The 57,403-nt window shown below is 50.7% G+C and carries 58 protein-coding genes and 1 tRNA gene (1 of these 59 cut by a window edge); 23 read left to right on the top strand and 36 right to left on the bottom strand.

Annotated elements, in window-relative coordinates:
- Window positions 1–990, bottom strand: the 5' portion of a protein-coding gene (gene nhaA / locus IE074_RS07835) for a Na+/H+ antiporter NhaA (protein WP_189384915.1). It extends 354 nt beyond the left edge of the window; 990 of the gene's 1,344 nt are visible here — the first part of the coding sequence; it begins with the start codon at window positions 988–990; its stop codon lies off the left edge, out of view.
- A gap of 287 nt (window positions 991–1,277) precedes the next feature.
- Between nhaA and IE074_RS07830 the strand changes: the two genes are divergently transcribed.
- The 4 genes from IE074_RS07830 to IE074_RS07815 all read left to right on the top strand — a co-directional run bounded on the left by IE074_RS07830 (window position 1,278) and on the right by IE074_RS07815 (window position 5,880).
- Window positions 1,278–1,913 (top strand): carbonic anhydrase, encoded by a 636-nt coding sequence (locus IE074_RS07830; protein WP_189384914.1) that lies wholly within the window; start codon window positions 1,278–1,280, stop codon window positions 1,911–1,913.
- A gap of 108 nt (window positions 1,914–2,021) precedes the next feature.
- A complete protein-coding gene (locus tag IE074_RS07825; protein ID WP_189384913.1) occupies window positions 2,022–2,867 on the top strand; it encodes a YMGG-like glycine zipper-containing protein in 846 nt (281 codons plus the stop codon).
- A gap of 36 nt (window positions 2,868–2,903) precedes the next feature.
- Window positions 2,904–4,895 carry a hypothetical protein gene (locus IE074_RS07820; RefSeq protein ID WP_189384912.1) on the top strand — a complete coding sequence of 664 codons (1,992 nt, stop codon included), beginning with the start codon at window positions 2,904–2,906 and terminating at the stop codon, window positions 4,893–4,895.
- A gap of 49 nt (window positions 4,896–4,944) precedes the next feature.
- On the top strand, window positions 4,945–5,880 hold the full coding sequence (locus IE074_RS07815) for a hypothetical protein (RefSeq protein WP_189384911.1): 936 nt from the start codon (window positions 4,945–4,947) through the stop codon (window positions 5,878–5,880).
- A gap of 63 nt (window positions 5,881–5,943) precedes the next feature.
- On the opposite strand, the gene IE074_RS07810 is transcribed toward IE074_RS07815, so the two are convergent.
- From IE074_RS07810 to tyrS, 8 genes are all read right to left on the bottom strand, one after another.
- The gene (locus IE074_RS07810; RefSeq protein ID WP_189384910.1) at window positions 5,944–6,960 is read right to left on the bottom strand and encodes an AI-2E family transporter; all 1,017 of its coding nucleotides are present in this window, start codon (window positions 6,958–6,960) and stop codon (window positions 5,944–5,946) included.
- Between the two features lie 227 nt (window positions 6,961–7,187).
- A tRNA-Ser gene (locus tag IE074_RS07805) sits at window positions 7,188–7,275 on the bottom strand.
- 75 nt (window positions 7,276–7,350) lie between these two features.
- Entirely contained in the window at window positions 7,351–7,956 is a 606-nt protein-coding gene (locus IE074_RS07800) for a riboflavin synthase (RefSeq protein ID WP_189384909.1), read from the bottom strand.
- Window positions 7,957–7,975: 19 nt separating this feature from the next.
- Window positions 7,976–9,106, bottom strand: coding sequence for a bifunctional diaminohydroxyphosphoribosylaminopyrimidine deaminase/5-amino-6-(5-phosphoribosylamino)uracil reductase RibD (ribD, locus tag IE074_RS07795; protein WP_268247306.1), 1,131 nt, complete (start codon window positions 9,104–9,106; stop codon window positions 7,976–7,978).
- A 13-nt stretch (window positions 9,107–9,119) separates the two neighbouring features.
- On the bottom strand, window positions 9,120–9,599 hold the full coding sequence (gene nrdR / locus IE074_RS07790) for a transcriptional regulator NrdR (protein WP_189384908.1): 480 nt from the start codon (window positions 9,597–9,599) through the stop codon (window positions 9,120–9,122).
- Between the two features lie 56 nt (window positions 9,600–9,655).
- Complete coding sequence (gene glyA, locus IE074_RS07785) at window positions 9,656–10,900, bottom strand: serine hydroxymethyltransferase (RefSeq protein WP_189384907.1); 1,245 nt, start codon at window positions 10,898–10,900, stop codon at window positions 9,656–9,658.
- Window positions 10,901–10,932: 32 nt separating this feature from the next.
- The gene (locus tag IE074_RS07780; RefSeq protein WP_189384906.1) at window positions 10,933–11,562 is read right to left on the bottom strand and encodes a YbhB/YbcL family Raf kinase inhibitor-like protein; all 630 of its coding nucleotides are present in this window, start codon (window positions 11,560–11,562) and stop codon (window positions 10,933–10,935) included.
- A 41-nt stretch (window positions 11,563–11,603) separates the two neighbouring features.
- Window positions 11,604–12,830, bottom strand: a complete 1,227-nt coding sequence (gene tyrS, locus IE074_RS07775; protein ID WP_189384905.1) for a tyrosine--tRNA ligase — start codon at window positions 12,828–12,830, stop codon at window positions 11,604–11,606.
- Between the two features lie 140 nt (window positions 12,831–12,970).
- Between tyrS and IE074_RS07770 the strand changes: the two genes are divergently transcribed.
- Window positions 12,971–14,086 (top strand): anhydro-N-acetylmuramic acid kinase, encoded by a 1,116-nt coding sequence (locus IE074_RS07770; protein WP_189384904.1) that lies wholly within the window; start codon window positions 12,971–12,973, stop codon window positions 14,084–14,086.
- A gap of 14 nt (window positions 14,087–14,100) precedes the next feature.
- On the opposite strand, the gene IE074_RS07765 is transcribed toward IE074_RS07770, so the two are convergent.
- On the bottom strand, window positions 14,101–15,045 hold the full coding sequence (locus tag IE074_RS07765) for an NUDIX hydrolase (RefSeq protein ID WP_229793946.1): 945 nt from the start codon (window positions 15,043–15,045) through the stop codon (window positions 14,101–14,103).
- 257 nt (window positions 15,046–15,302) lie between these two features.
- Here IE074_RS07765 and nadA point away from each other — a divergent pair, with 257 nt between their 5' ends.
- Both nadA and nadB read left to right on the top strand, forming a co-directional pair.
- The gene (gene nadA, locus IE074_RS07760; protein ID WP_229793942.1) at window positions 15,303–16,415 is read left to right on the top strand and encodes a quinolinate synthase NadA; all 1,113 of its coding nucleotides are present in this window, start codon (window positions 15,303–15,305) and stop codon (window positions 16,413–16,415) included.
- 50 nt (window positions 16,416–16,465) lie between these two features.
- Entirely contained in the window at window positions 16,466–18,055 is a 1,590-nt protein-coding gene (nadB, locus tag IE074_RS07755) for an L-aspartate oxidase (RefSeq protein WP_189384957.1), read from the top strand.
- Window positions 18,056–18,166: 111 nt separating this feature from the next.
- Here nadB and erpA read toward each other — a convergent pair whose 3' ends face one another.
- The 7 genes from erpA to pmbA all read right to left on the bottom strand — a co-directional run bounded on the left by erpA (window position 18,167) and on the right by pmbA (window position 24,291).
- Complete coding sequence (gene erpA / locus IE074_RS07750) at window positions 18,167–18,535, bottom strand: iron-sulfur cluster insertion protein ErpA (RefSeq protein ID WP_189384902.1); 369 nt, start codon at window positions 18,533–18,535, stop codon at window positions 18,167–18,169.
- Window positions 18,536–18,618: 83 nt separating this feature from the next.
- Window positions 18,619–19,311 carry a DUF6776 family protein gene (locus IE074_RS07745; protein WP_189384901.1) on the bottom strand — a complete coding sequence of 231 codons (693 nt, stop codon included), beginning with the start codon at window positions 19,309–19,311 and terminating at the stop codon, window positions 18,619–18,621.
- A 13-nt stretch (window positions 19,312–19,324) separates the two neighbouring features.
- On the bottom strand, window positions 19,325–20,380 hold the full coding sequence (gene argC, locus IE074_RS07740) for an N-acetyl-gamma-glutamyl-phosphate reductase (RefSeq protein ID WP_189384900.1): 1,056 nt from the start codon (window positions 20,378–20,380) through the stop codon (window positions 19,325–19,327).
- 204 nt (window positions 20,381–20,584) lie between these two features.
- Window positions 20,585–20,977 (bottom strand): 30S ribosomal protein S9, encoded by a 393-nt coding sequence (rpsI, locus tag IE074_RS07735; RefSeq protein WP_169293614.1) that lies wholly within the window; start codon window positions 20,975–20,977, stop codon window positions 20,585–20,587.
- Window positions 20,978–20,986: 9 nt separating this feature from the next.
- Complete coding sequence (rplM, locus tag IE074_RS07730) at window positions 20,987–21,415, bottom strand: 50S ribosomal protein L13 (RefSeq protein WP_189384899.1); 429 nt, start codon at window positions 21,413–21,415, stop codon at window positions 20,987–20,989.
- A 300-nt stretch (window positions 21,416–21,715) separates the two neighbouring features.
- Entirely contained in the window at window positions 21,716–22,819 is a 1,104-nt protein-coding gene (locus IE074_RS07725) for a TRAP transporter substrate-binding protein (protein WP_189384898.1), read from the bottom strand.
- A gap of 131 nt (window positions 22,820–22,950) precedes the next feature.
- Window positions 22,951–24,291, bottom strand: coding sequence for a metalloprotease PmbA (gene pmbA / locus IE074_RS07720; RefSeq protein WP_189384897.1), 1,341 nt, complete (start codon window positions 24,289–24,291; stop codon window positions 22,951–22,953).
- Between the two features lie 93 nt (window positions 24,292–24,384).
- Between pmbA and yjgA the strand changes: the two genes are divergently transcribed.
- Together yjgA and IE074_RS07710 are read left to right on the top strand one after the other, a co-directional pair.
- A complete protein-coding gene (yjgA, locus tag IE074_RS07715; protein ID WP_189384896.1) occupies window positions 24,385–24,930 on the top strand; it encodes a ribosome biogenesis factor YjgA in 546 nt (181 codons plus the stop codon).
- Between the two features lie 6 nt (window positions 24,931–24,936).
- Window positions 24,937–25,617: an alpha/beta hydrolase gene (locus IE074_RS07710; RefSeq protein ID WP_189384895.1), complete on the top strand. Its 681-nt coding sequence runs from the start codon at window positions 24,937–24,939 to the stop codon at window positions 25,615–25,617.
- Here the strand turns inward: IE074_RS07710 and IE074_RS07705 are convergent, their stop codons facing one another.
- Complete coding sequence (locus IE074_RS07705) at window positions 25,618–28,083, bottom strand: bifunctional acetate--CoA ligase family protein/GNAT family N-acetyltransferase (protein WP_189384894.1); 2,466 nt, start codon at window positions 28,081–28,083, stop codon at window positions 25,618–25,620.
- Between the two features lie 108 nt (window positions 28,084–28,191).
- Here IE074_RS07705 and gltX point away from each other — a divergent pair, with 108 nt between their 5' ends.
- On the top strand, window positions 28,192–29,595 hold the full coding sequence (gene gltX / locus IE074_RS07700; RefSeq protein WP_189384893.1) for a glutamate--tRNA ligase: 1,404 nt from the start codon (window positions 28,192–28,194) through the stop codon (window positions 29,593–29,595).
- A gap of 64 nt (window positions 29,596–29,659) precedes the next feature.
- The gene (locus IE074_RS07695) at window positions 29,660–29,950 is read left to right on the top strand and encodes a hypothetical protein (protein ID WP_189384892.1); all 291 of its coding nucleotides are present in this window, start codon (window positions 29,660–29,662) and stop codon (window positions 29,948–29,950) included.
- A 416-nt stretch (window positions 29,951–30,366) separates the two neighbouring features.
- On the opposite strand, the gene IE074_RS15110 is transcribed toward IE074_RS07695, so the two are convergent.
- On the bottom strand, window positions 30,367–31,170 hold the full coding sequence (locus tag IE074_RS15110; protein WP_189384891.1) for a hypothetical protein: 804 nt from the start codon (window positions 31,168–31,170) through the stop codon (window positions 30,367–30,369).
- Between the two features lie 113 nt (window positions 31,171–31,283).
- On the opposite strand from IE074_RS15110, the gene IE074_RS07685 reads away from it, so the two are divergent.
- Complete coding sequence (locus IE074_RS07685; RefSeq protein WP_189384890.1) at window positions 31,284–31,835, top strand: YggT family protein; 552 nt, start codon at window positions 31,284–31,286, stop codon at window positions 31,833–31,835.
- A gap of 2 nt (window positions 31,836–31,837) precedes the next feature.
- On the opposite strand, the gene IE074_RS07680 is transcribed toward IE074_RS07685, so the two are convergent.
- The 7 genes from IE074_RS07680 to IE074_RS07650 form a co-directional block, all read right to left on the bottom strand.
- On the bottom strand, window positions 31,838–32,782 hold the full coding sequence (locus IE074_RS07680) for a carbohydrate kinase family protein (RefSeq protein WP_189384889.1): 945 nt from the start codon (window positions 32,780–32,782) through the stop codon (window positions 31,838–31,840).
- Between the two features lie 12 nt (window positions 32,783–32,794).
- Window positions 32,795–33,775 carry a zinc-ribbon and DUF3426 domain-containing protein gene (locus tag IE074_RS07675; RefSeq protein ID WP_189384888.1) on the bottom strand — a complete coding sequence of 327 codons (981 nt, stop codon included), beginning with the start codon at window positions 33,773–33,775 and terminating at the stop codon, window positions 32,795–32,797.
- Between the two features lie 18 nt (window positions 33,776–33,793).
- Window positions 33,794–34,711 (bottom strand): 50S ribosomal protein L11 methyltransferase, encoded by a 918-nt coding sequence (gene prmA, locus IE074_RS07670; protein WP_189384887.1) that lies wholly within the window; start codon window positions 34,709–34,711, stop codon window positions 33,794–33,796.
- A gap of 65 nt (window positions 34,712–34,776) precedes the next feature.
- Complete coding sequence (accC, locus tag IE074_RS07665) at window positions 34,777–36,129, bottom strand: acetyl-CoA carboxylase biotin carboxylase subunit (protein WP_189384886.1); 1,353 nt, start codon at window positions 36,127–36,129, stop codon at window positions 34,777–34,779.
- Window position 36,130: 1 nt separating this feature from the next.
- Window positions 36,131–36,583, bottom strand: coding sequence for an acetyl-CoA carboxylase biotin carboxyl carrier protein (accB, locus tag IE074_RS07660; protein ID WP_189384885.1), 453 nt, complete (start codon window positions 36,581–36,583; stop codon window positions 36,131–36,133).
- A gap of 56 nt (window positions 36,584–36,639) precedes the next feature.
- The gene (gene aroQ, locus IE074_RS07655) at window positions 36,640–37,080 is read right to left on the bottom strand and encodes a type II 3-dehydroquinate dehydratase (RefSeq protein ID WP_189384884.1); all 441 of its coding nucleotides are present in this window, start codon (window positions 37,078–37,080) and stop codon (window positions 36,640–36,642) included.
- An 89-nt stretch (window positions 37,081–37,169) separates the two neighbouring features.
- Window positions 37,170–37,703: a TlpA family protein disulfide reductase gene (locus IE074_RS07650; RefSeq protein ID WP_229793940.1), complete on the bottom strand. Its 534-nt coding sequence runs from the start codon at window positions 37,701–37,703 to the stop codon at window positions 37,170–37,172.
- Between the two features lie 143 nt (window positions 37,704–37,846).
- Between IE074_RS07650 and mpl the strand changes: the two genes are divergently transcribed.
- From mpl to IE074_RS07615, 7 genes are all read left to right on the top strand, one after another.
- Complete coding sequence (gene mpl, locus IE074_RS07645) at window positions 37,847–39,223, top strand: UDP-N-acetylmuramate:L-alanyl-gamma-D-glutamyl-meso-diaminopimelate ligase (protein WP_189384883.1); 1,377 nt, start codon at window positions 37,847–37,849, stop codon at window positions 39,221–39,223.
- A gap of 28 nt (window positions 39,224–39,251) precedes the next feature.
- Window positions 39,252–39,833, top strand: coding sequence for a YqiA/YcfP family alpha/beta fold hydrolase (locus IE074_RS07640; RefSeq protein ID WP_189384882.1), 582 nt, complete (start codon window positions 39,252–39,254; stop codon window positions 39,831–39,833).
- Between the two features lie 12 nt (window positions 39,834–39,845).
- Complete coding sequence (locus tag IE074_RS07635; RefSeq protein ID WP_189384881.1) at window positions 39,846–41,768, top strand: ribonuclease catalytic domain-containing protein; 1,923 nt, start codon at window positions 39,846–39,848, stop codon at window positions 41,766–41,768.
- Complete coding sequence (gene aroE, locus IE074_RS07630) at window positions 41,765–42,613, top strand: shikimate dehydrogenase (protein WP_189384880.1); 849 nt, start codon at window positions 41,765–41,767, stop codon at window positions 42,611–42,613. Before IE074_RS07635 ends, aroE begins: the two co-directional genes overlap by 4 nt.
- On the top strand, window positions 42,613–43,395 hold the full coding sequence (mtgA, locus tag IE074_RS07625) for a monofunctional biosynthetic peptidoglycan transglycosylase (RefSeq protein ID WP_189384879.1): 783 nt from the start codon (window positions 42,613–42,615) through the stop codon (window positions 43,393–43,395). The genes aroE and mtgA overlap by 1 nt, the downstream gene beginning before the upstream one ends.
- Before the next feature lie 154 nt (window positions 43,396–43,549).
- Window positions 43,550–44,725, top strand: coding sequence for an LPS export ABC transporter permease LptG (gene lptG / locus IE074_RS07620; RefSeq protein WP_189384878.1), 1,176 nt, complete (start codon window positions 43,550–43,552; stop codon window positions 44,723–44,725).
- Between the two features lie 12 nt (window positions 44,726–44,737).
- Window positions 44,738–45,544: a symmetrical bis(5'-nucleosyl)-tetraphosphatase gene (locus tag IE074_RS07615; protein ID WP_189384877.1), complete on the top strand. Its 807-nt coding sequence runs from the start codon at window positions 44,738–44,740 to the stop codon at window positions 45,542–45,544.
- Here the strand turns inward: IE074_RS07615 and IE074_RS07610 are convergent, their stop codons facing one another.
- From IE074_RS07610 to IE074_RS07580, 7 genes are read right to left on the bottom strand one after another with little or no spacing between them, the layout of a single operon-like run.
- Window positions 45,545–46,297, bottom strand: a complete 753-nt coding sequence (locus IE074_RS07610) for a lysophospholipid acyltransferase family protein (RefSeq protein WP_189384955.1) — start codon at window positions 46,295–46,297, stop codon at window positions 45,545–45,547. It lies immediately after the preceding gene.
- 2 nt (window positions 46,298–46,299) lie between these two features.
- Entirely contained in the window at window positions 46,300–47,595 is a 1,296-nt protein-coding gene (locus tag IE074_RS07605; protein WP_189384876.1) for a dihydroorotase, read from the bottom strand.
- Window positions 47,592–48,545, bottom strand: a complete 954-nt coding sequence (locus tag IE074_RS07600; RefSeq protein ID WP_189384875.1) for an aspartate carbamoyltransferase catalytic subunit — start codon at window positions 48,543–48,545, stop codon at window positions 47,592–47,594. The genes IE074_RS07605 and IE074_RS07600 overlap by 4 nt, the downstream gene beginning before the upstream one ends.
- Window positions 48,538–49,062, bottom strand: a complete 525-nt coding sequence (pyrR, locus tag IE074_RS07595) for a bifunctional pyr operon transcriptional regulator/uracil phosphoribosyltransferase PyrR (RefSeq protein ID WP_189384874.1) — start codon at window positions 49,060–49,062, stop codon at window positions 48,538–48,540. Before pyrR ends, IE074_RS07600 begins: the two co-directional genes overlap by 8 nt.
- Window positions 49,063–49,101: 39 nt before the next feature.
- Entirely contained in the window at window positions 49,102–49,497 is a 396-nt protein-coding gene (gene ruvX / locus IE074_RS07590) for a Holliday junction resolvase RuvX (protein ID WP_189384873.1), read from the bottom strand.
- Complete coding sequence (locus IE074_RS07585; protein WP_189384872.1) at window positions 49,490–50,071, bottom strand: YqgE/AlgH family protein; 582 nt, start codon at window positions 50,069–50,071, stop codon at window positions 49,490–49,492. Before IE074_RS07585 ends, ruvX begins: the two co-directional genes overlap by 8 nt.
- A gap of 36 nt (window positions 50,072–50,107) precedes the next feature.
- Complete coding sequence (locus IE074_RS07580) at window positions 50,108–50,272, bottom strand: rubredoxin (RefSeq protein ID WP_169293587.1); 165 nt, start codon at window positions 50,270–50,272, stop codon at window positions 50,108–50,110.
- 126 nt (window positions 50,273–50,398) lie between these two features.
- Between IE074_RS07580 and thiD the strand changes: the two genes are divergently transcribed.
- The 3 genes from thiD to hemL are packed head-to-tail and all read left to right on the top strand — an operon-like array spanning window position 50,399 to window position 53,131.
- A complete protein-coding gene (gene thiD, locus IE074_RS07575; RefSeq protein WP_189384871.1) occupies window positions 50,399–51,193 on the top strand; it encodes a bifunctional hydroxymethylpyrimidine kinase/phosphomethylpyrimidine kinase in 795 nt (264 codons plus the stop codon).
- Window positions 51,186–51,848, top strand: coding sequence for a thiamine phosphate synthase (thiE, locus tag IE074_RS07570; protein ID WP_189384870.1), 663 nt, complete (start codon window positions 51,186–51,188; stop codon window positions 51,846–51,848). Before thiD ends, thiE begins: the two co-directional genes overlap by 8 nt.
- A 5-nt stretch (window positions 51,849–51,853) precedes the next feature.
- Entirely contained in the window at window positions 51,854–53,131 is a 1,278-nt protein-coding gene (hemL, locus tag IE074_RS07565) for a glutamate-1-semialdehyde 2,1-aminomutase (RefSeq protein ID WP_189384869.1), read from the top strand.
- Here the strand turns inward: hemL and IE074_RS07560 are convergent.
- Together IE074_RS07560 and IE074_RS07555 are read right to left on the bottom strand one after the other, a co-directional pair.
- Complete coding sequence (locus tag IE074_RS07560; RefSeq protein WP_229793939.1) at window positions 53,124–53,522, bottom strand: DUF6602 domain-containing protein; 399 nt, start codon at window positions 53,520–53,522, stop codon at window positions 53,124–53,126. The genes hemL and IE074_RS07560 overlap by 8 nt on opposite strands.
- 106 nt (window positions 53,523–53,628) lie before the next feature.
- On the bottom strand, window positions 53,629–55,545 hold the full coding sequence (locus IE074_RS07555; RefSeq protein WP_189384868.1) for a DUF262 domain-containing protein: 1,917 nt from the start codon (window positions 55,543–55,545) through the stop codon (window positions 53,629–53,631).
- A 190-nt stretch (window positions 55,546–55,735) separates the two neighbouring features.
- On the opposite strand from IE074_RS07555, the gene intI2 reads away from it, so the two are divergent.
- Window positions 55,736–56,713, top strand: coding sequence for a class 2 integron integrase IntI2 (intI2, locus tag IE074_RS07550; protein ID WP_063962748.1), 978 nt, complete (start codon window positions 55,736–55,738; stop codon window positions 56,711–56,713).
- A 197-nt stretch (window positions 56,714–56,910) separates the two neighbouring features.
- On the opposite strand, the gene IE074_RS07545 is transcribed toward intI2, so the two are convergent.
- Entirely contained in the window at window positions 56,911–57,150 is a 240-nt protein-coding gene (locus IE074_RS07545; protein ID WP_023994229.1) for a BrxA family protein, read from the bottom strand.
- Between the last annotated feature and the right edge of the window lie 253 nt (window positions 57,151–57,403).

Here is a 57,403-nt window from a genome sequence, read left to right as displayed (position 1 = left end):
GGCCAGCGCAAACAATGGCATAACCCCATAAGCCACCCACGGATGCAGGGCCATTTGAACGCTGGTTACCGGTGCCATCAGTTCACGCTGGGCACGCTTAAGCTGCTTCACGGGTTCTGCAAGGTGATTGGGAGAAGCGTCTTGCTTATTGAGATGAGAAAACGTATTAATCGCCTCTGACGCCAGCATTAAAGGTGGCTCTTTCATACGACCGGGCAATACCGGCGTCATCAGACCCAGCACAACACCCGCCAGGGTTGGGTGCGCCCCCGTTTGCAGCAAACCTATCCATAAGACAGCACCAGGCAGCACATACGCATAAGCCGAAGTTGTGCCAATCATCTGCAACCCAAGTACCATCATGATTCCCAGTGCCGCAATCAGCAAGCCACTGTAATCAAGGCCGCCAGAATAAAACACCGCAATAATCATCACAGCCACGATATCATCAATAATGGCCAAGGCCAGTAAAAACACCCGGACATTGCCGGGAATGGATCGCCCCAACAAAGCCAATACGCCCACCGCAAAGGCAATATCCGTGGCGGTAGGCACAGCCCATCCGGCACTATTGGGGGGAGCGCTATTAAAAACAAGATATATCAGGGCCGGTGCAACGACACCTCCCATGGCTGCGGCAAGTGGCAATGCGGCAAGCCTGAAATTGGATAAGGCCCCTTCATGAATTTCCCGACGGATCTCCATCCCAACCACCAGAAAAAAAACGGTCATGAGCGCATCGTTAATCCAAAAGTGCAACGATTGCGAAAATACATAGGTGCCAATGCCAATGGAAAATGGCGTGTGCCAAAGATCGTGATAACTTGCCGAAAAAGAGGAATTGGCCCAGATCAATGCAATGGCGGCTGCCACCAGCAAAACAATACCGCTCACCGCTTCAATATGAAGAAAACGGTCTAGTGTTGAAAAGGCGCGCTCAGCCAAAACTTGCGCACGCGGCAAAGGCTGCCGTGACGGGTGTTGGTTCATAAGTTTGTATACTCCGCGTGGCGGCCCGACCAACGCATTAACCTGTTTCACTGCGACACTGCAGTGCTAACACCCGCCAAAAATTCTACCTGAAATAACGATTATGTACAAGTCAGCAACAGGGTTGGGCTAACATCCTGTTGATAAGCCGTTTACTTATTCCCATGCAGCCAGAAAAAATCAATACCTGAGAATTTATGTATTCGCCCCTGCGACAAAAAAGAGATTAATCTGATCAATGATAAAATTAATTTCCTTATCCAAAAGCACAAAAGCAAAATATCATTATGTTTCCCAAAAAACTTTCCGAAGGCTATGCTTCCTTCCTGAATGGCCGACTTGAACGAGAACATGCCCGTTATAAAAAACTTGAAGAAGACGGGCAACATCCTGAGATCATGATTATTGGTTGTGGCGATTCAAGAGTTGCGCCAGAAACCATTTTTGATGCCGGTCCAGGTGAAATATTTGTGATTCGCAATATTGCCAACCTGATCCCCCCCTGTGAGTCAGATGTTGAAACATCTTTCCATGGCACCAGTGCCGCCGTTGAATTCGCGGTTAATGCCCTGAAGGTTAAGCACATTGTTGTGCTGGGCCATGCCAGCTGTGGGGGCATTGCGGCCTATGCCAACAAGGCAGCACCGCTGTCCCAGCGTGATTTCATTGGAAAGTGGATGTCCCAGATTGCCCCGGTGGCTGATAAACTGGGACCACCACAAGGTGACCGTCAACACTGGATACGCCAGCTTGAATGGGCGGTGGTGGAGTACAGCCTGAACAACCTCATGACCTTTCCGGCTGTACGCGAACGGGTGCAATCGGGCGAGCTGACCCTGCATGGCGCTTATTTTGGTATTGCCACAGGCTTGTTGTTTGTGCGCGATCCGATCACAGGTGAATTCAATGCCTGTACCGAGTAATACCTTAAGTTATACATAAACACTCACGTCCCACCCATAATTGAATCACAAATATACATAATGTATACTTTGTAACTGATTTGATCTTGCAAAATTATGGGGAAAACAATGAGTTTTGGCAAAAAAGCATCCATTACGCTTTTATCAACAACATTAATATTCGGTGGATGCGCCACTGACGGTCAAGGAGGATGGGGCTCCAAGCAAACTGCAGGAACTGCTATAGGCACCATTCTTGGGGCAATTGTAGGTTCCCAGATTGGTGGTGGCAGTGGCAAAACCGTTGCCGCCATTGTTGGCGCCCTGGCCGGTGGTTTATTGGGTAATATGATCGGCTCCAGCCTGGATGAAAAAGACCGGATGGCGCTGGCGGCAAGCACTCAAAAAGCACTGGAATCCGGCAAAACAACCAACTGGAAATCAGAGCACAGCGGTGCATCAGCCGTCATCACGCCGGTCAGCAGCAAAACCGTCACGCAAACCACAAAAATAAAGCGTTCCCAAAAAATCGCCCAGGTCGATAACCTGCAAATCATTAACCAACCCTATCAGGCAAAGAAATCAGCCATTTTACGCGCAGCTCCCAACGATACGGGAGAAAGAATTGGCGGATTCAAGGCTGGCCAAACCTTCACTGCACTGGGCAAAACGAATAACAACTGGATTGCCGTTGGCCGCAAGGGCGTTACCGTTGGTTATGTATACGCCCCTTTGGTTGGTGCCGCCACCAAACACACAGACACGGCAACCGATCTGGACAAAATCACCGTGGCTTCTGCCCAGCAGCAAGGCTTTGACCTTGACGCGATCGAACCCGCTAAAACGGTTACCCAGAAAGTGAGCGTAGAAACACAATGCCGTGAAATGAAATACAGTCTGAAATCCAGCGCCGGCCAAGAAGATAAAACCTTCCAGGCTTGCCAGGACACCAATGGCACATGGCAAATTGGCTAAGCCAGACGTTTAAACGCATACAAACCGGAGCAATTTGTGAAGATCAACAAAATAGGGTTGGCGCTTTCCTGCGCCTTCATGATGGCGGGCGGCAGTGCCCATGCCGAAGAATACCGTTTGGCCTTTTCCAAAGGCGAACAGATTGAAATCATCATCAATAATGCCAATCAAGACAGCTGGTGCAGTGCCAAGCTGAAACTGGAGGCACGCTATCAGGCCACCCCCAACCCCGAAGGACTGGCCAGGCTTATGCCCAAAATCGGCCAGCTCATGAAAACCCAGTGCCCACAGGCAACGCAGCTTAGCTGGATCAGTACCAGCCATGGCAAACAGCTTGCTTCCGGCAACAGCTCGGCCGCGACTGGCTGGGTCCTGAACATTGACCCTGAAGCGGCAGAAGAACAGCAAAAAACAAATGACATAGCCGCCGCCCCAGCAAGTGAAACACCCCTTGCGAGCGCTGAAAAACCAACTGAAGCCGAAAGCAACCAGGCTGGCAGCAAAGTTGCAAGCGCAGAGGCCACAGCCGAAAAACCGGCTCAAAACACAACCACCTCTTTCCTTGCGCAAATCCGGAAAACAGAAGAAAAGACAACCGAAAGCCCGATCGCCAATGTGACAGCCGCGCAAACAGAAGCACCTGCCAACGAGCCCAGGCTGCCCGTCACCCCCAAACTGGCTTTTGAAGTTAACGGCTGGAAACCCAATGCGAATACGCAAGAAGTCCTGAAAACAGCGAAACTGACCGAAGTCATAGACCAAAACGGTTGTAAACTGCTTGTATCTTTGGAAAACACATCTTTAAATCTTGAATACACCCAGTTCAAAACAGAGGGCCTGGACTGCCAGAACAACATCGCGCAAGGCCCCGGCAAAGCCAGTATTGTCCGTTCCGACGGCAATATCCTCAATCGGGCATCTGACTACTATTTTTCAAAAGGCCTTGCGCTTAACACAGAGCTGACGGATCTTGATTCTCTTCATATTGTTGCCGCCAACGAAAATGGACACCAGCTCTGGCTTTATCTAGGTGAAGATCCCGACGAAAAGACCTATTATTTATTAGGTTTAAAAAAAGGCTGGGGCTCCCCCTTCGGCCCCTGGTCTATTAGTGGCCTTGATATCATCACCGAGCAAAATGACATCTTCAGAAAACAAAACCATATTCTTGAACAAGTCAACAAAGCACTTAAGCAACACCCATGGCTCCAGGAAAAAGCCAACAACCTGAAAGTTTCATTCTTCAGTGACTTCAAACGCGGCTTACTTGAAAACCAGCTACAAGGAAAACTGTATTCAACCAATCTTTACCGGAATTACGACTGGAGAAAGAAACAGCTTCCGCCATGGAACCTCACTGCCCTTCAAGGCAATAACTATCTTTTCCAAAAAGATGAAGAGGCAAAACGTGAAGAAGCACGCCTGGCCCAGGAAGCCATGTGGAAAAAACAGCAGGAAGAAAGGCAACGCATTTATGAGCAACAGCGCCTGGCACGTCAAAAACAGCAAGCACTGTATGCCATTGCCAGCCAGGAAGAAAGAAACCTCCAGCAATTCAACGGCTTTGAAAAAGCCCTGCAAAACGGTGATAAAAACCTGCTGGCACAAAACCTGTCTGGCATTGAATTTACACCTTTTGGTCGCAGCGACTATTACCGCTTAATGCATGGCCGCTCCAAAGAAGTCAGCCTGCTGGTGCGCATTAACAAGGTCGACAATGACGCCGCACAGGCCAACTGGCCTTACCCGCTCAAACTGAGCAGCCCGGTCCAGCTGGAAAAAGGCTGGTACTGGGTTAACGGCAAGGCGTCACTGGACAAGAACCAAACGGAAACAGACAAACTCCCTGTCATACAGGTTGTCATTGATAGCCCGTCTCACCTGCTCAAGTGCGAACAGGCGCTATGTAAAGACCTGGAAAACCCACTTGCCCTAACCCGTCTGGCATCAAAAAATGCAAGTTGGGATATCGCACACGCGCAAAGTGTTATCAAGGAATATGAAGAGGCTAAAAAGGCCAGTTATTAAGCAAGCCACGCCCTCTTTTAATAAACAGACACATTTAACAGACAATAAAATGACAACGATTCTTAGCAAAAAACGACTGTCACTGATCGGAGCAGGTTTACTGATCCTGATAGCGGCAATATGGTTTCTGGGTAATATTTACGCGACCCGCACAGCCGAAGAAAAAATCTCGGAAACCCTGGGCAGCACACCACTGGCCAATGACATCCATTGGGAAAAATTAAGCGCCAATATTTTTGGTACTGTAACCATGGAAAAGCTGGTCATTGGCAAAGGAAAATCAACCCTGAATATCCAGAAACTGCAATTGTCGGGTTTTGAAAACTCGGCATCCAACCTGCAGGGCAAACTGGTTTTAATCGGTGTCGCCGATACCAATGGACAAAGCCCCTTGCTGGAAAACAAATTGCTTCAGAATGCAGGCTATATCACCGCTGATCCAGTAAACATAAGCCTGGATCTTGATGCCCAGAAAAACAAAGGCACGGCACAAATCAACCTGGCCATTGACCAACGCGAAGTCATTGCGCTAAGCAGTTCATTATCCATTCAGCGCGCCCAACAATTAATGACACTGCTCTCCTCTGGCCTGGAGGGTGGCAAAGAAGCATTCAACCCAATGATGATATTCAGCATTGGGGCAATGCTTGATCCAATAACCGTTAATGACATGGAAGCCCACATTAAAGACCAAGGATACATAAAAAGGGTGAATGCCCTCATTAACCGATTCGACATACCGCTAGTGCCTTCGGAAAAAACACTGGATACTGAAAAATTTGCCAACGAACAGCTGAAAAACCGATATGAGCAGGCCATACAACAATGTGCCCAGCCCAATTCTGAAAACCGTTTTTTTGATAATCCGGTTGACAGCTGCAAGGACATTGCAAAATTCATGTTCCAGGAAAACGACTCGCTTAAACTGAAGCTGAAGTCTTTCCCTCTGAAAGAGCTGGATGAACTGGTACTGGATATGTTGTAAAACAAAAAAAGCCAGTTATTTAACTGGCTTTCAATTATTTCAGGCAAAACTTTTCAAGAAGCCTTAATTGTGGGCGGGTAAAGCCGGAACTTCACCAGTCAACTCTTTGCGCAAGTACGCATAATACAGGGGCCCAGCAAGGATACCGTACAGCCCGAACAGCGCTTCACTCATGAAGATCACAATCAGCAGCTCCCAGACTTTGATATGTGTGCGCTCACCAAGCACGGTCGCGCTGATGAAATACTCGCTTTTATGAACCAGCACCAGGAAGGTCAATGCCGCCAGTGCAGCCCCAGGACTAACAGTCAAAGACACAACGGTCAGCAAAGTATTACAGAAAATATTACCCGCGATGGGAATCAGGCTGGCCACAAAAGTAATAACGAGCAATGCAGTCTTGAACGGCAACTCGATACCAAACGGTGGCAGAATCGCAAAAAGATAAATAAACGTAGCAACCGTGTTGACAATTGCAATGAAAAACTGGGCCAGCACAATTGCCTTGAAGGTGTCCCCGAAATTTTTTGCCCTTTTTGTTATTTCTGATTCCAACGCTCCTTTTGGAGATTGCTTCAGGCCGCTTAAAAAGATCATGGGACCAATAATGAAGCCGACAATAATCTGCAAGAGTATGCCCAGGCTGTTCTTGCTGAAATGAGCCACCGCTCCCATCTGGCTCTTGATAAAATTTGCCATTGCCTCATTCAAATGTGAAAATTCAGGCAGGAATTGAGCCACACTCTCAGGAAGTTCAACATATTTCGTAATAATAAAGTTTTCAAGGCTATGTGACAGGCCCTGTAACTCACGATGCAAGGCGGGAATGGAATCTTCCGCCAGTTTAAAGAAAATAAACCCCGCAACCCAGGGAATGAGCGCCACAAGGAATGCAATGGGCTTTGCTACGTATTTGTTGTCTTTTAATTTAAGCAAAGATTGGATGCCATTACTTGCGACATACGAAAAAGCTATGGCCAGTAACCCTGGCAGCATACCTACAAACAGCACAGTGAGCAGCAAAGAACCAGCTAGAACAAGACTAAGGGTACGACGAAGGGAAGCAGGATTCAGATGCAAGATGACTCTCTAATAGAAAAACCTCTACAGAGGCGGAAAACAAGGTTTTCACCTACCCCGTAAGTATATATTGAAGAGGGATTGGCGTGTTAATTACGGTCAGAGAGAACGGGAGGATAAGTAAAATGCCAGGAAACTCAAATTTTCTCCCAAATGAAAAAAGCCAGTTATTTAACTGGCTTTTAGCTATTTCGGATAAAAATTTTTTACTTAAACTTTTAAAGTTTTGGCGGGTTGGGGGGGATTCGAACCCCCGAAACGTTTCCGTTTACACGCTTTCCAAGCGTGCGCCTTCAGCCACTCGGCCACCGACCCTTTTTCATAAGCTGGCATTGCACCAACCAATTTCGGCAATGCTGTTTTAATCTAAAACAGCATCAACTTAATCGACTATCTTAGCATTCTTTCCACGTATCGTGCAATCATATCCACTTCCAAATTCACTTTATCACCGGCTTTGGTGTTGCGAAGTGTTGTATTCTGGATAGTATGGGGAATAATATTGATGCTGATCACACAACCACTGGCATTATCGGTCACGCTATTTACCGTCAGGCTAATTCCATTAACGGTAATAGAACCTTTGTATGCCAGGAATTTAGCCAGCTCCACGGGTACCTGGATTTTAAGCTCATGTGATTCACCCACCGCATCAAACGACACCACCGTACCCAGGCCATCCACATGACCTGAAACAATATGCCCGTCCAGTGAATCGCCCATTTTAAGCGCATGCTCAAGATTGACTTCACCCACGGCATCCAGCCCAACCGTACGATTCAGGCTTTCGCGGGAAACGTCCACTTCAAATTCCTGTCCGGCAAACTTTACCACCGTCATGCAGGCGCCCTGGATGGCGATTGAGTCACCCAGTTTGGTTTTTTCCATATTGAATCCGGGTGCCTGGATGGTTAAATGCACGCCATCCTGGCCCGTGCTTCCCAAGGGTTCAACATTTGTGATTTTGCCCACAGCGGCAACAATTCCGGTAAACATATTTTTTTCCTTGATGGTTCTATTTATGCACAACGCTGTTCAAAAGCGTATCCCAGCGGTTTTGCAAACGCGCACGCAAACGCAGGTCGGGCGCAAAGGTTTGGGTTTCAAAAAAATCAAACTGGTAAGCCTGGTCCAGTTCATTCAATACAGGTAAACGAAACAGTCCATGCGCATCACCCAGTATTTTAGGAGCCATGTACAGCAACAGCTCATCCAGCAAACCTGCCTGTAACAAGGCTCCGTTCAGGCCTGGCCCTGCCTCTACGTGCACTTCATTGATTTGCTGTTTTCCCATCCAGGCCAGCACGGCATCCAAATCCACATGACCATTTTTTTCAGGCATGACAATAAGCTGCACATTTTTGGCCAGCAGACGCGCCGCCTTGGCTTCATCAAGATGAGTCGTAAACACCCACACCGGTTCACCATTGAAGATTCGCGCGGTTTCCGGTACGGCAAAGCGGCTGTCAATAATGGCGCGAACAGGCTGGCGCGGTGTTGCCAGGGAACGCACGGTCATGAGCGGATCATCGTGCAAAACGGTGCCCAATCCCGTTAAGACCACGCAGCTTCTGGCACGCCAGTAATGCCCGTCGGCACGCGCCGCGGCACTGGTAATCCATTGTGACTGGCCATTATACAAAGCCATGCGCCCGTCCAGGGAAGAGGCCAGCTTGGTCCATACCCAGGGGCGACCGGTTAGCATGCGCGAAATAAACCCCGGGTTCAGGGCCAGCGCCTGCTCTGCCAGCAGGTTGCAGTGTACTTCTATACCCGCTTCTTGCAACCTGGCAATGCCTCTGCCCCCCACCAATGGGTTGGGGTCTGCCATGGCAATCACCACCCTGGCAGGCCTGGCGGCAATAATGGCATCCACACAAGGCGGGGTTTTACCATAATGGCTGCAAGGCTCCAGTGTGACGTAAAAGGTACTGCCAGCCAGGTCATGGCCGTTATCTTGCGCATTGTGAATGGCACAGACTTCGGCATGCGGGCCGCCTGCTTTTTGGGTAGCCCCCTGCCCCAGCAACTGCCGGTTTTTAACAATCACACACCCCACCCGGGGGTTGGGGGTGGTCACGAACATGACCGAAGCCGCTTGCTCCAGTGCCTTGTTCATCCAGTAAAAATCATCAGGCTGGTTCAAAACAGATTCTTTCCTATTTCTTTTCCAGCTTGCTGGCGTTTACCGGCACCTGCATTTCCTGAATAGCCTTCACAAACTCGCCAATATCTTCAAAGCTTTTATAAACCGAGGCAAAACGCACATAGGCCACCTGATCCAGTTGCTTGAGTTCATTCATCACCAACTCACCAATGTGTCCGGTAGAGACTTCCTTGCCTGGCGTGTTCAGCAAGGCCTCCTGAATGCGGGCCACCGCGGCCTCAAGGGCTTCGGTGGATACCGGCCGTTTACGCAAGGCCAGCTTAAGGCTGGCATGCAGTTTTTTAATATCAAACTCCACGCGCGTTCCGTTTCTTTTGACGATGGTTGGCATGGACAGCTCAACCCGCTCATACGTGGTAAAACGCCGGTCACAATCCAGGCAGCGACGGCGTCGGCGTATGGTATCACCGTCTTCGGAAACCCGGGAATCCACCACCTGGGTTTCAGAGTGAGCACAGAACGGACATTTCATCTGAAAGAAACCTTAAAGTAAAACGCCTGCCGGAGCAGGCGCTGCTGGTCAGCTAATTATTTGTAAACCGGGAACTGTGCGGTTAATTGATTGACCTTTTCACGGACCGCTGCAATATTGTCTGCATCACGTGGGTTGTCCAGGACGTCGGCAATCAGATTGGCCGTCAGCTCGGCTTCTTTTTCGGTAAAACCGCGTGTGGTCATGGCCGGTGTACCCAAACGGATACCGCTGGTCACGAATGGTTTTTCAGGATCATTCGGAATCGCGTTTTTGTTGACCGTGATATGTGCATCACCCAGAACGGCTTCGGCTTCTTTACCGGTAATGCCCTTGGCACGCAGGTCTACCAGCATGACGTGGCTTTCGGTACGGCCGGACACAATCCGCAAACCGCGTTTAACCAGGGTTTCGGCCAGCACTTTGGCATTCAGGGCAACCTGTTTGGCATAATCCTTGAACTCGGGCGCCAGGGCTTCTTTGAAGGCAACCGCCTTGCCGGCAATCACATGCATTAACGGACCGCCCTGGATGCCGGGGAAGATCGCTGAATTGATGGCTTTTTCATGTTCGGCTTTCATCATGATGACGCCGCCACGTGGGCCACGCAGTGATTTGTGGGTCGTGGACGTGACAAAATCGGCATGTGGCACAGGGTTGGGGTACTGGCCGCCTGCAACCAGACCTGCATAGTGAGCAATGTCAACCATGAACAGAGCACCATTATCATGGGCAATTTTAGCCATACGCTCGAAGTCGATACGCAATGAGTAAGCAGAAGCACCAGCCACAATCAATTTGGGCTTGTGTTCTTTGGCCAGCTGCTCTACCTGTGCGTAGTCCAGCTCTTCATTTGCATCCAGACCATAAGGAATAAAGTTGTACAGTTTGCCCGAAGCATTAACTGAAGCACCGTGCGTAAGGTGACCACCTTCGGCCAGGCTCATACCCAGAACGGTATCACCCGGTTTCAGGACTGCCATGTAAACACCTTGGTTGGCTTGTGAACCAGAGTTGGGCTGAACGTTGGCGGCTTCGGCACCAAACAGTTCTTTCAGGCGGTCAATGGCCAGTTGCTCGGCAATGTCCACAAACTCGCAACCGCCGTAGTAACGCTTGCCTGGGTAACCTTCGGCATACTTGTTGGTAAGCTGTGTGCCCTGTGCCTGCATAACGGCAGGACTGGTATAGTTTTCAGAGGCAATCAGCTCAATATGCTGTTCCTGACGTACATTTTCTTTCTGGATGGCCGCCCACAATTCGGGGTCTACTTTGTCCAGGGTAAGGGAACGATCAAACATGTGTTTTCCTAAATTTATAAAAAGCAAAAAAGTTAAATGGTCACTTTAGGATTAAGTGTATACAGCCCGGTAATGCTGTCGCTGGCCAATATATGCGTATTGATGACTTTAAGGACATCTTCGGCGCTAAACCGGCCTTCCAGGGGAACCGTTTCTATATCAAGGGCATAAAGCGTGAATTCATAACGATGGGCCAGCGCATCATTGAAAGGGGGACATGGGCCATCATAGCCGTAGTAATCGCCTTTCATGTCGTGGTCGCTGGCGAACCAGGCGGTGTAGTCATTAATTCCCTGGCGCATGTTGCGTGGTGCCATTGGGCCGTTCTTGCCCTTGGGCGTGACCTCTTTGGAGAACTCGCCTTCTTCAATGGCTGTGACACTGGCAGGAATATCAACCAGCACCCAGTGATAGAAATTGGCACGGGGCAAATCGGCCGGTACCTCACGGTCTTCCTGGTTGACATCATCAGGTTTGCTGGGAGCGTCCGGGTCACGGCAAATCAATACAAAAGACCGGGTGCCTTCGGGCGCATCTTCCCAAGAGAAGTGCGGATTCAGATTATCGGACAGTGCAATATGTGCCACCGCATCCTGTTTGCCAAAAGCATAACGTGGGTGTATGACCTGGCCGTTGACGATTGACTGACTGAGTAATTTCATAGATCCCCCAATAAAACCTGATGTTAATAGATGGAATACAATTAATTGACCGTAATGCGGGCAAATTTGCGTTTGCCTACCTGTACGACATAAGTACCTGCATCAAGCTGCAGGGATTTATCTTCAACCCGCTGGCCATCAACCCGTACACCACCCTGCTCGATATTGCGCTGGGCTTCGGAACCGGAACTGGACAGACCCGATTCCCTGAGCACCTTGACAATACCCAATGGGGCACCCGGCAGCTGGATTTCAGGCATATCATCAGGGATGGCACCATCACGGAAACGGGCCTCAAAATTGGCCAGGGCTTCCTGGGCCGCTTTGGCCGAATGGAAGCGGGTAATGATTTCCTGGGCCAGCATCACTTTGATGTCACGCGGGTTGCGCCCTTCCTCGGTTTGCTTTTTAAGACCGGCAATTTCTTCCAGTGAAAGGAAAGAAAGCAGCTCGTAATAGCTCCACATAAGCGTGTCTGAAATGGACATGAGCTTGCCAAACATGGAGTCGGGCGCTTCGGTGATGCCAATGTAATTGTTCTTGGATTTGGACATTTTATCGACGCCATCAAGACCCACCAGCAAGGGCATGGTCAGCACGCATTGCGGCTCTTGACCATATTCTTTTTGCAATTCGCGCCCCACCAGCAGGTTAAATTTCTGGTCGGTACCGCCCAGTTCCAGGTCGGACTTGAGCACGACAGAATCGTAGCCTTGCAGCAATGGGTATAAAAACTCGTGAACCGCAATGGGCACGCCGCCCTTGAAACGCTTGGTAAAGTCATCACGTTCCATCATGCGGGCTACAGTATAGCGTGAAGCCAGCTGGATAATACCGCTTGCACCCAACTGTTCGCACCAATCGGCGTTGTAGCGGATTTCGGTACGTTCAGGGTCCAGCACCATGCTGGCCTGTTCGTAATAGGTTTTTGCGTTTTCTTCGACCTGTTCTTTGGTAAGTGGCGGGCGGGTTGCATTGCGGCCACTGGGATCACCAATCATGGAGGTGAAGTTGCCAATCAGGAAAATGACTTTGTGCCCAAGGTCTTGCAACTGACGCATTTTATTCAGGACAACGGTATGACCCAGGTGAATGTCGGGAGCGGTTGGATCCAGCCCCAGTTTAATACGCAAGGGCGTATTGGTGTCACGGCTCTTTTGCAACTTTTTGGCAAACTCTGACTCGACCAGCAGTTCATCGCACCCGCGCAAGACAATACGCAAGTCATGTTGGACTTCTGGAGAAACAGGTGATTCGGAAGATGACATAAAAACTTTATCCAATGCAAAACATAAACATCCCAGAGACAAAATGTAACCGGGATGATAATCAGGTAGACCTGCTATTATCGCTTTTTTCCTGCGATTCAGTGCTAAATTATACCTTTTTATCCAAATTCAGATTGCATATGCCTGCCATACTGGATACTCAATATTTCATCGGGCTTATGTCCGGCACCAGCACCGATGGCGCTGATGGGGTCATTGCCGCCTTTTCGCCCGCACAACGCCCCCGTATTCTTGCCCAGGCCAGCCTGCCCATGCCGGCTTCGTTAAGACAGCTTTTTCTTGAGCTGAATGCGCCCATGCACAATGAACTGGAAAAATCATGTCTGGCGGCCAATGAGCTGGCGCATTTATATGCCAGGGTTTGCCAACAGTTACTGGAACAGGCGCACCTGGCGCCGGAACACATCACGGCCATTGGCGCCCACGGGCAAACGGTGCGCCATCGTCCCGAACTGGGCTACACCCTGCAACTGAATGCACCCGCCTTGTTAAGTGAACTGGCACACATTGCGGTGGTGGCCGACTTTCGCAGCAAGGACATTGCCGCCGGTGGCCAGGGAGCACCATTGGTCCCCGCGTTCCACAAAGCCATGTTTAACGCTGATCGGCCCGTTACCGTATTGAACCTGGGCGGCATGGCCAATATCAGTATTTTGCACCCTGAAAAAGAAGTGACCGGGTTTGATACCGGCCCGGCCAATGTCCTGATGGATTTATGGTGTCAGCGCCATACCGGCAACGACTACGACAAAGATGGTCAATGGGGCGCCAGTGGTACGGTGAATGAGGCGCTACTGAATTACTTGCTGAAAGCCGAGCCCTGGTTTGCGCTGCCTCCGCCCAAATCAACCGGCCGGGACCTGTTTAACCCGAACTGGCTGGACACCCTGCTTGCCGGCTTCAGACAAAACATCAGCGCCCCTGACATCCAGGCCAGCCTGCGTGCGCTAACCGCCCAAACCATTGCCAGTGCCATTCAGGCATATGCCCCTGAAACACGGGAAATCATCACCTGTGGCGGTGGCGCCCTGAATGCCCCCTTGCTGCGGGAAATTGGCCTGCGTACCGGCCTTGCGGTCAATCGCTGTGAAGATTACGGCATAGCCAGCCAATCCATGGAAGCCCTGGCTTTTGCCTGGCTGGCCTGGGCCCATTGCAACCGGATTCCCGCCGGCACGCCTTCAGTCAGCGGTGCCCGGCGCAAAACCATTCTTGGCTGTTATTACCCGGCCTGAGCGTTCAAAAACCCTTATTTTATTTGCGGCAACTTGCTGCCCGCCAGAATGTTTTCCAGCAAAACATGATCTTTAAATTTATACAGCCGCGCCGGCCGGCCACGGTCCTGGGCGGTCATTTTGCCCGTCTCTTCCACCAGATCCTGATGCTGTATCATGCGACGGAAGTTCTGCTTGTGCAGTTCCACGCCAGCCAGCCCTTCTATGCTTTTTTGCAGTTGAAACAGGGTGAATTCTGCCGGCATCAGTTCGGCAATAACAGGACGGTATTTGATTTTTGCCCGCAGCCGTGACATGGCCGTAGCCAGCACACGGCGATGATCCCGCTGCATCGGAACCCCGATTTCGCCAGCTCCCAGTCCAATACTTGCATAATTGGGCGCCTCGGGAATCAGTCCGGCTTCATACATGAGTTCATAACGCAGCAGCACATGCTCTTCCACCCAGTCAAATCCGTTCAGGCCCCAGCACATATCCACCCGGCGTTGCCGGTTCATGCGGACATTGGGGTCACTTTCCTGATGGACCCAATCCTGCAATGACGGCAAGAGTGTTTGCATCACCCAGGGAACCAGCCCCTGCCGGTGATCCTCCCAGGGAAAATAATAGTACCAGTCTTGCCAGCTGGCATGCGCTTCAAGCTGGCTTTCATCAGTTTCCTTGACCAGCCCCAGATAACTGACATACAGCACCGGGTGCCCTGATAAACGGGTTCGGGTAGTGTCTACAAACGTATACAGCTGCTCGACATAGCCCATTGGCTGCCTGGTTTGGGTTTTTACCCACTGCCGAACTCCCGACTGCAAAGAACGGTGAACCGGCGACAAGGCTCCAAAAGGCAGGGACTGGCCATCCAGTACCGTCAAGACACGGGCGGAGAATCGGGTAATGGCAATTAAAACGGCAACCAGCTCACTGGCGCCCTCGTTCTGACTGGGAGAGGTATCTGATGCCGACATTTTGATGGCTATTGGTGATTGGATATTGGCATAGGCATTGTATATGGAAGTGCCTAGCCGGGCAAAACTATTTGCAACAGCGGCCATGACAACTTAACGTCCATTCATAAAAAATGTTTTGCCTTTTATGCTCACAAGGAGCATAATTTAATTTTTTAAAAAATACCAGTTGAAAAACCATGGGACACACAGAACAGAAAGCTTTTGAATTTGATCAACCCTTATTGCACAGCGCCAGTCTTAACGGGCAAGCCTGCATGACGTCAATCCTTCCGGAAAGCGCCGATGCCCAAGCAGTAGGCAAAGCCTGGGCCAAGATACCCGCCCCCCTGTCAAGCGAACAGGAACAGCTATACATCCAGGAAATAAAGCAACTCATGCAAAGCAGGAATGCCGTGCTGGTGGCCCATTATTATGTTGACCCCGTTTTGCAGGATCTGGCGCTTGAAACCAATGGCTGCGTGGGTGACTCGCTTGAAATGGCACGTTTTGGCCGCGACCATGAAGCCTCTACCCTGATTGTGGCCGGGGTTCGCTTCATGGGTGAAACCGCCAAAATGCTTAGCCCTGAAAAAACCGTGCTGATGCCAACCCTCGAGGCTGAATGCTCGCTGGACCTGGGCTGCCCTGCCGACCAGTTCAGTGCCTTCTGTGATGCCCATCCCGACCGGACCGTGGTCGTCTACGCCAACACCAGCGCCGAAGTAAAAGCGCGTGCCGATTGGGTGGTCACCTCTTCAATTGCCCTGGAAATCGTGACTTACCTGCATGAAAAAGGTGAAAAAATCATCTGGGGCCCCGATCGTCACCTTGGCCAATACATTCAAAACAATACGGGTGCCGACATGCTGTTATGGCAAGGCTCCTGCCTGGTTCATAATGAATTCAAGGCAGCCGAACTGGCCAGCCTGAAAAAACAATACCCTGATGCCAAAGTACTGGTGCACCCCGAATCACCGGCAGGCGTGGCGGCACTGGCCGATGTCACCGGCTCTACCAGCAAGCTGATTCAGGCAGCGGTTGATTTGCCGGCCCAAACATTCATTGTGGCCACCGATGCCGGCATTATGCACGAAATGCAAAAAAGGGCTCCTGGCAAAATCTTTATTTCAGCCCCCACTTCAGGCAATAGCGCCACCTGCAAAAGCTGTGCTTTTTGCCCCTGGATGGCCATGAACGGACTGGCCGGCATCAAACAATGCTTAACAAGCGGTAGCGGAGAAATCACGCTTGATGAAACCTTGGCCAAACGCGCACGCCAGCCACTTGACCGCATGCTGGCCTTTGCAGAAACGCATAAAAAATCGGTACGGGCCAGTGGCGACTTGCTGGAAGACATGAAATTGTTTGAAAACATCGGAGCCGCCTGAGTCTTTGATGTCCTCCCCGTACTAAAGGACGACATTTCCCGGAACATATGATGAATCATCATTTCGATTGCATTATTATTGGCAGCGGGCTGGCTGGCCTGTCTGTTGCCCTGTCTTTAGCAGAAAACCAGCGTATTGCCATACTCAGCAAAGACGTACTTATCAATACCGCCAGCGACAAGGCCCAAGGCGGGATTGCCGCCGTGTGGGACCCGTTTGATTCGTTTGAGCGGCACATTAACGACACTCTGGTTGCCGGTGCCGGCCTGTGCGACAGGGAAGCGGTCACGCATATTATAGAAAACTCACCCGATGCCATCAGGTGGTTGCTCAGTCATTCGGTTGACTTTACCCGCGACGCGACCAGCCAGCAACTACACCTGACACTGGAGGGCGGGCACTCGCACCGCCGGGTAGCCCATGCCGCTGACAAAACCGGCCATGTGATTACGCATACCCTGCAATCCCTGCTGGACAGCCACCCGAACATTCATGTTTTCGAGCATTACGCCTCTTGCGAACTACTGCTGAACAATGCCCGCACAGAGAACGTTGAATGCCAGGGTGTCAGCGCCCTGAACCTGCAATCCGGCAAGATGGAATCCTTTATTGCCCCGCATATTGTGCTGGCAACCGGCGGTATCGGCCAACTGTTTACCCACACCACCAACCCCGTGGTTGCCACCGGTGACGGCATTGCCATGGCATGGCGTGCCGGTTGCCGGGTTGCCAATATGGAGTTCATCCAGTTTCACCCAACCGCACTTACCTTATCTAATGCCCCCACCTTCCTGATTTCAGAAGCGGTTCGTGGTGAAGGCGGTCTGTTACGCAGGCCCGATGGCAGCCGCTTCATGCCCGATTATGACTCCCGCGCCGAACTGGCCCCACGCGATATTGTGGCCCGTGCCATTGAAGCTGAAATCAAAAAGAGCGGCGGCAACCATGTACTGCTGGACATTTCCCACATGCCCAAACAGGAAATCATGCATCATTTTCCCATGATTTATGAGACCTGCCTGTCTTATGGTCTTGATATCAGCACCCGCCCCATACCGGTGGCACCGGCGGCACATTACACCTGCGGCGGCGTTCTGGTTAACCAGAACGGGCAGACTGACATCAAGGGACTTTACTGTGCCGGCGAAACCGCTTACACCGGCCTGCATGGCGCCAACCGGCTGGCCAGCAACTCTTTGCTGGAGTGTATTGTGACCGGCAGGAATATTGCCCGTAACATTGCGGCCCATCTGCCTTGGGAAACACCAACCACTTATGACAATACCGTTTGCATTAACCCGGTGACAGGCAATGGCAAGCAGTCAGCACAAGACAGCGCCCTTGACGCTAACCGCCTAAGACAACTGATGAGCCAATGCTTTGGCATTGTACGCAATCATGCCGGCATGCAGGCAGCCCTGCAGCAGCTGAATGCATGGAAAGCACAACTTCATTCAGGCACTAGCCTACAAGCCATCAGCCTGAATCAAATAGAACTGGGAAGCATGCTGGACGTTGCCAGCCTGATGCTGCAATGCGGGCTGGCCCGCAAGGAAAGCCGTGGCCTGCATTACACCACCGACTACCCTGACACGGCAAAAGCCGCCATCCCTACCGTGCTGGCACCGCTGTTATCCTGAGTTACAAAAAACAGGTCCGTGTATTTTATTTTATACACGGACCTGTTTTGGTTTGGCTTGCCTGGTGTTATGCCTTTGCGAACATAAAGCACCACTTACCGTTTACGGCCATTACACCGTAAAAGAAGAACCACAGCCACAAGTTGTTTGGGCATTCGGGTTACGAATCACAAACTGTGAGCCTTCGATATCTTCTTTGTAATCAATTTCAGCACCAACCAGGTACTGGAAGCTCATGGGGTCTACCAACAACTGAACGCCATCTTTATCGATAGCAGTATCGTCGTCGTTAACGACCTCATCAAACGTGAAGCCGTACTGGAATCCTGAACAGCCACCACCCTGCACAAACACGCGCAGCTTGAGGTCGGGGTTACCTTCATCGATTAACAAATCCTTGACTTTAGCCGCAGCCGCATCGGTGAAAACCAATGGCACTGGAGGAGCCTGCAAGTCTACTGACTCTAAAACGCTACTCATATACTTACTCCTGGTGAGATACAGTCACCCTAATAAAACAGGCAGACACGCCTATAACAAAGTTATTTTAACATAACAACCAACTAAGACTTGAGCTTTAACGTTCGCGTCACACGTGTATTTTTACCTTCCACCACTTTCAGGGTTACGCTTTCAGGTATAAAACCGTCGGGAATGACCAGCAGACCCTGCGCCAGTTCGATTCTGCTGAACTGTAAATTCAGGGCACCATTGCCCGCTTTTTCTGTTGCAGGTGTGCCATTTTCAGCGCTCTTGACGACAGGCTCTGGTTTAAGGACCACGGTGGTGGCCTTACCATTCATTTTGCCCTTGGCCTCAAAGTGCAAACGGCCACTGAAAACGGCTGGTTGTTTCTGGGTACGTGTCAGCAATACCTTATAGCGGATCCGGGCCCCTTCCTTGACAGCATCAAATTCCCTGACACTTACGTGCATATTGCTTTTAGAGGGAATCAGCTGCTCGTAACGCAGCAACTCCTCGGTGCTTCTGCTGATTTCGTCCTGCAGTTTTGAGACCTGTCGGTTGAATTCAACAATCGCGCTCTTGTCGATCACCATTTGCGCGTTGGCCGCATCCAGTTTGCCCTGCAGTGACTGGATTTGCAATTCTCCCTGTTTGACCTTGTCGACAAGCGAGGCGATGTGTTCATTTTCAACGCCCAACATTTTTCGCTGAACGACATTTTGGGTAATGTAATAACTGCTGGTTGCACCTACCACAACCCCAACGGCTAAAAGGAAAATACGTGCTGCCATTATTAACCGGCCTTTAAGGGAGAATAGCCACTTGATTCAGACCTGTTTGTTCAGCCAAACCAAATAACACATTCATGTTTTGCACTGCCTGGCCGGCAGCACCTTTAACCAGGTTGTCCTGCACCACCACTACAATCAGGGTATCACCATTACCTGGACGGTGCAGGGCAATGCGCAACTGATTGGATGCCCGCACCGAGCGGGTTTCTGGCAGGCTACCGGCGGGCATGACATCGATAAACGCTTCGTTCTGGTAGCGCTGCTCGTACAGTGCCTGAAAATCGGTATCCAGGGCCTCGGGTTTGATTTTTACATAAATGGTGGACAGCATACCCCGGATCATGGGTACCAAATGAGGCACAAAGGTAAGGTCTACCGGCTGACCGGCAATTTTACCCAGTTGCTCGACAATTTCAGGATGGTGGCGGTGACCCGAGACGGCATAGGCCTTGAAGTTGTCACTGGCCTCGGAGAACAGGCTACCCACTTCGGTTTTACGACCCGCCCCCGACACACCCGACTTGCAGTCGGCAATGATATTGTCCAGCTTGACCAGGCCTTTTTCCAGCAACGGGGTAAGCCCCAGAATAACGGTGGTTGGATAACAACCCGGGTTGCCAATAACCTGCGCACCCGCCACTTTTTCCCGGTTCAGTTCTACCAAACCATAAACACTGTCTTTTAATACATCAGGACAGGCATGCGCCATTTTGTACCATTTTTCAAAAACAGCGGTGTCTTGCAAACGAAAATCGGCCGCCAGGTCAATTACCTTTACGCCGGCTTCAATCAGGGCACGGGCCTGCCCCATGGCAACGCCATGAGGTGTCGCAAAGAAAACCACATCACACTCAGACAGCGCCGCATTTTCAGGGGCGGAAAAAGCCAGATCAACATGCCCACGCAAATTGGGGAACATGTCCGCAACCGGCATGCCTTCTTCTTTACGTGAGGTAATTGCATGAAGCTTTGCATTGGGGTGCGCCGATAACAGACGCAACAATTCCACACCGGTATAGCCGGTGCCGCCAACGATGCCAACCTTGATCGGGGCCGAAGAAGATGCCATTGTTAAATCCTTTGTTAATAAAATGGATGTGTAAACGTTTTTACAAACGACTATTGCACCACATTATGAGAGTTTTTACACGTGTTTTGGTTCAACTTGCCTGAAAATCAGGCACTGGTTTTGCTTCACTGTGTTTCAAAACGCCTTTAACAGGCCAAAAACAAAAAAGACCGCAAATGCGGTCTTTTTTGACTTGAAAACAGATTAGCGTTTGCTGAACTGTTTGCGACGACGGGCTTTGTGGAAACCGACTTTTTTACGCTCGACTTCACGTGCATCACGGGTTACATAGCCAGCTTTGGACAGTGATGATTTCAATGTTTCATCATAGTCAATAAGGGCACGGGTAATGCCATGACGGATTGCGCCAGCCTGGCCGCTTTCGCCACCACCGTGTACATTGACGTGAAAGTCAAAGGCTTCGGTGAGTTCTGTGAGGACCAAAGGCTGACGAACAACCATGCGGCCTGTTTCACGGGCAAAATATTCATCAACAGGTTTACCGTTAACAACGATAGCGCCTGTACCTTTTTTCAAGAAAACACGGGCCACTGAAGTTTTGCGGCGACCTGTTCCATAATTCCAATTACCGATCATGATTTATCCTTAGAAATCCAGCTGTTTAGGCTGCTGGGCAGTATGAGGATGTTCGGCACCAGCATACACCTTGAGTTTTTTAATCATGGCGTAGCCCAGTGGACCTTTGGGCAGCATACCTTTAACGGCTTTTTCAAGTGCACGGCCTGGAAAGCGCTCTTGCATCTTTTTAAAGTTCGTTTCGTAAATACCGCCTGGGTAACCGGAGTGACGGAAGTATTTTTTGTCTTCAGTCTTGTTACCGGTAACAACGATATCGGCAGCATTGATAATTACAATATAATCGCCGGTGTCAACGTGAGGGGTGAACTCGGGTTTATGTTTACCGCGCAAACGGCGTGCAACTTCGCTGGCTACACGACCAAGGACCTTGCCTTTTGCATCGATAACAAACCAGTCACGTTTGACTTCATGCGGCTTTGCCACAAAGGTCTTCATGATAGTTATTCCTAAATAAAAATTAATAGAGCCGGCATGTGCCGTGCCCGTTACGCCCAATTTCCGTTTTATATGCCAGTTATTAAAAAGACATAAACCGGACGCTGCCAGGCTGTTATTGTAAACAAGTAAAACCTTACTTTTCAGCCGTACAGTTCTGGGTTAGCCGGTAATGTTAACACCATGCTTTTGTTTTTTCAATAAAAACAATGAAATAGAGCCCAAATTTGAACAGAACCACCCGTACAAGCCTTGCTTTTTGTTGTATTTTGTACGGGCGGCCACTGTCTTTATGCCAGTTTAAGCTTTACGGCTTTGTGAAATCGCATAGGCCAGATAGCGGGTATACGAACCCTCAACCAGGTTGAACCATGGCGCCAGATCATCACGGAAAGCCATGTAATCGTCATGGATTTTCTTGAACATCGGGTCTTTGTCCGAGAATTCTTTATACAACTGTACGGATGCCTTGTATCCGGCATCCAGCACTTCTTTGGGGAACTCTTTCAGCACGGCACCACCGGCAATCAATCTGCGCAGCGCAGCCGCATTATGGGCATCATAAACCGCCGTCATATTGGCCGTTGCATACATACATGCCGCTTCCACAATTGCCTGGTAATTCTTGGGCAATTTCGCGAACTCATCCTTGTTCATGTACGCGGAAACCTGTGGACCACCCTCCCAGAATCCGGGATAGTAGTAGTATTTGGCCACTTTGTTAAAGCCCAGTTTTTCATCATCGAAAGGACCGACAAACTCAACCGCGTCAAGGGTGCCCTTTTCAAGTGACGGGTAAATATCGCCACCGGCGATTTGCTGGGGAATCACACCCAGACGTGACAACACTTCACCGGCAAAACCGGAGGTACGCATTTTCAGGCCTTTCAGGTCTTCAAGTGAATTGATTTCCTTACGGTACCAGCCACCCATTTGCACACCGGTATTACCCAGAGGGAAGTTGACAATATTGATGGGATCAAACAATTCGCGCAGCAATGCCTTGCCGTTACCTTCAAGAATCCAGGCCATCATCTGGCGGGCGGTCAGGCCAAAAGGAACGGCCGTATCAAAGCAGTAGGCCGGGCTTTTGCCAAAATAATAATAACCGCAGGTATGGCCAGCCTGGACGGTACCGTTGGAAACGGCATCCATCACCTGCAGGGCTGGCACAATTTCACCGGCCGGGAACACATCAATCACGAATTGGCCACCTGAGGCTTCCTTGACATAGTTGACAAATTTCTCGGAGGTACCGAACAAGGCGGGAAGGCTACGCGGAAAACTGGAGGCCATGCGCCACTTGATGCTTGGGTTTTCCTGGGCCAGCGCCGGAGCACCCACCGCTGCCGTACCGGCCACCATGCCCATACCGGCTTTTTTTAGAAACGAACGACGTTGCATATGTTTATTTCTCCAAACTTATTTTAAATGCTAAAAATTTTATACGATAAATAATAACCCACAGCCGCTGCTTCATGCCGCAACCGTAGTTAGTGGTTTTCCCTAAAACCGGCATAAAGGCAGCCTGGCGCTTAACTGCCTGCCACCGCCATGTTTTCAATTAAGATCGACCCCGATGTTTTGGCCCCACGCGTAATGACATCGTTACCCACCGCCACCATTTGCATGAACATGTCTTTCAGGTTGCCCGCAATGGTGATCTCCTGAACGGCATGCTGGATTTGTCCATTTTCCACCCAATAACCGAAGGCGCCACGGGAATAATCGCCAGTGACATAGTTAACCCCCTGTCCGATCAGCTCGGTAACCAGCAGGCCGGTACCCATTTTTTTCAGCATGGCGTCAAGATCGTCACCGGCTTCGGTTAGCGAGGATGTAAGCAGCAGATTATGCGAACCACCTGCATTGCCGGTGCTTTGCATGCCCAGTTTACGGGCGGTATAGCTGGACAGCAAATACCCCTGCAGAATGCCGTCTTGCACCAAATCACGCGCCCGGGTTTGCACGCCCTCGTCATCGAAGGCGGAACTGCCCATGGCGCCCGGGATATAAGGATCTTCGTTAATTTGAATATGGTCAGCCATCACCGGCATGCCAAGGGAGTCAAGCAGAAAACTGGACTTGCGGTAGAGTGCCCCCCCACTAATTGCCTGGGTTAGTGCACCAATGAGACCCAGGGCCAGGGGGGCCTCGAACAGGACCGGGTATTTGCCGGTAGGAATTTTACGGGCCGACAAACGGGACAAGGCACGCTGGGCAGCATACACACCCACATCATGCCCCTTGGCCAGTCTTTCGGGGTAACGGTGGGAGGTATACCAGTAATCCCTTTGCATGCGCTCACCCTTGCCGGCAATAGCGGCCACCGAAAGACCATGGCGCGAATACGGGTAGCCCCCCATAAAACCCAGTGAATTGGCAAATACGAAGCGCCCTTCACTAACATCAATGGAAGCGCCTTCGGAATTGGTGATTTCCTTGCTGTAACCCAGAGCTCCCTGCTCGGCCTCTATGGCCAGCGCAACGGCTTCATCGGCAGAGATATCCCAGCTTTTATGCAAGGCCAGATCGGGCAAATGGGTGGCCAGCAACTCGGGTTCCGGCAAACCGGCCGCTGGATCGGCCGCTGTATATTTGGCAATATTCCAGGCCGCCTCTACCGTTTCGGCAATCGCTTTGGCGGACAAATCCGAAGTGGAGGCAGAACCCCTGCTTTGTCCTGCGTAAACAGTCACACCCAGGGAGCGGTCATTGGTTTGTTCAACCGTTTCAACACTTCCCTTGCGAACGGAGACGGCAAGCCCGCTAGACTCGGAGACCTCGGCAGCGGCACTGCTTGCGCCGAGCTTGCCGGCATGTTTCAGCGCCAGCTGAACCAGCTCTTCAAAATTAGACTGACTATTAGGATTCATAGATAAAAATATAAGTGGTTGTTCTGTTCATTATGACTGTAATCGCATACACGGTTATGATATCCAAATATCAACCATTTTTCGATTTTATTTATGCATACCGACCAAACAGATCAGGACGACAACGATTTTTACGACCGGCCCAGCAAATCACAAGTCAAAAGAGAGCTGCATGCCATTCTGGATCTGGGCAAGCAGGTCATAGAGTTACCTTATGACAAAGTCAAGCAGTTACCCCTTGATGACAAACTGCTGGATGCCATCAAAACAGCCCAAAAAATCAGCGGCAGGGAAGGCAAACGCCGCCAGATCCATTATGTCGGCAAGCTAATGCGCACGGCAGACATAGAGGCCATTCGCCAGCAACTGGATGTCTGGGAAAACGGCTCCAGGGAAATCACGGCACATATGCACCGGCTGGAAACCCTGCGTGACCGTCTGCTTGCCAGCGATGAAGAGTTAACCATACTCCTTGCCGAGTATCCCCAGGTGGATATTCAGCAACTCAGGGCGCTTATTCGCGCTGCCCGCAAGGAACAGGCTGCCAACAATACCCTGAGCGAAACCCAGGAACCGCAAAAAAAACATTACCGTGCCCTGTTTCAGGCACTCAAGTCTATTTTATTAACCGGGGAATAGTTCATTATGTCAGATCAAGTACTGCTCGATTGCGTTGAAATCAATACGGGCAACCACATCACGCACTCAATTATCTGGATGCACGGCCTGGGCGCCGATGCCAACGATTTCGTGCCGGTCGTTCCCGAACTGAGACTGCCCAAACCATCAAGTATCCGTTTTGTTTTCCCCAATGCGCCAGTTCGTCCGGTTACCCTGAACAACGGCATCGCCATGCCAGCCTGGTTTGATATTATTTCCCTTGACCGCATCAACGGTCCGGAAGACGAACCTGGCCTAAGGGAAGCACAGCAGGCGATTGAAGCCCTGATTGCCCGTGAAAACGAACGCGGTATTCCAACCGAAAACATTTTCCTGGCCGGCTTCTCGCAAGGCTGCGCCATGGCCCTGTTAACCGGGCTGCGCCACCCCAAAAAACTGGCTGGCCTGATCTGCCTGTCAGGTTTTCTGCCACTGGCGGCCAAGACCGGGGCAGAACGCAGCCAGGCAAACATGGACATCCCCATTTTCATGGCGCATGGCACACAGGACCCGGTGGTAGTACCCGAACGTGCGCTTAACAGCAAGGCCAAGCTGGAAGAACTGGGCTACCAGAACCTGCAGTGGCACACTTACCCCATGCAGCACTCGGTGTGCCTGGAAGAAATCCGGGATATTTCGGCCTTCATCCAGGAAAACCTGGCTTGATTAATCCGCCTGATTCAAAGGCATCCAGACCCTTCGCATTGAAGGGTCTTCTTCATCCGGGTCATTTTTCAGGCCCAGGCTGGTCATTAAATGCAGCATCGGTTTATTGCTGGCCAGCACAACCCCTTCTATATAAGCCAGCTCCTGTTTGCGGGCCGCCTGTATCAGCTTGCTCATAAGGGTTCTGCCCAGACCACGCTTTTGCCATCCGTCACCAATCACCAGGGCATATTCGGCGCCCACGCCATCGGCGTTGCGCAGATAGTGCGCCAGGCCAATAATTTCTTCCCTCGGCAACCCGCGGTTGGCCTCGTTGGGTACCTGGATAGTGGCCACCAGCGCCAGCTCACGATGATAGTCCACATAGGTATATCGGCTTAACATCTTAGGCGTCAATTCGCGCATCATTGAAACAAATCGCATGTAGCGCGACTTCTCGGACAAGCCCCTGATAAAAGCCTGAAGCGCCTCAGCGTCTTCAGGACGGATGGGGCGCAACACCCATTCCATATCGTCATCAAAGCGCCTGTTTTCAGTCAAATAATACGGATACGGGAAGATGGCCATATGATCATAGCCAGACTCGCGTGGCGAAACACCCGCCGCCTCTTTATCGAGCACAATCCTGACATCTTTGGCATGGACTTCACGATAACCCAGAACAATCGGGTTAATTTCTAGCATTTGAATGCAGGGAAACTCGCTGACCAAATCGGCAACCGACTCCAGAATACGCTGCAATTTCACGAATATGTGGGGTTCTACATAGGTTTCCAATTCCTGGCGCCAGACCCGGCTGCGCTTAATGAGCTGACCAGCCAGATAAGCGTTCAGGGGCGGCAAATCAAGCCCCTTGTCGCGGGACGAAAACACCACCTTGTGACCACCCTCGCCAAAACGGATCCATGGCCCAAAGATGGGGTCGCTCTGAACCTGTATCATGACGGCCGGCACCCCATCCTCAACAGAAAACTGTTCATCCTGTTGATCTTCCTCCCAGGAAACCCCCACATGAAAGCAGTCCAGCAGGCGCATGGCTTCCCGGGTTTCAAGCGTGCCGCGTTTTTCTTTCAGCGCGGCATCAAGCAGGGCGCGGGCAGCCGGAATATCGGCAGGCCGGGAATCAGGCTGCGGGATCCTGAGTTGATGCAACAGTTGCTGGTTATAGAAGTAGTCACACAGCGACATCATGGCACCCAGTGCCGTTTCGGGGGTTCTGAACGCTGGCATGCCAGCCCGGTTAAGCAACCGGCGGAACGGTCGCATGGTGGCCTCGCCCAGAATACTGGTCACAATGGGTTTGGGTGCCTTGCGGGCATAAGCCGCCAATTGCTCAACCACCTTCTGCATGTCCACCAGCTCATCAGGGGCCAGCATGACCATGACGGCATCAACCCCGGCGTCATCCACCATTACCTTCAGGCTCTCGATAAGCTGCTCTCCGGTTAGGGGGGCATAACTGATAGCCGGATTACCCACAATGGCGCCATGCCCCAGAATCCGTCTGAGTTCGCGCAGACTGCCTGAAGACAACGATGCCTTGGATAAGACGCTACTGGTGCCCATCGCATCAAACGTCAAAGAGGTTGAGCCACGGCTGTTGCCAAAAACCACAATCCGCCCGCCTTTGGGACGCCGGGCATAAGACAGCGCCTTCAGGGCCGCAAACAGCTCGACAAAATAATCAACCCGGACCGCCCCGGCACGCCGGATAGCGGCCTCAAACACGGCATCATCCCCTTTAAGCTCGGGGCTTGCCCGTCCGGCACGCAAGACCAGAACCGGCTTGACACTGGAGGCCATGCGAATGGCGCTCATGAGTTCCCTCCCGGAACCCAGCTTGTCCATGTACAGGGCAATACTGTCGGTGCGGGTATCCGTGGCCAGGTATTCAATTATTTCAGGCAGGTCCACATCAATGACCTCTCCCAGGGAAATCGCCGCAGACAAGCCAAGATCGACATCATTGGCCCAATCCATAATGGACATGAGCAGCAGCCTGGATTGCGACACCACCGCCACCCGGCCCTGATGCGACAGGATGGGGTGTTTGCTGAGATTCAAATTCAGGTGGGGCCGCTGAATACCAAACGCACGTGGGCCCAGCAGCAGGCAATTGTGGCGCCTGGCCCAATCCAGCACAAACTGCCTGATTTCCAGTGGGTCGTCATCAATGGTTTGGGTGGGCAGCAGAATCATGGCCCGGGGCGGCTTGCGCTCAAGAAACGACAACACCATTTCCAGCCTGTCTGGTTGCACGCACAGCACGGCCAGATCTTTTCTTTCCTCACTTTCAATGGGCTCTTTGTCTGCCAGTTGCGCAAATGATTCTGGCGAGTCAAACTTTATCAGTGTGGTGTTACGCACCAGGTAGGCCGGCACCGATTCGCATACCGGCAAAGAGACATCTGAAATCACGATTAACGATCTTGGCTCAAAGATGGAAGCCAGGCGATGACGCAGCATATATCCACTCACAAAAATGTTAAGCTAAAATGAAGTTTTTCTGAAGCCTGCCCAGGCATTGTAAACTGTCTTGCCTCTTCTTTTAATCACTTAATTGTTTTACTATCCATGACTTCCTCTTCTGTTAGAACCCGTTTTGCCCCATCCCCAACCGGCTATCTTCATTTGGGTGGCGCGCGCACGGCACTTTTCTCATGGGCGTTTGCCCGTCATCACCAAGGCACTTTTGTGTTGCGTATTGAAGATACCGACCTTGAGCGCTCCACCCCTGAAGCGGTACAAGCCATTCTTGATGGCATGCAATGGCTGTCACTGGAGGCAGATGAAGGCCCTTTCTACCAAATGCAGCGCGCCGGGCGCCACAAGGAAGTGATTGCCAAAATGCTGGCTGAGGGCACGGCTTATTACTGCTACAGCACGCCGGAAGAAGTTGAACAAATGCGTGAAAGTGCCAAGGCCAAAGGCCTTAAACCCAAGTACGACGGCACCTGGCGTCCCGAGCCCGGCAAAACACTGCCACCGGTCCCCGAGGGCCGCAAGCCGGTTGTCCGCTTCAAGAACCCCACTGAAGGCGCCGTTTCCTGGGATGACATGCTCAAGGGCACCATCACCATTGAAAACGCCGAGCTGGATGACCTGATCATTGCCCGTCCCGACGGCACGCCCACCTACAATTTCTGCGTGGTGGTTGATGACTGGGACATGCAAATCAGTCATGTTATTCGTGGTGATGACCATATCAACAACACGCCGCGCCAGATCAATATCCTGAAGGCCCTGGGCGCCCCACTTCCCGAGTATGGACATGTACCCATGATTCTGGGTCCCGATGGCCAGAAACTGTCAAAGCGCCATGGTGCTGTCAGCATTATGGATTATGAAAAACAGGGATATCTGCCCGAAGCCATGATCAACTATCTGGCCCGCCTTGGCTGGAGCCATGGTGATGATGAAATTTTCTCGCGTGAACAGCTGGTTGAATGGTTTGATACCCGCAACCTGTCCAAGTCGGCCGCACAATGGGACCCCAAAAAACTCAATTGGGTCAATGCACATTACATCAAGGCGTTAAGCGACAGCGAGCTGCTGGATCATGTCTTGCCGCGCATTCATGCCCGTGGTGGCCACACCCAGGATCTGGACATGCCTGCCGTGCTTAACCTCTTCAAGGATCGCGCCGAAACCCTGGAACAACTGGCCGAAAACGCCATGCTGTTCTGCGCCCCTTTCCAGCCTGCTGCCGAAGAACTGCAAACCCAATTCCTGACCGAAGATGCCAAACGTATTTTGGCCGGTTTTGCCCAAAACGCCAGCAAGCTGGAAGCCTGGACAAGTGAAGCGCTGGATGAGCTGATCAAGCAAACCTTAAGCGAACATGGCATCAAAATGCCCATGCTGGGCATTCCCTTGCGGCTTGCCGTTACCGGCCAGAAACAAACCCCATCCATTGGTGCTGTCCTGGCTATCATTGGTAAAACAACCGTGCTTGAACGCCTGCAAAACGCCATATAGCGATCTTTCAGGCTACCACACCCTTAAAAACCGCCTTGTCTCACGCCACCAGCAATCCTTGCTCATGGCTTTGGGGCAAAGCGGTTTTTTTATGCATGTGGCAAAAACACCGAAGCATTTTGTTGGTTTTTTGTTGGTTTTTCGCCAATGGTTTTTTATACTTCAAACAAAGCGGCAACGGATTTTTGCTTCTGTAAAACGAAAAAAAACCGGCAGCGGCCACAACCTCAAAACCCCATTGCAGCGGCTCGCCATGCTGATGCCACTTAACCCGCACAATATCATGTTTGCAAACCGCCAAAAAAGCGAAAAAAACCAATATCACGCCACAAGCCTTTATTTTCAATGCTTTTGAAAAACAAGGATAATCCATGACCGATCTGCCGAGATAAAAAAACAGCTCATTCAACCTTGATGGGTTTGGGCAAAACACGCGTCAGCAATGGTTCTTTACCTGAGTCAGGCTGAAAAATCTTATTTCCCAACGTTTCAAGATTGTTTTCTCACAGGCTTGCCTGCTGCTAAGTTATTAATATTGATAACAATTATTTTATTTCCATTGACCTTTATTTCAAAAGTATTTCGTGCGTTCCATGACGTAATGAGTTACCCTTGCGGTTATAAAGGTAAATAAAATAATTTGCCTTTATAACCATTTGGGATGTTTCGCGCCGAAAGCGGGGAATATATCAAATGGTGCTACAAAGGAAGTAGAGTTATCCGTTGCCGGATTTATACTTTGACCTTGAAATTATATCTGTACAGATGTATTTAATTTTTTTCATATCCGGACCCTTTCCCAAGGAGTATTGCCATGGCAACAGCAGCCAAAAAAGCAGTCAAAAAACCTGCAGCTAAAAAAGCTGCAACCAAAACAGTGGCTAAAAAAGCTACTGCCGTCAAAAAAACCGTTGCAGCTGAAACCCCAGTCGCAACAAAAACAGTTGTGAAGAAAGTAGCTGCTAAAAAAACCGTTGCAAAATCTGTTAGCAAAACAGCCGCTCCTGCAAAAAAAACAGCCGCCACTAAAGCGGCTACCGCCACAAAAACAGCAGCAGCAAAAAAAACCACCACAACCAAAACCGCTGCAGTGAAGAAAACAGCCGTTGCCAAAAAAGCGGCACCTGCAACAAAAACTCCTGCAACAAAAAAAACGGCACCTGCCAAAAAAGCAGTAGCCACCACAAAAGCGGCACCCGCAAAAAAAACGGCAACTGCCACAAAAGCAACGCCTGCCAAAAAGGCAGCGCCCGCTAAAAAAGCGGTAGCAGTGAAAAAAGCAGCACCAGCTAAAAAAGCGGTAACCGCTTCCAAAGCCGCACCCGCTAAAAAAGCAGCCTCCGCCACAAAAGCAGCACCAGCCAAGAAAACAACAGCAGCAGCCAAAAAAGCCATTGCCGCTGAAGTTCCAACAACAGAAACCACGGTTGCCGCCAAAACAGGTGCAAAAACAGCGACTAAAACAGGCACCAAAACAGCTGTCGCAAAAAAAGTGCCTGCCGCAAAAAAAGCAGCCGTGAAGAAAACCGCAGCCAGCAAGAAAACGGCCGACTCAGCCGCCAAAACAGGCAGCAACAGCAACTCATCCTGGCCATTCCCAACAGGGAATCGACCATAATCGGTTGAAGTAATTGCAAAAGCCGTCTAAATTAAACACTTAGACGGCTTTTTTTCATTTTATTTTTTATATGATCAATTCAATACTTAGTTTTTTACTTGGCACCTTTTTTTCCCTGTTTGTGTCTGCCCTACTCGTCAGAGCCTGGGTGTTCTGGACCAGGATCCACCCCTTCAATCCTTATGTCATGATTATTTATAAAGCGACCGACTGGCTGGTTCAGCCTGTTCGCAAAATAATCCCGACCAGCAACAAAATAGACTGGACCAGCCTGCTGCTGGCATGGGTTTGTTCAATGTTGCACGTTTTTCTTGTTTTTTCGCTCACACCGGCCAATGTATATATCCAGACATCGCTGGCCACCCTGCCTTTGGTGGGTCTTTTCATGACCATCAAATGGGCGCTTACATTGGTGTTATGGCTGTGTATTTTACAGGCAATCTTATCGTGGGTCAGCCCTGCTTCGCCCATCATGCCAGTATTAAGGGCCTTGCTGGACCCAATGCTAAACCCGATTCGCCGCTTTCTGCCCGGCACCGGCGCTTTTGATTTTTCTCCGTTGGTGCTGATCCTGATTACACAGGTGCTGCAAATTGTTTTACAGCACCTGATGTTTGGATAACGTTATACCGCTGGCAATGCCTCACCAAATGCACTCATGAAGCGGGCCGCAATTTCTTCCCGGCTTAAAAAGTGATTCTGGGGGCCTTGTGAAGCAATCTTGATGGCCCCCATCAAACTGCCCAGGCGGCAGCAGTCTTCCCAGCCCCAGCCCTGTGACAAGCCATACAGCAGCCCTGCACGATGTGAATCTCCGCAACCGGTAGGGTCTGTCACCGCCTCAGCCTTAACCGGCGCAATGGCAATCCGCCTGCCATCATGGTACAGGTCTGAGCCTTCCGCACCCCGGGTAACCACCACGGCCTCAAGGTGCCCGGCAATTTGCGCCATGCTTTTTTCCATGCGTTGCTCAATCACCGATGCCTCATAATCATTAACGGTAAGCACATGGGCAAGACCCAGCATACGCTCAAGATCGGCCTTGTCGAATAGCGGCATGGCCTGGCCCAAATCAAAAATAAAGGGAATTCCAGCCCTGTTCAGGTTTTCGGCATGGGCAAACATGCCATCTTTTGAATCGGGAGCCACAATACCCCACACGGCCTTTTCCTGGCTGATATCGTTTTCAGCCGACTGCATCATGGCACCGGGGTGAAACGCGGCAATCTGGTTGCCATCAAGGTCTGTCGTGATGTGACATTGGGGCGTGAAGGCATCAGGCAGAACCCTGATGGCACGCGTATCAATACCCATGTCACGCATGCGCTGCAAATATTCCTGGGCATCTTTACCAACCGTTGCCACCGGCACCGGATTGCCACCCAGCATGCGCAGGTTATAAGCGATATTTCCTGCGCACCCTCCATACTCTTTGCGCATGGTAGGCACAAAAAAAGAAACGCTCAATGACTTTATATGTTCGGCAAGAATATGATCCTTGAAATGCCCTTCAAACAGGGTAATGGTATCAAACGCAACGGAACCGCATACCAGTACTGCATTACTCATGACAATTAAACCTTATGGATAAACTAAACTAAGTTCGAAACCGGACACAGCCACATTGAAGACGGCAAGCGGTACATTGATGAAAACCTCGGTACCTGGCTGAAACTTCTGTTCCAGCAGATTGGGTTGCACATATTCCCGAGGCTCAAGAATTTTGGTAATCTCAATAAGACCCTGCGGGTTTTTTAAATTGATGACCAGCAAAGGCCATACCTGGGCCCGGGCATCATTATTGCGCAGGGTAAATTGAAGCCGCAAGGCCGTTACGCCTTCCTGGGGCTTGGCCGCCAGATCGGGCTTGAGCACCCAGTTTTTAAGCTGCAGGCTGGCCAGGTTTTTATCGGATCCCAACTCACATCCGACGACCTGGCAAATTTGCTGCAGGGTGGGACGCAAGGAAGGCGCAACATTGGCCAGCTGGTTACGATACACCACCAGACTTTGCCCAATCAAGACCAGCAACCCCAGGAAAATGCCAAGAATCCAGAATAAACTGGTATTACGCCGCTCATAGTTGGGAGCTGGATAGCCGTCAGTATCATCGGCATCCATCCGCAAGGGTCCGTCATCATAAGTCACAGACGGCTCATGATGAATAATAATGGGCCCGGCGTCATGTTGCCAGGACTGCCGGCCCAAAACGGGCTCTTTTGACTGATCGTCATAAATGCCGGCATCATGCCCCATGTGAAAATCGGGTTCTTCATGCAACCGGGGTTCATCGGGCGTTTCAGCAAGGTCCGCCTTGTTAGCGTCATGATCATCGTCGGGATAAATATTGCTGACTTCATGTCCCGCAATGACAGGCTCTTCAGGCCAGACCGCCTGCTCTTGTTCCAGTACCGGAAAGTCATCGGTCTCTTCAGGCAACAGGGCCTCCCGGCCATTGAAAACATTCTTGCAAATACCGCAACGAACCAGACCATCCCGCAAAGCGAGCTGGTCTTCAGTAATGTTGAAAATGGTTTCACATTTCGTGCAACGGGTTCTCATAGGAACAGTTCCTTGTTTTCATGCCCGCTGGCCATGCAGGCAAACCCAACCTTCATGACTGCGCCAAACGCCCATTTTAATCCAGGGTGCATAAGCCATGGCCACTTCTTCAGCCTGCCTTTCCAGCACGCCAGACAAAACCAGATGACCACCCGGCGCAACCCGGCCGGCCAGCATAGGTGCCAGCACCTTGAGCGGGTTTGACAGAATATTGGCCACGACCACATCAAATGTGCCTGCTGCCAGACCATCAGGCAGGCAAACGTTTATATCCACTTCATTGGCCTGCGCATTATAACGGGCGGACTGAACGGCCTGCTCGTCGATATCGACACCCACTACCCGTGCCGCCCCCAGTTTTTTCGCCACAATGGCCAAAATCCCCGAACCGCAGCCGTAATCAAGCACCTGCGTATTGGCTGGCAGGCAGGCTTCAAGCCATTCGGTACACAGGCGAGTGGTTGGATGACTGCCGGTTCCAAATGCCAGCCCGGGATCCAGCTCTATCAGAATGTTGTTCTGACCGTTTTCGGGTGCTTCTGGTGGCACGATGGGATTATCTTTGTGCCAGCTGGGAACAATCCAGATGCGCCCGGCAATCTGGATAGGCTCAAACTGTGATTGTGTCAGCCTTACCCAGTCTTCATCGGCCACTTCACGCAACTGGCTCTGACTGGCATAATCAACCCCGGTTTGCGCCTGCAATTGCGCCAGAAGGGCTTTAGGCTCAATCTCATCGGGTAACAGTGCCACGACCCGGTTATGCTTCCAGGCCTGCACGTCAGGCTCGGTACCCGGTTCACCAAACAAGGGTTGTTCTACATCGGTGTCACGATCGGCATCTTCAACCGACACCGACAAAACCCCCTCTTCAAGCAACAGATCCGACAGCTGCTCAGCGTCGTTTTCAGCACACATCAGCACCAGCTCACGCATCATTTTTCCTTATTATGAATTAAGCCGAGAATAATCTCGGCCTATTTTTTCGAATCATCGTAGACTTATGCTTTACCACGTTCGCTTAATTTATGTTCCAGATAATGAATACTGGTTCCACCGTCGGCAAAATTGGTATCGTTCATGAGATCACGATGCAATGGGATATTGGTTTGAATACCTTCCACCGCCATTTCCGACAACGCAATTTTCATGCGGGCAATAGCCTGTTCCCGTGTATCGCCATAAGTAATTAATTTGGCAATCATGGAGTCGTAATTGGGGGGTACTTTGTAACCGCTAAACACGTGGGAATCAAGTCTTACGCCAGGACCGCCCGGTGTATGCCAGCTGGTGATAAGACCGGGGCATGGCATAAACGTGTAAGGATCTTCGGCGTTAATACGGCACTCAAGCGCATGGCCCCTGAACTGTATGTCTTTTTGTTTCAGCTTGAAAGGCTGTCCGGCGGCAATGAAAATTTGCTGCTGAACCAGATCGATGCCGGTAATGCATTCGGTAACGGTATGCTCAACCTGAATACGGGTATTCATTTCGATGAAATAGAATTCGCCATTTTCATAGAGAAACTCAAACGTACCGGCACCCCGGTATGAAATACGACGGCAGGCATCGGCACAGCGCTCACCGATTTTTTCAATCAGCTTGCGTGGAATACCGGGTGCGGGTGCTTCTTCAATCACTTTCTGGTGCCGACGCTGCATGGAGCAATCACGCTCACCCAGCCAAATCGCTTCCTTGAAACCATCCGCCAATACCTGAATCTCGATATGTCTTGGGTTCTCGAGGAACTTTTCCATATAGACTTCAGGGTTATTGAAGGCCGCCTGGGCCTCGGCCTTGGTCATTTGCACAGCGGTTAACAGGGCGGCTTCGGTGTGCACCACCCGCATGCCACGCCCACCGCCACCACCGGCAGCCTTGATAATAACCGGGTAGCCAATTTCACGGGCCGTTTTCAGCACGTATTCGTTGTCGTCTGGCAAAGCGCCTTCAGAACCGGGAACCACAGGTACGCCGGCTTCAATCATGGCTTTTTTGGCACTGACCTTATCACCCATCATGCGAATGGTTTCAGGACGCGGGCCAATGAAAACAAAACCGCTGCGCTCGACACGCTGGGCAAAATCGGCGTTTTCCGCCAGAAAACCGTAACCGGGGTGGATAGCCTCGGCATCGGTCACTTCGGCGGCCGAAATAATGGCAGGCATGTGCAAATAACTTTGCTGGGGCGACGCAGGACCAATGCAGACAGACTCATCGGCCAGTCGCACATATTTCGCATCGCGATCAGCTTCAGAGTGCACGACAACGGTTTTGATTCCCAGTTCCCGGCATGCCCGCTGGATTCGCAGTGCAATTTCACCACGATTCGCAATAAGAATTTTTTCAAACATATCAGGCAATCACGAATAGAGGTTGACCAAATTCAACAGGTTCGCCGTTTTCAACCAGGATTTCCTTGATAACCCCGGTTTTGTCCGCTTCAATTTCGTTAAGCAGTTTCATTGCTTCGATAATACACAATGCGTCACCCTCTTTCACGCTGGCGCCTACTTCAACGAAAGCAGGTGCGTTAGGGTTTGGGGCACGGTAGAAAGTGCCCACCATGGGTGCCTTGACGATGTGGCCGGTTACAACAGGTTCTGTACTGGCAGCAGGAGCAGCTGCAGGGGCGGCCTGGGCAGGAGCAACAGCGACGGCTGCCTCTGGAACGGCCACAGGCGCAACGGGCTGCACTTGTGAGAATTTGACAATGCGAACTTTACCTTCGCCTTCTGTAATTTCCAATTCAGCGATTCCTGACTCGGCAACAAGGTCGATAAGGGTTTTTAGTTTTCTAAGATCCATAACAATTTCCGGTTGGAGGTGTTTAGTTAACTCAGTTTGCGTGGTAAATGCAAACGTCATTTAAAATAATGTTTTGCCGCATAATACATGGCAGCCGTGTACCCGTAAGCCCCCAGACCACAAATGACTGCGACAGCCTTGTCGGACAGGTAAGAGTGGTGACGGAATGCTTCGCGCTGGTGCACATTTGAAATATGCACTTCGATGAACGGAATATTGACTCCGGCCAAAGCATCGCGAATGGCAACACTGGTATGGGTATAGGCACCGGCATTGATAATAATGAAATCGATATTTCCCATGGCCTGCTGAATGCGATCAACAAGATCGCCTTCATGGTTGCTTTGGTAAAATTCACAGCAGACATCCAGGCCTGCAGCTGTTTCTGCAAGTTCACGGTTGATGTCACCCAGGGTGTGACTGCCATAAATTTCAGGCTCGCGTGTGCCTAGCAAATTAAGGTTTGGCCCGTTAATGATGAGCAAATTTCGAGTCATTTAGCATATTATACAAACAGATAAACTCGTATTTAACGTCAAATTCACGCTTTTGTCTATTAAATTATCATATTCTTGCATATTCAAAATCAGCTTGAGAGTGTTTTAAGTATTTGTTCAAGCTCATCTTTTTCAACCTGGCCAAGGATTTTATGGCTAAGTTTACCCCCTGTTTCAAAGATCAGGGTAAACGGTAAACCACCTGTTTTGTTACCCAGTTTTTTCATTAAACCGATGCTGCCCATACCCGCTACCAGCAAAGGATACGAAACGGTGACCTTTTCTTCGAATTTACGCATATTGCGTTCCGTGTCTGCGGCAAACCCCACAAAATTAACCTGGGGATAAGCCTGGTGCAAGGCTTCAAGGTCGGGCATTTCCTTGACACAGGGCGGACACCAGGTAGCCCAGAAATTAAGCACCAGCGGCTTATTGGTGTATTCCCGCACGGTATGTGCCTGCCCCGACATGTCGGGTACGGAAAGGTCAAACAGGTTGGCCAGGGCTTCTTCGGATACATCAGCAATATCAGAAGAGCTTCCAGCCTTCATTGCCAAGGCCCGGGCGCCCGGCAACAACAGCAGGAGCACACCTGCCATTTTGAGCATGTTTCTACGTTTCATGAAAATTCCGCTTTTAAAACAATGACTGTTTTTAACATAAATCGCCACCTGGCTCCATGAGCCAAATCACCTTTTAATCTTTTCAGCGTTTTTTCAGCAGGATTAACAGCAGAAAACACTTAAAATACCGGCAGGAGATTTTTATGCATATTCATATTCTAGGTATTTGCGGGACCTTCATGGGCGGTCTTGCCCTGATTGCCCGCTCGGCCGGACACAAGGTAACCGGCTGTGACGCGGGCGTTTACCCACCCATGAGCACCCAGTTGCAGGAACAGGGTATTGAGCTGATTGAAGGATTCGATGCCAGTCAAACCGGACTGAATCCCGATCTGTTTATTATCGGGAACGTGATTACCCGTGGCAACCCGTTGATGGAAGCCATTTTGGACCAGGGCAAGCCGTATATATCGGGCCCCCAGTGGCTGGGTGACCATGTCCTCCAGTCACAACATGTTCTTTCTGTGGCCGGCACTCATGGCAAAACAACCACCAGCTCCATGCTGGCCTGGATTCTTGAACACACGGGCCTGGAACCCAACTTCCTGATTGGCGGCATTGCCCACGACCTGCAGGTCTCCGCACGGTTCAACCCTGAAAACAGGTATTTTGTGATTGAAGCCGATGAATACGACACCGCGTTCTTCGACAAACGCTCAAAGTTCGTGCATTATCACTCTCGCACCGCGGTCCTGAACAATCTGGAATTTGATCACGCCGATATTTTCCCCGACCTGGCCGCCATTGAAACCCAATTCCATCACCTGGTACGTACGGTGCCAGGTTCGGGCTGCATTATTTATCCTGCCCAGGATGAAGCCCTGCAACGCGTACTGGCACGTGGATGCTGGTCGGGCACCGATACTTTTGGCCCAGGTGCCCAATGGCAATATGCCAATCATGATGCCGCCGGCACCCGTTTTGACATTCTTTATCAAAACCGGCCAGTCGCCCATATCAACTGGCAGCACAATGGCATTCATAATATGAACAATGCCCTGGCCGCAATTGCCGCTGCCCATCATATTGGCATTAGTGCAGAACAGTCTGCCCAGGCCCTGAACTGTTTTCAGGGTATTCGACGGCGCATGGAGTTGCGGGCAAGTGTCAATGATATTCATGTTTACGATGATTTTGCCCACCATCCCACCGCCATCGCAACCACCCTGGCGGGCCTGCGTAACCAGGTTGGCCGGCAACGCATCCTGGCCGTGCTTGAGCCCCGTTCCAACACCATGAAACTGGGCACCATGGCAGCACGCCTGCCGCAGGCACTGGAACAGGCCGACCTGGTATTCTGTTTTGGTACCCGGGAAGGCAAGCATGCCCTGGGCTGGGACCCGAAAACCGTTTTTGCCAACATGCAAGAACGGGCCAGCGCCCATGACGATCTTGACCGTTTGACCACAGCCGTCATGCAACAGGCACAAGAAGGCGACCATATTCTTATCATGAGCAATGGCGGATTTGGCGGGTTTCACGATAAACTGATTGCCGCCCTGAAGCAAAAATTCACTTGATTATTAAGCGGCCTTTATTATTTTTCATATGATTCTGTATTTACATGGTTTTCGGTCTTCGTCCTTGTCGGCCAAGTCACAGCTAATGCAACAGGCCATGGCCAGCCGGGGGTTAAGCCATGCTTTCGCCGGCCCCAACCTGCCCGTTTCGCCCAAACAGGCCATAGAACTGGCCCTGTCCACGGCTCACCAGCTATGCCATGGCCGGGACATTCACCAGCTTACCGTGATTGGTTCATCACTGGGCGGATACTATGCAACCTGGCTGGCCAATGAACTGGATTGCAAGGCGGTTCTTGTCAACCCGTGTATTTATGCCGCGCGTGATCTGTCTACCCAACTCGGCCCCATGACCTGCTTTCACAGCGATGAGCCGTTCGAACTGAAAGCGGAACACATCAAGGAACTGGCGGAACTGTTCGTACCGGACATCAGGCATCCGGAAAAAATGTTCCTGATGGCCCGCATGGCTGACGAAGTGCTGGACTGGCGGGAAATGCAACATCGCTATTCTGGCGCAAAACAATTAATTATTCCCGGTGGGGACCACGGTTTTTCAGATTTTGAAGAATATATTCCCCAAGTCCTGGATTTTGCCTTAAACAATTAGGAAAAAAACTCAATGTACGTGGTTTTTGAAGACAACGGTCAATTTAAAGCCGAAAAAATCCTGTCGGAAGCCGACACTTCCCTGCAGGTGGAATCGGCGTCCGGGAAAAGAAGCAAAATAAAACGCAACAACACGATTTTCTTTTTCGACACCCATAATCCGGTCACCCTGATGGAAGAGGCCGGAAAGCTGGCCGAGGACATTGATCTGGAATTTCTTTGGGAATGCGCGCCTCAACAGGAATTCCAGGTGGAAGAACTGGCACGGGACTACTTCGGCCATGAACCCGGCATCCTGGAAAAAACCGCCCTGCTGCTGCGCCTGCATGGCGCCCCGGTGTATTTTCACCGCAAAGGCAAGGGCCAATACCGACCCGCGCCACCCGACATCCTGAAAGCCGCGCTGGCTGCCCTTGAGAAAAAACAGAAACAGGCCGAACAACAAGCCGTCTGGATTGAGCAAATCAAGCAGGGCATTGTGCCGGAAGCCTTCAAGCCTGTCATTCATACCTTCCTGGCCAAACCCGACAAAAACACCTTTGAATGGAAAGCCTTCAACCAGGCCCTGGCCGAAACCGGGGAAACCATCGAGCAGCTTTTACTAAGACTCAAGGTTTATCCACATCCGCTGGCCATCCATCGCGAGAAGTTTCTGGGCCTGAATTTCCCCAAAGGCACCCAGTTCAGGGATATCACGCTGCCTGCCATCCCCGATCTGCCTCTGGCCGATGTTGAGCCCTATTCCGTCGACGATATGTTCACCACCGAGATTGATGATGCATTCTCGGTACACCAGGAAAGTGGCAGCGTGTATCGCATTGGCATTCATATTGCCGCCCCCGCCCTGATGGTTGAGCGCGATTCGGAACTGGACAAGCTGGCCCGTGACCGGATGTCCACTGTTTACATGCCCGGAGACAAGATCCCGATGCAGCCGGAATCCGTCATCAACACGTTCTCACTCATTGCAGGCAAACCCACGCCTGCCGTGTCCCTGTATGTCAGGGCCAATATCGATACCGGAGAAATACTGTCATCGGAAACCCGGCTTGAACAGGTTTGCGTACAGGAAAACCTGCGCACCAACCTGATCGACCACCTTATTACCGTCGAGTCCCTGGAAGATGAAAGCCGCCCCATGCCTTACCCATTCCTGTTCAGGCCACTCTGGAAATTGGGGCAGCACCTGAAATCGGCACGCGAAGTAATTCGTGGCAAACCCGAAAACAACTCCCGGGTTGAATACACCTTTGTGCTGGATGGTCCGGCTGACGACCCCAACTCAATCATCAACCTGGCACCCCGCCGCCGCGATGCACCGCTGGACCTGATTGTTGCCGAGTTCATGCTACTGGCCAATACCCAATGGGCCGGTTTCCTGAACGATAATGGCCTGCCCGGCATTTTCAGGTCACAGCAAGCCGGTCGCACACGCATGTCCACCCACCCGCTCCCCCATGAAACCATTGGTGTCCCTCATTATGCGTGGTGTACATCACCCTTAAGGCGTTATGTTGACCTGATCAACCAAAGCCAGATTATTGCCGCCGCACAACATGGCATCTCGGCCCGTCTGGTGGCTCCTTTCAAACCCAAAGACGCTGATCTGTTCGCCATTATCGGCGCTTTTGAATCGCAATATACCTTGTGGGGAGAATTCCAAAGCCGTCTTGAACGTTTCTGGTGCCTGCGCTGGTTTGAACAACAACAGCTTACCCGTGTTGAAGCCACGGTATTGCGCGACAACCTGGTTCGCTTCAACAATGCCCCCTTTGTGACCGAAATCAATGGCATGCCCGAACTGGAACGTGGCAGCATTGTGGAAATCGACTTAATGGGCAACAACCTGCTTGAGCTGACCCTGGATTGCCAGTACGTCAAACAGCTTGAGCCGGAAGAACCCGCCATCACTGCGACAGAGGCCAACCCGTCATGAACACTCCCTTGCATTTTGCCGTCATGGGCAATCCCATCCAGCACAGTTACTCACCCCTGCTTCATTCGCTGTTTGCCAGGCAGGCGGGCCTGGACATCAACTATGAAAAAGTGCTGGTTCCGCCTGAGGACTTTGAATCTGCGGTCCAAACCTTCTTTGAGCAAGGCGGCAAAGGCCTGAACATTACCATTCCCTTCAAGCTCAGAGCCTATGAACTGGCCAAGGCCAACCTGTCCCTGCGCGCCCAATCAGCCGGTTCGGTCAATACACTCTGGATGGAAGACGGCCTGCTGCACGGTTGCAATACCGATGGCATTGGCATGGTCAATGATATCCGGCGCCAGGGCATCGCACTTGAAGATAAAAAAATTCTGCTGCTGGGTGCCGGTGGTGCAGCCCGGGGCGTTATTTTGCCGCTGCTTGAAACCGGCTGCCGCCAATTGCAGGTGATTAACCGTACCGCCACCAAAGCCACGGAGCTGGTTGAGCAATGCCTGGCCAGCCTGCCTCAATACGCAAACGAATTGTCGGCAGGTGGTTTTGAGCACATCCAGGGCCAGTGGGACATTGTCATCAACGCCACGTCCAGCAGCTTGCAAGACAATACGTTGCCGCTGCCGGTTGGCCTGTTCACCCATAACAGTCTGGCCTACGACATGGTTTATACGCCTGAAAACGACACCCCCTTCCTGCAACAGGCCCGCAAGGATGGCGCCAGGCTTGCTTCGGATGGCCTGGGAATGCTGGTTTACCAGGGTGCGGAAAGTTTCTTTATCTGGAATCGGGTTCGTGTCAATCCCATTCCCGTTCTGGCAACCCTGCGTCAACAACTGATTGCCGGCTAATGGCTGCGCCGCCCCTGCTACAAGCCCTGCTGGCCAATTTACGTCAGTATCCGCAAAAAATCCGGCAACAATCCGTTGCCAGAACACTTTTGCAGCTGGGAAGCACCCTTGTGGGCCTTGCTCTTCTTTATCAAGTCTGGCTGTTCATGTGGGTGTGCTGGTATAGCATCTTCAACCCATGGGGCAGCGCCATAATGAGCCAGCAGAAATCAATCCTTTCCCAAAGAAATCCGCCCGTCGCCATTCGTTATGAGTGGGTCAGTTACGACCGGATTAGCGACAACCTGAAAAAAGCCGTGATTGCCTCTGAAGATGCCAACTTCGTGTCACATGGCGGCATCGAATGGGACGCCATTGAGCAGGCCTGGCGCTACAATACGGCGCAAAGCGAAAAAGGCAGGACTAAAATACGGGGCGGCTCCACCATTTCCCAGCAACTGGCCAAAAACCTGTTCCTGTCCAATGACCGCAGCTATCTCAGAAAAGGCCAGGAACTGATTATTACCTTTATGCTTGAAACGGTCATGTCCAAAGAGCGTATCCTGGAACTGTATTTGAACCTGGCAGAATGGGGCACCGGTATTTTTGGCGCGCAGGCGGCCAGCCAGCACTATTACAAAACCAATGCCGGCAAGCTAAGCCAAAAGCAGGCTGCCCAGCTGGCCGTGTTATTACCCAACCCCAGGGTTTACGGTGCCAACATTGGCAGCCGCTACGTGCAATCACGCACGCGGACCATCCAGGCAAGGATGAAATCCGCACAAATCCCCGAAACGCCATAAACCGCCGATTGTCAGAAATTAACGTTTTTACGTATTCAGGATGGGTTTGTCATCCATTTAAAAGTTACAATCCAAGGCAGTTGCTTACGATACGAACCATCAGAATCACAGCAAAGTCTTTATAATTTGTAAATATTTTATTTTTGCCGCTTACATGCAAACTGCCCGTCGTTATCTTGCCAGTGAAATTTACCGAGCCACCACCGCTGTTCTGCTGGTGCTGCTGGGTTTGTTTACTTTTTTTTCCCTCATCGACGAGCTGGATAAGGTTAACGACAATTTTTCCCTGTTGTCCCTTTTATACCTGGAAGCCCTGCAAATACCAACCCGGCTTTATGACTTGCTGCCTATCGGGCTGCTGATAGGGGCCACCATGGCCCTGGCCAACCTGGCGCAACGCAATGAACTGGTTATTTTGCGGGTATCCGGCGTCAGCAGCGCCAAGCTGTTGTTCATGCTTTGGGTTATTTGCATCCCCATCATGGGTGGCGCACTCGTGTTATCCGAGTTTTTTGCGCCTGCGGCCGAAGTCAAGACCAGCGAACTCAGCCTGAAATTCCTGGGCAAGGCCAATGGTGGCCGCATGAGCAGCGGCTATTGGTTTCGCGAACCCGACCCGCAAGGCAACGCCCGGGTCATCAATATTGGCGCCATGTCGGACAACGGCAACGTCCAGGACATCCGCATTATTACCTATGACAAAACCAACGGGCAATTCCTGCATTTTTCCCACGCCCAAAACGGTTTTTTCCAGGATAATATCCTGACCCTGAACGATGTGGCGCAAACCCAAAGCACCGTCAACATTGAAGAGGCTCTGGCCAACCCCAACGACCCGGTCAATGCGGTCGCAAAAATCGTATCGATCCCCTCTTTGACCCTGGAAACCACCCTGACGCCCGACCGTCTTCTGGCGGGTGAATTACAGCCGGAGAAAATGTCCGTGGTTTCCCTGCTTGATTACATCACCTACCTGGATGAAAACAATTTGCAAACCAACCGGCAATTCGTGGCCTTGTGGCGTAAAGGAAGCTATCCCTTTACCTTACTGGTCATGATGACCATTGCCGCCCCCATCAGCTTTATTCAAACCCGTAGCGGTGGGGTTGGCGCAAAAGTGTTCATGGGCATTTTGCTGGGCGTTGGTTTTTTCATGTTCAACCAGCTGTCCCTTAATCTGGGCATGTTAAACAACCTGCCCGCCTGGCTCACCGCTTTGGCACCCAATATCCTTGGCCTGGCCGTTGCCTTGATGGCGTTATACTTTATGGAAGCCAAGCGAACCACAAAAAACCATACAACAAAGACTGAAAAGAAAAAATCAAAATAACAAGGTTACTTTATGAATAAAAACATTTGGGCTGTCGGCGACTTGCAAGGCTGCTGCAAAGCCCTTGATGCGCTGCTGGAACAACCTGAAATAAAAGACGATCCCGACTGTGAGTTATGGTTTGCCGGAGACCTGACCAACCGTGGCCCTGAATCCTTGCGCACGCTAAGACGGCTGATTGAACTGGGTGACAGGGCTGTTTGCATCCTGGGTAACCATGACCTGCATTTGCTGGCTGTTTATGCCGGCATCCGGCGGCAAAACAAATCAGATACCATTGATGACATCCTGAATGCCAAGGATGCCAGGGACCTGATCAACTGGCTCAGGCACCGTCCGCTGGCCCATTACGACCACGAGCACCTGATGGTGCATGCGGGCGTTATGGCAAAATGGGATCTGGCCACCACCTTGCGTCTGGCCAATGAGGCGGCAGAGTCCCTGCGTTCCCGGGATTGGAAAAAAAACCTGCAAAACATGTACGGCAATGAACCCTCTCAATGGAAAGAATCCCTTGAGGGCCCAAAACGCCTGCGGGTGATTATCAACGCCCTTACCCGCATCCGTTTATGCACCGGCAAAGGCCATATGGATTTCGCTTCCAAGGAAGCGCCTGGCAGTGACAAGGGACTCATCCCCTGGTTTGAGGTGCCCGGTCGTAAAACCATCGATGACACCATTATTTTTGGCCATTGGTCCACGCTGGGATTACTGCTGCGCGAACACCTGATTGCGCTTGATACCGGCTACGTCTGGGGAGGCAAGTTATCAGCCATCCGTCTTAACGACAGAAAGCTGATACAGATTGCCGCGGCTTGATCAGGCCAGTTCTTTTTTCAGTTCGTGAATAATAGCCGTACGAATTTCACCGGCAATTTCAGTCCGGGTAGCCTCTACCGGTTCGCCAGGCTGGTTAAGCGGCTCAAGAAAACGAACATAAACCAGAATGCCCCGTGAGCTCAGCAAGTGCCAGATATTGTTCACCAGGGTCTGCTCGCCCACAAAAGCCATCGCACCACTTCGCCTGCCATGCTGCGTGAAGACAAGCGCCACCGGCTGAATGGGCACCATCGCCCTGAGCGGCGGTTCAAACAGGCTGGTATGCAAAGAACGCATATCCATGCCATCGGTGGTTGTCCCTTCGGGAAACAGGCCAACACAGGAGCCATGCCTGAAAAGCTCAAGGATTGACTTGCTGACCCGGGAAATGGCATGACGCTGGCCCCGTTCGATAAAAATCGTACCCACCGAGGCAACCAGCCACCCAATCACCGGCCATTTCCTGATTTCACTTTTCGCAATAAAAGAAGTCGTGCGACAACTGTTCAGGATAAAAATATCAATCCAGGACACATGATTGGCCACCCACATCACCGCGCCTTTCAGGATCGGCTGTCCTTCAACAACAATGCGCACGCCACAGACTTTCATCAAATGGCGTGACCAGCAGCGGGTGATCGTGTCACGCGTAGGCTCTTTAAGCAATGGATACAGCAGGAAGGTCGTTACCAGGCCAAACGCCAGCATAAGAATCATGACAAAGACCCTTATGCTGAAAAGCATTATTCGCAGAATCAAGCCGACTCCCACACAACCCGTCCACCCACCAGTGTCATTTTGACCTTGGCGGGCAGTTCATAACCAAAAAATGGAGTATGGCAGCTTTGACTGTAAATGGATTCACGATTAACAACCCATGCTGCATCAAGGTCCACCAGCGCCAGATCGGCAGGCACACCAATATCCAGATGACCGCAGGGTGGCAGGGCGGGCGCACCGGACAACAGTATAGAAGCCGGTTGCGTAGTGATTTTGGCTAATGCGTCCAGCACTGGGGTTTTGGTTTCCAGGGCCCATTTATAAACCAGCGAGAACAACAGTTCCACACCGGTCGCCCCCTGCTCCGCCTCGGAAAATGGCAGCAGCTTGCCATCATCATCAACAGGCGTGTGATCGGAGCAGATGGCGTCAATCGTGCCGTCTGCCAGACCCTGACGGATCGCATCACGGTCACGCTGTGAGCGCAAGGGCGGATCCAGACGATAATTGCTGTCAAAGAAACCAATATCCTGGTCGATAAGATGAATCTGGTTGATGGAAACATCACAGCTGACCGGCAAGCCTTCTGCCTTGGCCTTGCGCACCAGGTCCAACCCGGCTGCACTTGAAACCCGGCACAGATGCAAACGCACGCCCGTGCTTTTTTGCAACTCAAACAGGACATGCAAGGCAATGGTTTCAGCCTGGACGGGAACTCCCGCCAGGCCCGTGCGGGAGGCAAACGCCCCACTGGCCGCCACGCCCCCTTTGGACAAGGCCGCATCAAAGGGATGTAACCACAAGGTATAGTCGAAGGTTTTGGCATACAGCATGGTGCGGTACAACACGCCATAATCTATTAACGGACGCACCGCCTGGGAAAAAGCCACACAGCCGGCCTCGGTCAGCTCGGCCATTTCAGTGATGATTTCACCCTTCAGGCCCAGCGTCATGGCACCCAATGGATACAGATTGGCCTGATTTAGCTGTTTGGCGCGGTGTTTCAACATTTCCACCAGACCGGGCTCATCAAGCACCGGATCGGTATCAGGAGGAATGACCAGGCTGGTCACCCCACCGGCCAGCGAAGCATGCATCTCGGACTCAAGGGTTGCGCGGTGCTCGAAACCGGGTTCACGCAACCGGACAGACAAATCGATAAGGCCGGGCACGACCGCCAGTCCTTGCGCATCAATAACGCGTTTGGCCTCGAAAGAAGGATCTACCTTGCCAATTCCCACCACGCGTCCGGAGGCAATTGAAATATCACATATCTGGTCAATGCCATTTTTGGGATCAAGCAAACGACCGTTTTTAATCAAGATTTTCACTGACTAGCTCCTGCCACAATACTCATAACAGCCATCCGGACTGCAATACCAAAATTCACCTGGTTCAGAATGACCGCCTGATCGCCATCGGCAACAGCGGAATCAATTTCAACCCCCCTGTTCATGGGACCCGGGTGCATGACGATGGCATCTGGTTTGGCATAGGCCAGCTTTTCCCGTGTTAAGCCATAATGCTTGAAATACTCTTGCGAAGAAGGCAATAACGCCCCTTTCATGCGTTCGTTTTGCAGGCGCAACATGATGATGACATCCACGTCTTTCAGGCCCTGTTCCATATTCGTAAAGACACGAACGCCCATTTGCTCAAGCCCACCCGGCAACAGGGTAAGCGGGGCAATCGCACGGATTTCTGCCGCACCCAGTGTGGTAAGCGCATGAATGTCAGAACGGGCCACACGCGAATGCAGAATGTCGCCTACAATGGCAACCGTCAAGTTGGAGAAGTCTTTCTTGAAATGACGGATCGTGTACATATCAAGCAGACCCTGGGTTGGGTGTGCATGGCGTCCATCGCCAGCGTTAACCACATGAATATGCGGCTCGACATGTTGGGCAATAAGATAAGGCGCACCGCTGGCTTCGTGCCTGACCACAAAAATATCGGCCTGCATGGCCGTTAAATTACTGATGGTATCTAGCAGGGACTCGCCTTTGGATGTTGAGGAAGCATTGATATTCAGGTTGAATACATCTGCCGACAAACGCTTTGCCGCAATCTCAAACGTGGTTCTGGTACGTGTAGAGTTTTCAAAGAAAAGATTGAAAACGCTTTTGCCACGCAGCAGCGGCACTTTCTTGACTTCCCGCTCCGCCAGGGGAACAAAGGTTTGTGCAGTATCCAGGATGTGAGTAAGGATATCTTTGGGCAATCCTTCCGTACTCAGTAAATGCGTTAACTCTCCGTGTCGATTAAGCTGGGGATTATGCACCGACGTTTTCCTTTTTTAAATCAATATCAAATAATCTTTGTTCATTTTGTGAAAGTACAAAACTGGTTCCTTTCTCAAGGGGAATCACCCCTCCGCATACATTGGGTGAAACCGGCAATTCACGGCCACCACGGTCAATTAGCACGGCCAGGGAAATGGAAGCGGGACGCCCGTAATCAAAAAGCTCGTTGATGGCAGCCCTTGTGGTGCGACCGGTATACAAAATATCGTCCACCATGATGATATGCTTGCCATTGACCTCGAAGGGAATGGAGCTGGGCAGGACCTGCGAATGCAAGCCGATTTTATGAAAATCGTCCCGATACAGGCTGGTGTTGATCACGCCAGAAGGGTTTTGCAGCTTGAGGTCTTTTTGCAACCTTTCCACCAACCAGGCACCCCCCGAGTAAATGCCAACCAGGTGCACTGAATCAGGATCAAGTTTCCCGAGAAGCTCTTCAATGCCCGCTTTCATGTGCGCATACAAGTCTTCCGCTCTAGGTAGGGTTAACTCCATTGTTTTTTCCTGTAATTGTCAAAATCATGTTTTGTCATTTTACGCCAGCTTATCCAGATAACGTTGCAAAATGATGGATGCGGCCACCGCATCGTCATCATTATTGTTGCCCAGGTACGACTGGGCCTCCAGGCTGGAACCCCGCTCATCCACCAGCTCAACCCTGACGGCGAAACGCCCGTTAAGCTGGTTGGCAAAACGCCTGCTTTGCAATGAGGCGGGTTGTTCCTGGCCCTCGAGCGTAAGGGGCAGGCCGACTATGACACAATCGGGTTGCCACTCGCCCAGTAGTTGAGCGATTTGTTCGAAACGGGCCTGTTTGGTGGCCGGCTTCAGGATACACAGCGGACGGGCACTTTTGGTCAGACTGTTGCCAATGGCAACGCCAATTTTTTTCAGGCCGAAATCAAAGGCCAGAAAAGTCTGTTCAGGCATGCCCGGATTCACCTGACAGGGCAGAAGGCTCGATGCCCAGCAACGCCAGGGCGGCCACATAACGTTCGGCAGGTGCCTTGTCAAAAATCACCGACATCTCGGCATCAACATTCAGCCAGGCATTATCGGCAATTTCCTGTTCCAGTTGCCCGGCATTCCAACCCGAATAACCCAGCGATATAAACACTTTTTCAGGGCCGGTACCCTTGGCAACATCCTCAAGGACATCACGAGACGTGGTTAAAGCCATGTCGCCCAAAACAACGCTTGAGCGATAATTGCGCACCGGACTGTGCAACACGAACCCCCGGTCGGTCTGGAGCGGACCGCCATAAAAAACAATCCCTTTGGGTTGCTCTTCCGGAATCTCAAGCTCCAGCCGCTCGAGCAGGGTTTTCACGGACAAATCAGTGGGCCGGTTTAACAGCAGGCCCAATGCGCCCTGTTCTGAATGCTCGCAAACATAAACCACTCCGCCTTCAAAAAGATCGGAGTTTTGTGAAGGCATGGCCATCAGGAACTGATTGGCCATACTCATGAAGCCGGGCTCTGTGGACGCTGACTTTTCTTCCATGATTGACTCCCTGAATTTTTATGTTTTTACTATTGATCAGATTTCCATCATCTCAAAATCTTCCTTGCGGGCACCACATTCAGGACAGACCCAATTTGGCGGCACATCTTCCCATTTGGTGCCTGGTGCAATACCCTCTTCGGGCAAGCCGGCTTCTTCGTCATAAACCCAACCGCAAATCAAACACATCCAAGTGCGCATAGAAATACTTTCCAACAATAAATATAAATGAAACCTTAATTTTAGTTTGAAATCATTCCCGATATTTGATTTATCGAAAATGGCTACAATCCAATAATCCCAATAGTACAGAAACAAAGCCAGATTGTGTCCAATTCCTTACCCGCAACCGTATTATTTTTCAATGTTTTCGACCCTAGCGGACGGTTCGGCCTGCCCGCCGGAGCGATTACGGCCAACCGCCTGAAATGCCACCCGCTGGCCTCAATAACCGCCCTGGCCGTACAAGACACTGCCGCCACCGAGTCCATCCATCCGGTTGATCCCGAAATATTGAACAACCAGGCCCGCTGCCTGCTCGAAGATTGTGCCATCCAGGCCATCAAGGCCAATGGTTTCTGCTCAACCGAAACCGTCAGCATCATTGCACAAATCTCTGCCGATTACGACACCGCGCCTTTGGTGGTTGATCTGGGCAAAACCTTTTTCAACACCCTTCACAGCCCTGACCCTGAAGACGTGGAAGACATCATCCAGGCAGTCAAGGACCTGTTGCTGCCCCTGGCTCACATCGTGGTACTTGACCATACCTTTATCAATCAATGGACAGGTGATGACAACAGCAGCACGGAAGTGCTCATCCAGACCATCCTTGACCAAGGCGCCGGCCATTGCCTGTTGCTGGGTCAACCGCTTGAAGACAGAAAAAAAGCCAATATTCTGTATAGCTTCGAGAGCACGCAGCTGGTTGCGGCTTCTTTGCCCGATCACCACCCCGAAGCCGGGGACATTGTCAGTACGGCCCTTTGCTGTTACCTGGCCAAAGGCATGCCCGTTTTGCAGGCCTCTGAAAAAGCAATACAATACACCCAATCAATACTTGAACACTGCTACCCCTTAGGCATGGGCAAACCCATGCCCAACCAATTTGACCATGACTGAAAAACTGCGTTTCCCCCGGGGGCTGTATGGCATTACCCCCGCCTGGGACGACATTGAAAAACTCTACCAAGCCATTGAACAGGCCTGTGAAGGCGGCATGAATGTACTGCAATGGCGCCGCAAAAACACGCCGTTTGAAACGGCCCTTGAACAGGCCGCCAAGGTTGCCGGAATCTGCAAACAGCACGGCACGCTATTTTTCATTAATGACGACTGGAAGCTGGCCCTGGCCATTGACGCAGACGGCGTTCATCTTGGCCGTGAAGACGCAGATCCCGTGTATGTCCGGCAACAGGCGGCCAGCCACCACCGGCAGGCACCGCTGCTGATTGGCGTGTCCTGCTACAATGAGCTGGACAAGGCCCGGCAGGCCATTGCACAAGACCTGGACTACATTGCCTTTGGCGCGCTGTTTCCCTCACAGGTCAAACCCGATGCCGAAAAAGCATCCCTTGATCTTTTTTCCGCTGCCAGGCCGTTGGTGCAGAACCGCTCACCACGCCCCGCCCTGGTGGGTATTGGCGGCATAGACATCCATAATGCCCAAAGCGTCATCCGGGCCGGTGCAGACAGCATCTCTGTCATTTCCGGACTGTTTGAACAAGCCGATATCCGCAGTACGGCCAAGGCCCTTTCCAACCTTTTTGAAAACTGAATCTCATGTCACGTAACGAAGAACTCTTTGCCCGCGCCGCACAATCCATTCCTGGCGGCGTCAACTCTCCCGTCCGTGCGTTCCGCTCGGTAGGCGGCACACCCCGCTTTATCAGCAAGGCACGTGATGCCCATATCTGGGATGCCGACGGCAAACAATACATTGATTACCTGGGCTCATGGGGTCCCGCCATTGTGGGCCATGCCCACCCGGAAGTCGTCAAGGCCGTGCAAGACGCAGCGGTTAACGGCCTTTCTTTTGGCGCGCCCACCGAAGGTGAAACCCTGTTGGCCGAAGCCATCATCAAACGCCTGCCATCTATTGAACAGGTCCGCCTGGTGAGCTCGGGCACCGAAGCCACCATGAGCGCCATTCGTCTGGCACGTGGCGCCACCGGTCGCGCCAAAATCATCAAATTTGAAGGCTGCTACCATGGGCATGCCGACAGCCTGCTGGTCAAGGCCGGCTCGGGCCTGCTCACCTTTGGCAACCCCACTTCGGCCGGCGTGCCGCCCGAGTTCGTGAAGCACACCATCGTGCTTGACTACAACGACCTTGACGCCGTGAGTGAAGCCTTCAAACAGCATGGCGATGACATTGCCTGCATTATCGTTGAGCCCATTGCCGGCAACATGAACCTGATCAAGCCGGCCCCCGGCTTCCTGGAAGGCCTGCGTGAATTGTGCACACAATACGGTGCCCTGCTGATTTTTGATGAGGTGATGACCGGTTTTCGTGCCGGCCCGCAAGGCGTGCAAGGCTTAAGCGGCGTCACCCCCGACCTGACCACCCTGGCCAAAGTCATTGGCGGTGGCATGCCGGTAGGCGCCTTTGGTGGCCGTGCCGATGTCATGAAACACATTGCGCCATTGGGCGCGGTTTACCAGGCTGGCACGCTTTCCGGCAACCCGGTATCCGTTGCTGCCGGCCTGGCGACTCTGGACATCCTGGGCCGCCCCGGTTTTTATGAAAACCTGGCAGCGCAAACCAAAAAACTGGTTGATGGCTTAAGCGAGCGCGCCAAGGCTGCCGGCGTCACGTTCTGCGCCGACTCGGTAGGCGGCATGTTCGGCCTGTATTTCCGCGAAAGCATTCCCACCAGCTTTGCTGAAGTGTCCGATTCTAATATTGATGCCTTCAAGGTGTTTTTCCATGCCATGCTGAACCAGGGTGTTCATTTGGCACCGTCTGCTTTTGAGGCGGGCTTTGTATCGGCCAAACACGATGACGCCATTATTGCCCAAACGCTGGATGCGGCTGAAAAGGCTTTTGCGGCTATTTGATTGATGGTTGAATAGTAATAAACTTCTGTCCGGGGGCCTCAACCTGCTCCTGGACTGATACCACATAGATACAGATTGTCACATTAAAAACAAGGAAATTAAAGTATCGGAGCTTGCCGGGAACGAAGGCTAATTCGTTTTTTATATATGGAGGAAGAATCTCATCATCGTATATAAAAAAATCCGTCTCATTCGATTGCTCTCCAATAGAATTTTCGATAACGCCTTTTGCTATTTTATATTTTTGAGGGATAACCTCTTTGATTATCGAGGAGAGCTCGATTTCATTTAGTCCGCCTTTAACCCCGTTGTGTACAATATCTCTATTGACTTCAAAATCATTTCTTAGGGAGCTAATTTTTGCATTAAATTTTTCTGAAATGATGCTCATGCTTAAGAACCCTATTGGCGCTTTAGTGGTCAATTAATGAGGCTAACGCCTTGCTCACCGGAAAATTGCGAGCGCAGCGAGTAATTTTTCCGCGTGCAGCAAATTGTTATGCATTTGATAGCTCGACTTTATCGATGTGCAATAATCTGTTTTTAAAATCGGGAGCACCTAATTTGATATTCCAACGATGCTCCATAAATCTGAGAAGTTCCAAGCCTCGCTCTAAGATTTTATTCGGAGTCCACTCTTGATTTTGCGCAACCTCATTCTCGGAAACTGAGCCGTTGTAATAACCAACACCCGCGCCGTTATTGACCTTGTTAGGAAAACTGTCATTTTGCAATGCCGAATTTTTGGAGCGGGATAGAGGTAACAAGTTACCTAATGAGTGGGTTAAATAGCGCTGCTCCTGCTTATTTAGGTAACCAAAGCGATCAGTCCAATAAACATCGTCAGGTGTTTGCGGAAAGATATGCTCTAAAGTCACATGGTCTTTTTTACTGGTTTTTAGTACATCCCAAGAAAGTTTGCTGGTCGCCTGCTTACCTTTCTCTCTAAGCCATTGTTCATGCTCATACAGGAAGTATCTAATACCATCCCAATGATAGAATCCATCCCTATCCAATTCATACTTTTCTTCAATGTGGGCCAGAAATTTCTCAGGATCGTAATAGCGATCAATCCAAGCGTTTATAGTGTCCACCACCTCTTTAATCGATTTAGCCCCAGTCAAGAGCTCTCGTGACATACTAAAGAATTCAGTATCACCTGTATTCGCACGGCGTTGGCTAAGGTTAAACAGTGTGAAGTTATAGCGTTCGGCTGCTGCCAGTAACTGACTAATCATTTCAGGATTTTGTTTGGAGACAAATGCAGACAAGATCAAGGGCTTGAAAGACCGGAAGCTTAACCGTTCTAAACGGTCTAGCCAGAGCTTCTGTGAATCGGTCAGATGATTAGCCTGCGCATAATAGGGATTATGCATACAGAACCAATAGACAATAGACTGCTGAAGACTTTTCACATAGTCGGAGATTTCTTCAATTTTCAACTCATCTTCTGATTTTTTAGGGTGAGTAATATTACGGGCATTAAATTTCTCATCCAACAGAAATTTAATGTAGTCATCCCCCTTCTGGCGGGTGTATTTGAAATACATTGTCCAGTGATTGCGAAGGAAGAGGTTATCACTCAGTGGAACTTCAGGGTTCTTACCCAAGTATTCATACATAGTTTTCCATGCATCGTTAATATTAACCCTTAATTGCTCTCGCCCATCATTGTCCTTAAATAAGGTAGAAAGGTAGATCAACCTGTTCTTGAGCAGCTCCAAACTAGTAAGAGGCTTGCCCCGATTATTCATTGTTTCGAAGGTAACAAAGACGTCAATCTCTTCGTCAATTTCGTACAGGTTGAATTTCAGCCTCTGCGTTAACTTCTTATAAATTACGGCGATCTCATCAAGCGACATTCCAGCTAAACGCTCCATAAAATAGCGTTTGGCAAAGTTGAGATTACGCGTATAGAGCGTTTCGACAAATTGATTTGAACCGGAGTGTTCACCAAATATCTTGGTTTTCATGTATTCATCACTTGGGTTATCTTTCTCATATCCAAAGATGAAACTCTGCTGCAATTTATTGTCCGCCTCAAAAAATATGAACTGCTTACGAATAGAGGTGATAGATTGATAATTCAACTCTGCACCTTCCTCGACTGATTCAAGGATTGCCTGCAAAAGGATCATTGAGGTGGTTAAGCGCTGCTGGCCATCCACCACATAAAATGGGCGAAAACCAACACCTTCGATTAACCAGAGATCTTTTTCCCAGCGCTGATACAAACTGGATTTTACCGGCTCAAGTGTGATTACACCGGTATAGTGAATTCGATCAGATTCGAGCTGGAGAATATCTTCCCAAAAATCCTCAACCTGGTGTTCCTTCCACGCATAACCGCGTTGATAATCGGGTATGCGCAGTAAACGGCGTTCAAAAATATCGCTTAGACTATTCAATTTCATACTCAAACTTCCATATTAGGCACGATGCACATTATCTAACCCAAAGAACTCATAACACTTTAATTTATTTAGCATTAAATTAAAACTCTACCGGTAAACAAGCATCTCTAGGCGTAAAAAACAGGCACTTTTTTAAATCCCAGCTAGAATAGGCTGTATAGGCAGACAGTTGCAAGACAAGGAGCGTTTTATGTCTAACAGTCCATTTTTAAATTCTATACGCACGGATATGCGGCAAAAAGGTTATGCGCTGAAAACTGAAAAAACTTACCTGCACTGGATTAAGCGTTTTATTCTGTTTCACAAAAAACGTCATCCTCAGACCATGGGCAGTGAAGAGGTCAGGCTGTTTTTATCCAGCTTAGCAAACAGCAGACATGTAGCCATAAACACGCAGAAAATCGCTTTAAATGCCCTAGCTTTTTTGTACAACAGGTTTTTACAACAGCCGTTGGGCGATATTGATTATATCCCTGCAAGCAAGCCTAGACGGCTACCCTCTGTTATCTCTGCAAATGAAGTGCAACGCATTTTGCAGGTTATGGATACTCGCAACCAAGTTATTTTTGCGCTGCTGTATGGTGCAGGTTTGCGCATTAATGAATGCTTGCGTTTGCGGGTTAAAGATTTTGATTTTGATAATGGCTGCATCACTGTGCATGACGGTAAGGGTGGGAAAAGCAGAAACAGCCTACTGCCCACGCGCCTAATCCCAGCAATAAAACAACTCATTGAGCAAGCGCGGCTTATTCAGCAAGACGACAACTTACAAGGCGTAGGGCCATCGCTGCCTTTTGCTTTAGATCGCAAATACCCTTCTGCTTATCGACAAGCGGCGTGGATGTTTGTCTTTCCCTCCAGCACGCTCTGCAACCACCCGTATAACGGCAAATTATGCCGCCATCATCTGCATGACTCCGTTGCGCGAAAGGCATTGAAGGCAGCCGTACAAAAAGCAGGCATCGTTAGCAAGCGTGTCACTTGTCATACATTTCGTCACTCGTTTGCTACGCATCTATTACAAGCGGGGCGTGATATTCGCACTGTGCAAGAACTCTTAGGGCATACCGATGTTAAGACCACGCAAATCTATACGCATGTGTTGGGTCAGCATTTTGCCGGCACCACCAGTCCTGCGGATGGACTGATGCTACTTATCAATCAGTAAAAGTAGATAAATATCTTTATGTAGCCCTGAGTAGCCCTGAGTAGCCCCTGATACTTTTTATGGTGAAAAAGATAAACAATCATAGAGGGGATAAATATGAGCCAGTTCTACCATTGTTCAGATAAGTTTAAGCAAGATACTGTTAATCACAGTGACCATTCATGGTCATTACACTTCCTCCAGCTGCCAGACAATGCCTAACATAAAAACGCAAAAGCCCAAAAGTCAGAGCTTAGGTGTTCTAGGCGTTTTCTAAGCGCTGAAGAAATACGTCTTACCGTAGATTGCGTGCGTTTCTGAAGCACATTTTCCTCATACATGGCTTTATCCCAGGCAGCTTCATCAAGCTCTTGGAGTAACAAGCCAGTAATAATGCGACACTTTCGGGTTTGTAGCGAGCCGCTGGTGAGATCGGAGTTATAACGGAAAGGGGTCATTTGTAATTATTTGTGGGTGGAGGATAGTTAACTTATTATTGTAGTTGGAAGAGGCTGCTTTCCAAACATTAGCACATCGTAATGCTTGTTACTGTATATTAATTTATGCTCTTAGCGCATGTTAATGGTAACTGTCCGGTAAAGTCATCTTTTCAAGTCGCTAATAAAATATGAACATACTTGTCCACTATCGCAAATGGACACGTATGGACTATCTAGAAGAAATCAGCCCGGAACCAACCCCGTTACCCCG

This window comes from Advenella faeciporci, from assembly GCF_014652395.1.
In the GTDB taxonomy this organism is placed as follows: Bacteria; Pseudomonadota; Gammaproteobacteria; order Burkholderiales; family Burkholderiaceae_B; genus Advenella; species Advenella faeciporci.
The sequence above is the reverse complement of the archived record's forward strand: the minus strand, read 5'-3'. Positions and strand labels throughout refer to the sequence as shown.

Excerpts from the sequence above, each read along its gene's own strand:
- lptG (WP_189384878.1), top strand. The coding sequence starts at position 43,550 with ATGCAAACTGCCCGTCGTTATCTTGCCAGTGAAATTTACCGAGCCACC.
- aroE (WP_189384880.1), top strand. The coding sequence starts at position 41,765 with ATGAACACTCCCTTGCATTTTGCCGTCATGGGCAATCCCATCCAGCAC.
- IE074_RS07560 (WP_229793939.1), bottom strand. The coding sequence starts at position 53,522 with ATGAGCATCATTTCAGAAAAATTTAATGCAAAAATTAGCTCCCTAAGA.
- mtgA (WP_189384879.1), top strand. The coding sequence starts at position 42,613 with ATGGCTGCGCCGCCCCTGCTACAAGCCCTGCTGGCCAATTTACGTCAG.
- IE074_RS07635 (WP_189384881.1), top strand. The coding sequence starts at position 39,846 with ATGTACGTGGTTTTTGAAGACAACGGTCAATTTAAAGCCGAAAAAATC.
- IE074_RS07815 (WP_189384911.1), top strand. The coding sequence starts at position 4,945 with ATGACAACGATTCTTAGCAAAAAACGACTGTCACTGATCGGAGCAGGT.
- nadB (WP_189384957.1), top strand. The coding sequence starts at position 16,466 with ATGAATCATCATTTCGATTGCATTATTATTGGCAGCGGGCTGGCTGGC.
- aroQ (WP_189384884.1), bottom strand. The coding sequence starts at position 37,080 with ATGACTCGAAATTTGCTCATCATTAACGGGCCAAACCTTAATTTGCTA.
- IE074_RS07830 (WP_189384914.1), top strand. The coding sequence starts at position 1,278 with ATGTTTCCCAAAAAACTTTCCGAAGGCTATGCTTCCTTCCTGAATGGC.
- tyrS (WP_189384905.1), bottom strand. The coding sequence starts at position 12,830 with ATGTCATCTTCCGAATCACCTGTTTCTCCAGAAGTCCAACATGACTTG.
- IE074_RS07555 (WP_189384868.1), bottom strand. The coding sequence starts at position 55,545 with ATGAAATTGAATAGTCTAAGCGATATTTTTGAACGCCGTTTACTGCGC.
- nadA (WP_229793942.1), top strand. The coding sequence starts at position 15,303 with ATGACGTCAATCCTTCCGGAAAGCGCCGATGCCCAAGCAGTAGGCAAA.
- IE074_RS07710 (WP_189384895.1), top strand. The coding sequence starts at position 24,937 with ATGTCAGATCAAGTACTGCTCGATTGCGTTGAAATCAATACGGGCAAC.
- IE074_RS07705 (WP_189384894.1), bottom strand. The coding sequence starts at position 28,083 with ATGCTGCGTCATCGCCTGGCTTCCATCTTTGAGCCAAGATCGTTAATC.
- mpl (WP_189384883.1), top strand. The coding sequence starts at position 37,847 with ATGCATATTCATATTCTAGGTATTTGCGGGACCTTCATGGGCGGTCTT.
- hemL (WP_189384869.1), top strand. The coding sequence starts at position 51,854 with ATGTCACGTAACGAAGAACTCTTTGCCCGCGCCGCACAATCCATTCCT.
- IE074_RS07685 (WP_189384890.1), top strand. The coding sequence starts at position 31,284 with ATGATCAATTCAATACTTAGTTTTTTACTTGGCACCTTTTTTTCCCTG.
- ruvX (WP_189384873.1), bottom strand. The coding sequence starts at position 49,497 with ATGCCTGAACAGACTTTTCTGGCCTTTGATTTCGGCCTGAAAAAAATT.
- IE074_RS07545 (WP_023994229.1), bottom strand. The coding sequence starts at position 57,150 with ATGACCCCTTTCCGTTATAACTCCGATCTCACCAGCGGCTCGCTACAA.
- IE074_RS07770 (WP_189384904.1), top strand. The coding sequence starts at position 12,971 with ATGCCTGCCATACTGGATACTCAATATTTCATCGGGCTTATGTCCGGC.
- yjgA (WP_189384896.1), top strand. The coding sequence starts at position 24,385 with ATGCATACCGACCAAACAGATCAGGACGACAACGATTTTTACGACCGG.
- accC (WP_189384886.1), bottom strand. The coding sequence starts at position 36,129 with ATGTTTGAAAAAATTCTTATTGCGAATCGTGGTGAAATTGCACTGCGA.
- IE074_RS07615 (WP_189384877.1), top strand. The coding sequence starts at position 44,738 with ATGAATAAAAACATTTGGGCTGTCGGCGACTTGCAAGGCTGCTGCAAA.
- accB (WP_189384885.1), bottom strand. The coding sequence starts at position 36,583 with ATGGATCTTAGAAAACTAAAAACCCTTATCGACCTTGTTGCCGAGTCA.
- IE074_RS07695 (WP_189384892.1), top strand. The coding sequence starts at position 29,660 with ATGGCTTTGGGGCAAAGCGGTTTTTTTATGCATGTGGCAAAAACACCG.
- erpA (WP_189384902.1), bottom strand. The coding sequence starts at position 18,535 with ATGAGTAGCGTTTTAGAGTCAGTAGACTTGCAGGCTCCTCCAGTGCCA.
- IE074_RS07640 (WP_189384882.1), top strand. The coding sequence starts at position 39,252 with ATGATTCTGTATTTACATGGTTTTCGGTCTTCGTCCTTGTCGGCCAAG.
- pmbA (WP_189384897.1), bottom strand. The coding sequence starts at position 24,291 with ATGAATCCTAATAGTCAGTCTAATTTTGAAGAGCTGGTTCAGCTGGCG.
- nrdR (WP_189384908.1), bottom strand. The coding sequence starts at position 9,599 with ATGAAATGTCCGTTCTGTGCTCACTCTGAAACCCAGGTGGTGGATTCC.
- IE074_RS07725 (WP_189384898.1), bottom strand. The coding sequence starts at position 22,819 with ATGCAACGTCGTTCGTTTCTAAAAAAAGCCGGTATGGGCATGGTGGCC.
- glyA (WP_189384907.1), bottom strand. The coding sequence starts at position 10,900 with ATGTTTGATCGTTCCCTTACCCTGGACAAAGTAGACCCCGAATTGTGG.
- rpsI (WP_169293614.1), bottom strand. The coding sequence starts at position 20,977 with ATGATCGGTAATTGGAATTATGGAACAGGTCGCCGCAAAACTTCAGTG.
- IE074_RS07825 (WP_189384913.1), top strand. The coding sequence starts at position 2,022 with ATGAGTTTTGGCAAAAAAGCATCCATTACGCTTTTATCAACAACATTA.
- prmA (WP_189384887.1), bottom strand. The coding sequence starts at position 34,711 with ATGCGTGAGCTGGTGCTGATGTGTGCTGAAAACGACGCTGAGCAGCTG.
- rplM (WP_189384899.1), bottom strand. The coding sequence starts at position 21,415 with ATGAAGACCTTTGTGGCAAAGCCGCATGAAGTCAAACGTGACTGGTTT.
- IE074_RS07800 (WP_189384909.1), bottom strand. The coding sequence starts at position 7,956 with ATGTTTACCGGAATTGTTGCCGCTGTGGGCAAAATCACAAATGTTGAA.
- gltX (WP_189384893.1), top strand. The coding sequence starts at position 28,192 with ATGACTTCCTCTTCTGTTAGAACCCGTTTTGCCCCATCCCCAACCGGC.
- pyrR (WP_189384874.1), bottom strand. The coding sequence starts at position 49,062 with ATGGAGTTAACCCTACCTAGAGCGGAAGACTTGTATGCGCACATGAAA.
- intI2 (WP_063962748.1), top strand. The coding sequence starts at position 55,736 with ATGTCTAACAGTCCATTTTTAAATTCTATACGCACGGATATGCGGCAA.
- argC (WP_189384900.1), bottom strand. The coding sequence starts at position 20,380 with ATGGCATCTTCTTCGGCCCCGATCAAGGTTGGCATCGTTGGCGGCACC.
- IE074_RS07745 (WP_189384901.1), bottom strand. The coding sequence starts at position 19,311 with ATGGCAGCACGTATTTTCCTTTTAGCCGTTGGGGTTGTGGTAGGTGCA.
- IE074_RS07580 (WP_169293587.1), bottom strand. The coding sequence starts at position 50,272 with ATGCGCACTTGGATGTGTTTGATTTGCGGTTGGGTTTATGACGAAGAA.
- IE074_RS07780 (WP_189384906.1), bottom strand. The coding sequence starts at position 11,562 with ATGAAATTACTCAGTCAGTCAATCGTCAACGGCCAGGTCATACACCCA.
- IE074_RS07675 (WP_189384888.1), bottom strand. The coding sequence starts at position 33,775 with ATGAGAACCCGTTGCACGAAATGTGAAACCATTTTCAACATTACTGAA.
- IE074_RS07585 (WP_189384872.1), bottom strand. The coding sequence starts at position 50,071 with ATGGAAGAAAAGTCAGCGTCCACAGAGCCCGGCTTCATGAGTATGGCC.
- IE074_RS07680 (WP_189384889.1), bottom strand. The coding sequence starts at position 32,782 with ATGAGTAATGCAGTACTGGTATGCGGTTCCGTTGCGTTTGATACCATT.
- IE074_RS07650 (WP_229793940.1), bottom strand. The coding sequence starts at position 37,703 with ATGAAACGTAGAAACATGCTCAAAATGGCAGGTGTGCTCCTGCTGTTG.
- thiE (WP_189384870.1), top strand. The coding sequence starts at position 51,186 with ATGACTGAAAAACTGCGTTTCCCCCGGGGGCTGTATGGCATTACCCCC.
- IE074_RS07765 (WP_229793946.1), bottom strand. The coding sequence starts at position 15,045 with ATGTCGGCATCAGATACCTCTCCCAGTCAGAACGAGGGCGCCAGTGAG.